The sequence below is a fragment of the Pseudomonas sp. PWP3-1b2 genome (genome assembly GCF_049896045.1).
Classification (GTDB): Bacteria; Pseudomonadota; Gammaproteobacteria; order Pseudomonadales; family Pseudomonadaceae; genus Aquipseudomonas; species Aquipseudomonas antarctica_B.
The window spans coordinates 40,139-93,139 of the sequence record NZ_JAFCTN010000024.1 but is presented as its reverse complement, the minus strand read 5'-3'; the positions used below and the strand labels follow the sequence as shown (position 1 = coordinate 93,139).

Genomic DNA, 53,001 nt, shown 5'->3' with positions numbered 1-53,001 from the left:
CTCTCGTTAGCGGGAGGCGAATTCTACAGCGTTACACGCTGCTGTCAACACCTCTTTTTCTCCGCTTTCGACCGAGAAGATCGATACGTTAATAGAGCCAAACAACACTGCTCTACCAACTCCTTCTGGGCCTCGATGAACTGAAGCAACTCGCTGTCGAATCTCGCATAACTCTTTGTTTACCAAGGAGTTTTCCGTTTCGACTGCGCCGGAAGTGGGGCGAATTATAGACAGATATAAAACGCCGTCAACACCTGATTTCAGTTTTATTCGGATTTGAGCGTAATACGCGCAAATGCCTTCTTGCCTGCTTGGCAAACGTGAGTCGCGCCCAGCTCGTATATAAAGGTGCGATCTACAACCTCACCATCTATACGCACACCACCGGAACCCAACAGGTCACGCGCAACCGCCGAGTTCTTCACCAGGCCTGCTTTATTAAGGACGGCGGCAATCGGCATCGCCTCGGCTGCGGTCAGCTCAATCTCCGGCAGATCATCCGGCAGCTCGCCATCCTTCATACGGTTACCCGCAGCACGGTGAGCATTCGCTGCCGCCTCTTCACCGTGGAAGCGCGCGACAATCTCTTCAGCCAGCTTGATCTTCACATCACGCGGATTGGCACCGGCCTCAACCTCAGCACGCAGCGCATTGATCTCATCCATCGAGCGGAAGCTCAGCAGCTCGAAGTAACGCCACATCAGCGCATCCGGAATCGACACAAGCTTGCCGTACATCACGCCCGGCGCTTCCTGGATACCAACATAGTTACCCAAGGACTTGGACATCTTTTTGACGCCATCCAACCCTTCCAGTAACGGCATGGTCAGGATGCACTGAGCCTCCTGCCCATACGCACGCTGCAGCTCACGCCCCATCAGCAGGTTGAACTTCTGATCGGTGCCACCCAACTCGACATCCGCACGCAACGCTACCGAGTCATACCCCTGAACCAATGGGTAGAGGAACTCATGAATAGCGATTGGCTGATTGGTGGAGTAGCGCTTATCGAAGTCATCACGCTCAAGCATGCGCGCAACGGTGTACTGGGAAGTCAGGCGAATGAAGTCAGCCGGCCCCATCTGATCCATCCAGGTGGAGTTGAACGCCACTTCAGTCTTGGCCGGATCAAGAATCTTGAACACTTGAGTCTTGTAGGTCTCGGCATTGGCGAGAACTTGCTCACGGGTCAGCGGCGGGCGCGTTGCGCTCTTGCCGCTCGGATCACCGATCATTCCGGTGAAGTCACCTATAAGGAAGATGACCTGATGCCCCAGCTCCTGGAACTGGCGCAGCTTATTAATAAGCACGGTATGACCCAGGTGCAGATCCGGCGCCGTCGGATCAAAGCCGGCCTTGATACGCAGGGGTTGGCCACGCTTGAGCTTTTCGATCAGCTCAGCTTCTACCAACAGTTCTTCCGCACCACGTTTTATCAGCGCTAGCTGCTCTTCAACCGACTTCATAACAGACCCGCAAGGCTCAGATTCAAAAGGGAACCAACCATACAAGATCAGGGACTAATTACAAGTTTTGCCCTGCGCACGGACACCGTTCAGCAAGCCCAGCGTTCGCGAGCTTGCGCCACAGATGATTTGGTTATATTTTATACAGTTATTTCATCTTCATCATGTCATTCATCTTTTCCATTTCATCTTCAAAGTCAAAATTACTTATGACCACAGAACCGTCTAAAGCGCCGCCGCTTTACCCGAAGACCCACCTGCTCGCCGCAAGTGGTATCGCCGCTCTTCTCAGCCTGGCACTCCTGGTATTCCCTTCCAGTGACGTAGAAGCCAAACGAACATCCCTAAGCCTTGACCTGGAAAGTCCAGCTGAACAACTGACACAAGATCAAGACGCTTCCGACGCGCAACAAGCCACAAACGCGCCTGCAGAATCACCCTTTGCACAGATAGAAAGCACGCCCGAAGACACCCAACAGGCTGCTCAAGAACCGCCTGCACCAGCGGTCGCTAAGAACCCTCAGCACCGTGAAGTAATCGTCGCCAAAGGCGACACGCTGTCAACGCTGTTCGAGAAGGTAGGCCTGCCTGCCGCAGCTGTTAATGACGTGCTTGCCAGCGACAAACAAGCCAAGCAGTTCACCCAGCTCAAACACGGCCAGAAGCTTGAGTTCGAACTCACGCCCGACGGCCAGCTGAACACCCTGCACAGCAGCGTCAGCGACCTTGAAAGCATTACCCTGACCAAAGGCGCTAAAGGCTTTGCCTTTAACCGTGTCACCACCAAGCCGGTGATGCGCTCCGCCTACGTACACGGCGTGATCAACAGCTCGCTTTCCCAGTCCGCCGCCCGCGCCGGCTTGTCACACAGCATGACAATGGACATGGCCAGTGTATTTGGCTACGACATCGACTTCGCCCAGGACATCCGCCAGGGTGACGAATTCGACGTGATCTACGAGCAGAAAGTCGCCAACGGCAAAGTGGTCGGCACCGGCGCTATTCTTTCCGCGCGCTTCACCAACCGCGGCAAGACCTACACCGCCGTTCGCTACACCAACAAACAAGGCAATAGCAGCTACTACACCGCCGACGGCAACAGCATGCGCAAGGCCTTCATCCGTACGCCGGTGGACTTCGCCCGCATCAGCTCGCGTTTCTCCATGGGTCGCAAGCATCCCATCCTGAACAAAATCCGCGCCCACAAAGGCGTCGACTATGCCGCCCCGCGTGGCACGCCAATCAAGGCGGCCGGTGACGGTAAAGTGCTGCTGGCGGGGCGTCGCGGTGGCTACGGCAATACCGTGATCATCCAGCACGGCAACACTTACCGCACGCTGTATGGCCACATGCAAGGGTTCGCCAAAGGCGTATCGACCGGCAGCAACGTGAAACAAGGCCAGGTGATCGGCTATATCGGCACTACCGGCCTGTCCACCGGCCCGCACTTGCACTATGAGTTCCAGGTCAACGGCGTCCACGTCGATCCGCTGGGCCAAAAGCTGCCAATGGCGGATCCAATCGCCAAGGCCGAGCGCGCGCGCTTCCTGCAACAAAGCCAACCGCTGATGGCGCGTATGGACCAGGAGCGCTCCACCCTGCTGGCTTCGGCGAAGCGCTGACGTGCCGCTCTATATAGGTGTGATGTCCGGGACCAGCCTTGATGGCCTGGATATCGCCCTGATCGAACAGGACCCGGCGATCAACTTGATCGCCACTCACTACATCCCCATGCCGGATGCCCTGCGCGCCGAGCTGCTCGGCCTGTGCGCCAGCGGCCCGGATGAGATCGCCCGTTCGGCGATTGCCCAGCAACACTGGGTGACACTCGCAGCGCAAGGCATTGGAGCCTTACTCGACCAGCAACACCTCAAGCCTCAGGACATCCGCGCGATTGGCAGCCACGGGCAGACCATTCGCCATGAACCGGCGCGCGGCTTTACCGTACAAATCGGCAACCCTGCGCTGCTCACTGAGCTGACCGGTATCACCGTGGTCAGCGACTTCCGTAGCCGCGACGTCGCCGCTGGCGGCCAGGGCGCACCCTTGGTTCCCGCCTTTCATGAGGCGTTATTTGGTGAGCGTACCGGCAACCGTGCCGTATTGAATATCGGTGGGTTCAGCAACCTCAGCCTGATCGAAACAAACAAGCCCGTCGCCGGTTTCGACTGTGGCCCCGGCAATGTCCTGCTGGACGCCTGGATTCACCACCAGCGCGGCGAGCTCTTTGATCGCGACGGCCAATGGGCTGCCAGCGGCAAAGTAGAAAGTCAGTTGCTCACTACCCTGCTCAGCGATCCCTTCTTCCAGACCAAAGGCCCGAAAAGCACCGGCCGTGAAGTCTTCAACCTGGGCTGGCTGCAACAACACCTTGGCGCATTGCCTGCATTTGAGCCTCAAGATGTGCAAGCCACCCTGCTGGAACTGACCGCACAGACCATCGTCGAGTCCCTGCAAGCGGCGCAACCTCAAACCGAAACCCTGCTGATCTGCGGCGGTGGTGCCCACAATGCCACGCTGATGAACCGCCTGGCTGCACTGCTGCCGTCTACCCAGGTCAGCAGCACGGCCACTTACGGCGTAGACCCAAACTGGGTCGAAGCCATGGCGTTCGCCTGGCTGGCCCATTGCTGCCTGGAAGGGATAGCTGCCAATCGCCCCAGCGTCACCGGCGCACGCGGGCTTCGGGTACTGGGCGCGATCTACCCCGCCTGAACCCCAGACAGCAAAACGCCGCTTGGCCGATGAAAGCCAAGCGGCGTTTTTGTGTCCACTCCCGATCAGATCGAGAACGAGGACCCGCAACCACACGTAGTCGTCGCGTTAGGGTTCTTGATCACAAAACGCGAACCTTCCAGACCTTCCTGATAATCCACCTCAGCGCCTGCCAGGTATTGGAAACTCATCGGATCCACGACCAGGCTTACGCCCTCGCGCTCGACGATGGTGTCGTCGTCGGCCACATCTTCATCGAAGGTAAAACCGTACTGAAACCCTGAACAACCGCCGCCCGTAACAAATACGCGCAGCTTCAAGCGATCATTACCCTCTTCATCGACCAGGCTCTTCACCTTGTGCGCAGCACCGTGGGTGAATTGCAAAGCCGTGGGGGTGAAGGACTCAACGCTCATGCTGATAATCTCCCGGCGTACCGCCGCCATATGCGTAATGGCGAGCATTATCCGCTTCTCCTAGAAAAGCGGTCAACTATTGTTACGGTATATCAATCTGCGTTGCCGCCATTAAAAACACAAAAGGCCCGATCAACGGGCCTTTTGCGCAACAGCCGAAAAACGCTTAAGGCAGCATGCCTGCATGGGACAGGCCCAACTTTTCATCCAGGCCGAACAGGATGTTCATGTTCTGCACCGCCTGGCCCGACGCGCCCTTGACCAGGTTATCGATCACCGACAGTACCACCACCAGGTCACCATCCTGCGGACGGTGCACGGCGATCCGACACACGTTGGCACCGCGCACGCTGCGGGTTTCCGGGTGGCTGCCAGCCGGCATCACGTCGACGAACGGTTCGTTGGCATAGCGCTTTTCAAACAGCGCTTGCAGATCAACCGAACGATCGACAACGGTGGCGTAAAGCGTGGAATGAATGCCACGGATCATCGGCGTCAGGTGCGGCACGAAGGTCAGGCCAACGTCCTTACCGGCGGCGCGACGCAAACCCTGGCGGATTTCAGGCAAATGACGGTGCCCTTTTACTGCATAGGCCTTCATGCTTTCCGACGTCTCGGAGTACAGCGAACCCACCGCAGCCCCACGACCGGCGCCGCTGACACCCGACTTGCAGTCAGCGATCAGGCGCGAAGTGTCTGCCAGCCCGGCTTCCAGCAATGGCAAGAAACCCAGCTGCGTAGCGGTCGGATAGCAACCCGGCACCGCAATCAGGCGTGCCTGCCTGATTTGCTCACGGTTGACTTCCGGCAGACCGTAAACGGCTTCTTCAAGCAATTGAGGCGCACCGTGTGGCTGGCCGTACCACTTGGCCCACTCATCAGCATCCTGCAGGCGGAAGTCGGCGGACAAGTCGATAACCTTGGTGCCGGCCGCCAGCAGTTCGCCCGCCAACGCATGGGCAACACCGTGCGGCGTGGCAAAGAACACCACGTCACAGGCGCCCAGCGTTTTGATGTCCGGAACGCTGAACGCCAGGCCGTCGTAGTGGCCTCGCAGGTTCGGGTACATGTCGGCCACGGCCAGGCCGGCCTCGGATCGAGAGGTAATCACCACCACCTCTGCTTGCGGATGCTGAGCCAACAGACGCAGCAATTCGACACCGGTGTAACCCGTGCCGCCGACGATACCGACCTTGACCATAAACCTGCCCTCAACGAACCCACTGGAAAGCCGTCGATAATAGGGGCCGTATCGTCCTGCGACAACCGTCAAGGTGACGTACAGACGCATGAGCCACTACTATCTTCAGTTACCGTGAACCTGGGAATAACTAAAAATGCTTTATCTATGGGTCAAAGCCTTTCATATCGTCAGCATTGTCTGCTGGTTTGCCGCGCTGTTTTACCTGCCGCGCCTGTTCGTCTACCACGCGCAAAGCGAGGACACCGTCAGCAAGGAACGCTTCAGCCTCATGGAGCGCAAGTTGTACCGCGGCATCATGGGCCCGGCAATGATCGCCAGCCTGGTCTTCGGGATCTGGTTGATCTACCTGAACCCGAGCGTTTTCCAAACCGGCGCCTGGCTCCACGCCAAGCTGACCCTCGTGGTCGTGCTGATCGGCTATCACCACATGTGCGGCGCACAGGTGAAACGCTTTGCCCGTGGCGAAAACACCCGCAGCCATGTCTTCTATCGCTGGTTCAATGAAGTACCGGTGCTGATATTGCTGGCTATCGTAATTTTGGTCGTGGTCAAACCGTTCTAATTTCAATTACACGGGGTACCTCCAATGTCGCTGCCCGCTCTGCTTGAACAACGTCTGCGCCTGCCCGTGGTGGTGGCGCCGATGTTTCTGATTTCCAACCCGCAACTGGTGCTGGCGTGCTGCCGCAACGGGGTGGTGGGGAGTTTCCCGGCGCTTAACCAGCGTGAAAGCAGCGGTTTCAAGGCCTGGCTGGAAGAAATCGAGGCGGGCCTGGCGCAATTGGATAACCCCGCGCCGTATGCCGTGAACCTGATCGTGCACAACAGCAACCCACGGCTGGACGCTGACCTGGCGATCTGCGTCGAGCACAAAGTGCCGATCGTCATCACCAGCCTGGGGGCGGTAAAAGAGCTGGTGGATGCCGTGCACAGCTATGGCGGGTTGGTGTTCCACGATGTCACCACCCGGCGCCATGCGGAGAAAGCCGCTGAAGCTGGCGTCGATGGGCTGATCGCCGTGGCCGCAGGCGCCGGTGGTCATGCCGGCACCTGGAGCCCCTTCGCGCTGATTGCCGAAATTCGTCAGTTCTTCGACAAAACCCTGCTATTGGCTGGCTGCCTCAACCATGGACACGAAGTGCTCGCTGCGCAATTGCTCGGCGCGGACCTCGCCTATTTCGGCACACGGTTTATCGGCACGACCGAAAGCCATGCGCCGGATGCCTATAAGGAGATGCTGCTCACATCGCGCGCCGCCGACATCGTGCACACTCCTGCGGTGTCCGGCGTACCCGCCAGCTTTATGCGCAAGAGCCTGGAAAACGCCGGCTTCGACATCGCTGCGCTGCAGGGCAAAGGCGAAGTGAATTTCGGTTCCAAGCTCAAGCCCCTGAGCGACGAGGCCAAGGCCTGGAAAACCGTATGGTCCGCCGGCCAGGGCGTCGGTGAAATAGATGATCTGCCGAGTGTCGATGAACTCGTTGCACGCCTGGATGCCGAATATCGCAAGGCACGTGAGCAGGCGACACAGTTACACTGGCCACGCTGATAACTGACAGGCCCGCCAACAGACGCTGGCCTGCACTCCCCCTTCCTGATTAAGTGACAAGGATGCCCGCATGAGCGACAACCGTTTCAAGATTGTGTTTGACGGAGCTTTGCTCCCGGGTGTCGAGAGCACCACCGCCAAGCTAAACCTCGCCGAGTTGTTCAAAAGCGATATTGCCGCTATCGAAAAGCTCTTCACCGGCCGCCCGGTGGCGCTCAAGCGCGACCTTTCCCGCTCCGATGCCGACACCTACCTCACCGCGCTGAAAAACGCCGGGGTTGATGCTCGCATCGAAGAAGAGCAGCCCGTAGCGTTCAGCCTAGCTGAAACTCACGAGACGGATGCAGGCGCTTCCGACTTCTCCCGCCCTGCCGCTTCGCCCTACGCACCGCCGCGCGCCGCCGTGGGTGACAACCACGCAGAGTTTTCAACGCTCAAGGTGTTTACCATCCACGGGCGTATCGGTCGCTTGCGCTACCTGGCCTGGACCCTGGTACTGACCCTCGCGCTGTTGGTGGCCGGCGGGATTATTTCCACTGCCAGCTTCGCCGTGGCGACCGCCTCGCCAACCGCCGGTGTCATTCTTGGCTCGCTGCTGGGCTTTGCGTTGTTTGTCGCGCTTGTGTGGGTCAGCGTGCAAATCGGCGTGCAACGCCTGCACGATCTCGGGTGGTCAGGCTGGCTGTACCTGCTGAACCTCGTCCCACTGGTGAACAGCATCTTCCCACTCTTGCTGCTGGTGCTGCCGGGCAACACGGGGGCCAATCAGTACGGCCCTCCTCCGCCGCGCAACTCCACGGCGGTAAAAGTGTTGGCCACAGCCTGGCTGGCGTTCCTCCCGATCCTGTTTGCCATCGCGGTCACATTGGGCATGAACGGCTACCTGAATCAGCTCGAAGCCAACATAGACAGCAGCTACGAAAGCAGCTCCATCAACGCCGACGATGGCACCGACCAAAGCGTGATCGTTGATGAAGAAGAAGTGCAAAGTGCTGACGACACGGCCGAACCTGTAGACTCTCCAGAACAGTAAAAGAAACGCCCGCCCGCTTGTGACGCCTTTGTCACAGGCGGGCGGCGTTGCGATGGAGAAAGGCATGACCCGTTACGCTCTGATCACCGGTGCCTCCAGCGGCATCGGCCTGGCTTTGGCCGAAGCCCTGGCCCGTCGTGGCCGCAGCTTGATTCTGGTAGCCCGCCAGCGTGATCAGTTGGAAAGTATCGCAATCGAATTGACTCAGCGTTTTGGCGTCGAGGTGCTCTTTCGTGCCTGCGACCTGGGCGAACCGCTGCGCTTGTCCGGTTTCCTGCTGGAGCTTGAAGAGGGCGAGCGACAGATAGACCTGTTGGTCAATTGCGCCGGCATGGGCACCAGCGGGCCGTTTCTGGGCCAGGACTGGATGACCGAGCAGGACCTGATCGAAGTCAACATCCTGGCCCTGACGCGCATGTGCCATGCCTTGGGCAATGCCATGGCGCTGCAGGGCGGCGGGCAGATACTCAACGTCGCCTCGATCGCCGCTTTCCAGCCGGGCCCGTGGATGAGCAGCTATTACGCCAGCAAGGCCTATGTGCTGCACTTTTCCGAAGGCCTGCGCGAAGAATTGAAGACCTGCGGCATCAAGGTCTCGGTGCTGTGCCCCGGCCCGACGCGCACAGCTTTTTTCGGTACTGCGCAAATGGACACTGCCAAACTCGAACGCGGCGACAAGCTGATGAGCCCGGAAGAAGTCGCGCTTTACACCGTACGCGCCCTGGAAAAAAACAAAGCCATCATCATTCCAGGGCGGCGCAACCGCTGGCTCACCTTCAGCCCGCGGTTCAGCCCACGCTGGCTGACCCGCAAGGTCGCCGGCGCGATCAACAAGGCCTATCTCCCGCGCTGACCGCGTGGGTACACTCCCCTGCACGCACACAATGGAGAAACAGCTGTGGATACTCTGTTCACCAAGATCATCAACCGGGAAATACCGGCGAAGATCATCTATGAAGATGACCAGGTCCTCGCCTTTCACGATATCGCTCCGATGGCGCCCGTGCATTTTCTGGTGATTCCGAAAAAGCCGATTCGCACCCTCAATGACCTCACCGAAGAAGACAAGGCCCTGGCGGGTCATATCCTGTTCACCGCTCAACGCCTGGCCGTGGAGCAAGGTTGTGAGAAGGGCTTTCGCGTGGTCATGAACTGCAATGAAGACGGCGGTCAGACCGTTTATCACATTCATATGCACGTGCTGGGTCAGCGCCAGATGAACTGGCCGCCGGGCTGAGTAGGAGTGGGAGTGGGAGTTTGCGACAGTGGCGCAGCCGGACGGGAGCAAGCTCCCTCGCCACAGCAAGCTCCCCCGCCCCAGAGGCAAATTGACTCAGCACAAACGCTTCGCCCTCTCTTGCGGTAAACTGGCCGCCGAGATTCTTCCCGGAGGTCAGCATGACTACCCAACGTCACTACTCGCCGATTGACCGTCTGTTGCTGCAAGCCGACATGGCCATGCGTACGCTGTTGCCGTTCAGCGGCCAGCCGTACCGCCCATCGCCCGCCATCGTGCAGCCGGATGCGCAGTTGAGCGAAACCGACACCCGCCACGTCGCCGGCTTGATGCGCATCAACCATACCGGCGAAGTCTGTGCCCAAGCGCTGTACCAGGGCCAGGCGCTGACCGCCAAACTGCCGCAAGTGCGCGCAGCGATGGAGCATGCGGCCGAAGAAGAAATCGATCATCTGGCCTGGTGCGAGCAACGCATTCGCCAATTGGGCAGCCACACGAGCGTGCTGAACCCGCTGTTTTACGGTTTGTCGTTCGGCATCGGCGCCGCAGCCGGCCTGATCAGCGACAAGGTCAGCCTCGGTTTCGTCGCGGCTACCGAACATCAAGTGTGCAAGCACCTCCATGAGCACCTGGAGCAACTGCCGGCCGAAGACGAAAAGTCCCGGGCGATTCTTGAGCAGATGCGCATCGATGAAGCACACCACGCAGACAGCGCGCTGGATGCCGGCGGCTTCCGCTTCCCGGCGCCGGTGCGGTTTGGCATGAGCTTGCTGGCCAAGGTCATGACCAAAAGCACGTATCGAGTCTAAAAAGCAAAAAAGGGCGCCATCAGGCGCCCTTTTTTTAGCGGTCCGCAATCAACCCAGTTCGATAATCTCGTAGTCATGGGTGATGACCACGCCAGCCGCACCGAGCATGATCGAGGCCGAGCAATACTTCTGCGCCGACAGCTCGATAGCGCGCTTGACCTGTGCTTCTTTCAGCGCCCGACCTTTCACCACGAAATGCATGTGGATCTTGGTAAACACCTTCGGGTCTTCAGTGGCACGCTCGGCTTCGAGGAAGGCTTCACAGCTTTCCACGGCCTGGCGGGATTTCTTGAGGATGCTGACCACGTCGAAATTGCTGCAACCGCCGACACCCAGCAGGAGCATTTCCATCGGGCGTACACCCAGGTTTCGGCCACCGGCTTCCGGCGGGCCATCCATCACCACAACATGGCCGCTGCCCGACTCACCGAGGAACATGGCCTCGCCCGCCCATTGGATGCGTGCCTTCATCGCCCAGACTCCACTGCTAAAAAAGGGTCGCCAGCTTAGCACAGGGCCTCGAAACAGCAGTGTTCTGCGTGAAAACGATAAATGATCGCGTTTACCCGCTAAATTGGCTAATCGAGACAGAATGTGTCTGGTAAGCTGGCGCCAATTCAATGGCGCATTGCCACCCTTTGTACAGCGTGTATCAATGCCGGCACCGCTGGATAAAAACAACTCCAATTACACCGCGCAGTCTTTTCGGGATACAACCATGGTTGCTCTTACTCCCACACCCAAGATCAAGAATCTCGACAAGCTGTTGATGCACTGCCAACGCCGGCGCTACCCGGCCAAGCACAACATCATTTGCGCAGGCGAACGTTCCGAAACACTGTTTTTCATTATCAAAGGGTCAGTCACTATCCTGATCGAGGATGAAGATGGGCGCGAGATGATCATCGCCTACCTCAACACCGGTGATTTCTTCGGGGAGTTGGGGCTGTTCGAGCAAGCGGGCAAAGAGCAGGAACGCAGTGCCTGGGTGCGCGCCAAGGTCGAGTGCGAAGTTGCCGAGATCAGCTACACCAAATTTCGCGAACTGGCCCAGCACGACCCCGACATTCTTTACGCCTTGAGCGGTCAAATTGCCCAGCGCCTGCGCGATACCACGCGCAAAGTCGGCGACCTTGCCTTCTTTGACGTAACAGGCCGCGTGGCACGCTGCCTGCTCGAGCTGTGCAAGCAGCCCGATGCCATGACTCACCCCGATGGCATGCAAATCAAAGTCACGCGCCAGGAAATCGGGCGCATTGTCGGCTGTTCACGGGAAATGGTCGGCCGCGTGCTCAAGGATCTGGAAGAACGCAACCTGGTGAACGTCAAAGGCAAGACAATGGTGGTGTTCGGTACGCGTTAAGCCGGCAGAAAACCGGCCAGCATCTGACGGTACAACGTATCCAGCCGGGTGATCGCATCGGGCGCGGGGAAGGCTTCGTGCAGCGCAATGTGGCTGTCGGCGCGAACGCGCTGATTGAGGCCGCAGGCTTCGTTGAAACGATTGACCGATGCGATCAATGCTTCGCGATCGTTATCCAGCAACAGCGCACCGTGAATCAACCCCACCGGGCGGCCACCGCTTTGCCGCCAACGCTGGGCGGTGCCGACCATCTTGCGGCCGTCCAGGTTGACGTTGTAGCGACCGTCACAGAACGCGCCGTCAATTTCGCCCACTGACGCGTCGCCGCCTAACTCAATCAGCAAGTCGCAGATTGGCTGGCATAAACGCAGATAGCCGGTTTCGATGCGCCCCTGATCACCTTCGCTGCGCGGTGGCGCATAAACCAGGGCGATATTGACCGTAGCGGCAGACTGCGGCACCGGCTCGCCACCGGTTTCACGCAGCAGCACCGGCCAACCGGCGTCGGCCGAGATTTGGCTGGCGGCCTCGAAGGCCGGCAGACGGCTCAAGCGGCGCGGCATGACCAAGGCTTGATCGTTGGGTTGCCAGAACAGCAGGCCGTATTCCTGTTCCCCGGCGCAAACCGCGGCCAGCAAATCCTGCTCGGCAGCAAGCCCTGCTTCAACGGTCATCGACACTGGCTGAACCATCGAACACCTACTTCTCTAAATAGACACAAAACCAAATGTGGGAGCTGACTTGCCTGCGATACAGGCACCTCGGTGTATCAGTTACACCCGGGTGATGCTATCGCAGGCAAGCCAGCTCCCACACAAGGCAGCATCAAAACACAGGCCGTTTTTCAATCAATCTAAAGTCGAGCCGCTCACCGCCACGCCGCGCTCCGGGAAGAACAAGCGCTGCAGTTCCGTCCCCGGGTTCTCGGCGCGCATGAACGTCTCGCCCACCAGGAACGAGTACACGCCGCTGATTTCCATCAACTCCACATCGGCACGGTTGACGATACCACTCTCGGTAATCACCAAACGGTCGCGCGGAATGCGCGGCAGCAGGTCAAGGGTGTTTTCCAGGCTGACTTCGAAGGTGTGCAGGTTACGGTTGTTGACCCCCACCAGCGGGGTGTCGAGGGTTTTCAGCGCGCGTTCCAGCTCATCACCGTCGTGCACTTCCACCAACACATCCAAGCCAACGCTTTTTGCCACGGCAGCCAACTCGGCCATCTTCACGTCATCCAGTGCGGAGACGATCAGCAGCACGCAGTCGGCGCCCAAGGCGCGGGCTTCGACGATCTGGTACGGGTCGACCATGAAATCCTTGCGGATCACCGGCAGTTTGCACGCGGCGCGGGCCTGTTGCAGGAACAGGTCGCAGCCCTGGAAGTAATCAATGTCAGTCAGCACCGACAGGCACGTCGCGCCACCCTTCTCATAGCTTGCGGCAATTTCGGCCGGCACAAAGTGCTCGCGGATCACACCTTTGCTCGGCGAAGCCTTCTTCACTTCAGCGATCACCGCCGGATGCTTGAGCTTGGCCTGGGCGATCAAGGCCTTGGCGAAGCCACGCGGTGCGTCGGCGAGCTTAGCCTGGGCTTCCAGCTCGGCCAGGCTGACCCGGGCGCGGCGTTCGGCGACTTCTTCAGCTTTACGGGCCAGGATCTTTTCCAGAACGGTCGGCACACTCATGCTTCATTCTCCATCTTGAACACCGCAGTAAAGGCACCCAGCTCTTCGAGCTTCTCGCGAGCAAGCCCTGTGTGCAACGCATCATGTGCGAGGGCCACGCCCTCTTTAAGACTGTAGGCGTGATCAGCCGCATACAACGCCGCACCGGCGTTGAGCACGATCATTTCTGCCGCTTTCTGGCCGTTTTCGGTTTTGCGACGCCCCAGGGCATCGCGAATCAGTTCCAGCGACGCCGCCGGGCTTTCCACCGACAGGCCATGCAAACTCTGGCTTTTCATGCCCAGGTCTTCAGGCTCGACCCAATATTCGGTGACCTGATCATTCTTCAGCTCCGCCACAAAGGTCGGCGCCGCGAGGCTGAACTCGTCCAGGCCATCCTTGGAATGCACCACCAGCACATGCTTGCTGCCCAAACGCTGCAACACTTCGGCCAAGGGCCGGCACAGTGCCTGGCTGAACACGCCCACCACCTGATGTTTCACACCGGCCGGATTCGTAAGCGGGCCGAGCATGTTGAACAGGGTGCGCAGGCCGAGGTCCTTGCGCGGGCCGGCGGCGTGCTTCATTGCGCCGTGGTGCGATTGGGCAAACATGAAACCAATGCCGACGTTTTCAATGCAGCGAGCCACTTGCACTGGCGTCAGGTTCAGGTAGATACCGGCCGCTTCCAGCAGGTCGGCACTGCCGCTCTTGCCGGACACCGCACGGTTACCGTGCTTGGCCACGGTGCAACCGGCCGCCGCGACCACGAACGAAGACGCCGTCGACACGTTGAAAATATTCGCACCGTCACCGCCGGTGCCGACCACATCGACCACGCCATCGAGGTTTTTGAGTTCAACCTTGTCTGCCAACTCGCGCATCACCGAGACGGCGCCGACGATTTCGTCGATGCTCTCGCTCTTCATGCGCATGGCCATCATGAACGCGCCGATCTGCGCGTCGCTGCATTGACCGGTCATGATCTCGCGCATCACATCGCTCATTTCAGCGGTGCTCAGGTCCAGGTGGCCGACGATACGGCTCAGGGCAGTCTTGATATCCATGGAAAGTCCTTAGCGCGTGCCGCCGCTCTGCTTGAGAAAGTTGGCGAACAGCTCGTAGCCCTGCTCGGTCAGGATTGATTCAGGGTGAAATTGCACCCCTTCGATGTTCAGTGTCTTGTGGCGCAGGCCCATGATCTCGTCGACCGAGCCGTCTTCCATCTGAGTCCAGGCGGTCAGTTCCAGGCAGTCCGGCAAAGTGTCGCGCTTGACCACCAGCGAGTGATAGCGCGTCACGGTGACCGGCAAATTCAGCCCCTGAAACACGCCCTGATCTTTGTGGAACACCGGGCTGGTCTTGCCGTGCATCACCTGGCGCGCGCGCACTACATCACCGCCAAAGGCCTGGCCGATGGACTGATGGCCCAGGCACACGCCCAGAATCGGCAACTTGCCGGCAAAATATTGGATGGCTTCGAGGGAGATACCCGCCTCGGTCGGCGTACACGGGCCAGGCGAAACCACGATGCGCTCCGGGTTAAGGGCGGCGATTTCGGCGACTGTCAGCTCATCGTTGCGCACCACTTTAACCTCGGCACCGAGCTCGCCCAAGTACTGCACAACGTTGTAGGTAAAGGAGTCGTAGTTATCAATCATCAGCAACATGTGGGTTCAAACCTCTTGAATTCACTGATTTCGAATGACCGCCTTCCAAGGGTTTGACCCGCTGCCAGACGCACGTTCCGGTTGCCGTGATGAGGTGGCAAGGGGCGTCGAACAAGGGGTGAAGAAGGCAAATCGGTACAGGTCCGGCCGGGCCGGCAGAGAAAATGTCAGGCGCGCCAACGCCAACGGGCGTGTGCCTTGACTACTCGCATCAAGAGTTTGCTGATAATCAACACGGGGAGGGTCTCATTCATACGTTGGGGCACAGTAACGTAGCCTCGCCAGCGGTGCAATATGGAGCAGCGAATACGGGGGAATCGCTACAGAGTCTTTATAGGAAAAAACTGTTTTCTTAACGGAAAAGCCTGAATACATTGTCAGTGTTTCGCTTCCGATACAAAAACAACTAAATGGAATTTTGCATGCTTAGAGCTCCGTTGTTCGCGCCCCTCGCCGGCTGCCTCCTGACATTGGCCTGCGCGCAGGCATTTGCAGCCTCCTCGCCGTACTCAACCATGGTGGTTTTCGGCGACAGCCTGGCAGACGCCGGCCAGTTCCCCGATGGTTCGCAGGGCGCCACCTTGCGCTTTACCAACCGTACCGGCCCAACCTTCCAGGGCGATTACGGCCTGGTTTCATCTACCTTGCTGGGCGCGAAGCTGGGCGTCGCATCCAATGACCTGACCGCCTCGACGTCTCCGGTTCGCGCGGCGCAAGGCCTGCCTGACGGGAACAACTGGGCGGTCGGCGGCTACCGTACCGACAATATCCTCGACTCCATCACCTCGGTCTCCAATGCGGCGATTCCACCCGGCAACCCCGGTGGCGGCACGGTTTTGCGCAGTCGCCAGGGTTATCTGCCGGCAAACGGTGGCCTCGCCGACCCGAATGCGCTGTACTTCCTCTCGGGCGGCGGCAATGACTTCCTGCAAAGCCGCGTACTCAGCCCCGGCCAAGCGGTCGCGGCCGGCGGGCGCCTGGCCGACAGTGCCCAAGCCCTGCAACAAGCCGGCGCGCGTTACATCATGGTGTGGATGCTGCCCGACCTCGGCCTGACCCCGGCCATCAACGGCACACCGCTGCAGGCGTCGAGTTCGGCCCTGAGCAATATTTTCAACCAGTCACTGGTACAGCGCCTGTCGCAGATTGACGCCCAGGTCATCCCGCTGAATATTCCGCTGCTGTTGAAGGAAACCTTCGCCGACCCGGCGCGTTTCGGCCTGGCCACCGGTCAGAACCTCACCGGCACCTGCTTCAGCGGCAACGGCTGCACCGCCAACGCCACGTATGGGATTGGCGGCACCAACCCGGACCCGACCAAGCTGATCTACAACGACTCGGTGCACCCCACCATCGCCGGGCAACGCTTGATCGCCGATTACGCCTATTCGCTGCTGGCCGCGCCGTGGGAACTGAGCTTGCTGCCGGAAATGGCCCAAGGCACCTTGCGCGCGCATCAAGATGAACTGCGCAACCAATGGCAAGCGGACAACGGCGCCTGGCAAGCCGTCGGCCAATGGCGTGCCATCGTCGCCGGGGGCGGCCAGCACCTGGATTTCGACGACCAAAGCAGCTCGGCCAGCGGCGACGGCAGTGGTTACAACGTGAATGTCGGCGGCAGCTACCGCCTCGACGAAAACTGGCGTGTCGGTGTCGCCACCGGGCTGTATCGCCAGACCCTCGAAGCCGGCGCCAGCGATTCGGACTACAAACTCAACAGCTACATGGGCACCGCGTTCGCGCAGTACCAGGAAAACCACCTGTGGGCCGATGCTGCGTTGACCGGTGGCAAACTCGACTTTGACAGCCTCAAGCGCAAGTTCGCCCTGGGCGCCGGCGAAGGCTCGGAAAAAGGCGATACCGACGGCTGGCTGTGGGCCTTGAGCGCACGCTTGGGCTATGACATTGCCGGAGCCGGCAGTGACTGGCACTTGTCGCCGTTCATCAGCGCCGACTATGCGCGGGTTGAAGTCGATGGTTACTCGGAAAAGGACAGCCGCTCCACGGCGCTGACCTTTGATGACCAGCAACGCGATTCCAAACGCCTCGGTGTTGGCCTGCAAGGCAGCTACCGCGTCACGCCGCAGACTCAGGTGTTTGGCGAAGTGGCCCACGAGCATGAGTTCGAAAACGACACCCAGAAGGTGAACATTTCGCTCAACAGCGTGCCGGGGATCGACTTCAAGCTGGACGGATATACGCCCCGCAGCAATTCGGATCGCTTGAGCCTGGGCGTCAGCCACAAGCTGACGCAGGCACTGGCGTTGCGGGCAGCATATAACGTGAGGAAGGATGACAATTTGACCCAGCAAGGGGTCAGTGTCGGGGTGAGTCTGGATTTCTGACACACCACAAAACAACTGTGGGAGCTGGCTTGCCTGCGATGCAGTCACCTCGGTGTATCAGGTACACCAGGGTGATGCTATCGCAGGCAAGCCAGCTCCCACAGTTGGATCCGGGTTGACCGTTAGCTTTGCGGAGTCTGCTCAGCCAACGCCACCGCACGGAACATCGCGCGACGCTTGTTCAGCGTCTCTTCCCACTCCAGTACCGGCACCGAATCCGCCACAATCCCGCCGCCCGCCTGCACGTGCAACTCGCCGTCCTTGATCACCGCCGTGCGGATCGCAATCGCGGTGTCCATGTTGCCGTTCCAGGCAAAATACCCCACCGCGCCGCCGTATACGCCACGCTTGACCGGCTCCAGCTCGTCGATGATTTCCATTGCACGAATTTTCGGCGCGCCCGACAAGGTGCCCGCCGGCAGGATCGCGCGCAGTGCGTCCATCGCAGTCAGCCCGGCCTTCAGCTCGCCGGTGACGTTGGACACGATGTGCATCACGTTGGAGTAGCGCTCGATCACCATCTTCTCGGTGAGCTTCACCGAGCCGATTTCCGACACGCGCCCGGTGTCATTGCGGCCCAGGTCGATGAGCATCAAGTGCTCGGCGATTTCCTTGGCGTCACTGAGCAAGTCTTCTTCCAGCGCCAGGTCGGCTTCTTCGGTCGCGCCACGTGGGCGAGTACCGGCAATCGGGCGCACGGTGATCAGGTTGTCTTCGACCCGCACCAGCACTTCCGGCGAGCTGCCCACCACGTGGAAGTCACCGAAGTTGAAGAAGTACATGTACGGCGTCGGGTTGAAGCAACGCAGCGCACGGTACAGGTCAATCGGCGCGGCCTTGAAGTCGATGGACATCCGTTGCGACGGCACCACTTGCATGCAGTCACCGGCGAGGATGTATTCCTTGATGGTGCCGACCGCACGCTCATAGTCATCCTGGGTAAAGCTGGAACGAAACACCGGGTCGGCGGCCGGCGGACGGCTGAGGTCCAGGCCACGACGCGGGGTAATCGGCTGGCGCAGTTTTTCCAGCAAGGCTTCGAGGCTGGCCTGGCCCCGTTCGAACGCATCCGCCTGGGAGGGGTCAGCGAGGACAATCGCGTGCATCTTGCCGGCGAGGTTGTCGAACACCACCACCGCGTCGGAGACCATCAGCAGAATGTCTGGCACACCCAGCGGGTCCGGGTTCGGGCATTTGCCCAGGCGCTTTTCCACATAGCGCACGCAGTCGTAGCCGAAGTAACCGACCAGGCCGCCATTGAATCGCGGCAAGCCCGCAACGGTCGGCACGTTGTAGCGCGCCTTGAAGGTTTCGACGAAGGCCAGCGGGTCTTCGACATCGTGGCTTTCGATCTCGACGCCGTCGTGGGTGATGCTCACATGGTGGTCGTGAACCCGCATGACCGTGCGGCACGGCAGGCCAATGATCGAATAACGGCCCCATTTTTCGCCGCCCTGTACCGACTCCAACAGATAGCTGTTGGGCTCGTCGGCAAGTTTCAGGTAGATCGACAGCGGTGTGTCGAAGTCGGCCAGGGTTTCGCAGGCCAGGGGAATACGGTTGTAGCCGGCAGCGGCCAAACGCAGGAATTCTTCGCGGATCATGAGGTGCCTCGTGGCTTGAGGGTCAAACGGTCAGGTGTGCAAACGTGCCGCAGCGCGGCGAGGATCAGTCAGGCGCGCCAACGCCAGCGGGCCAGGGCCTTGATGACTTTCATCCAGAGTTTGCGAGTGACCACCACGATGGCGTTTCCAGTAGGGGTTGGTTCGATGTCGGGCAACGTTATCTCAGCGCCCGCTCCCAAGCAACCGGGGATTAGCAGGCGCAAGTCATCAATGACCAGCGCGGGCGATTCTTCAGCGATCGGACGACCATGGTTGTAGCCGTAACTCAAGGCAACGCACTGCACGCCTGCCGCTTTAGCCGCCAGCACGTCGCTGCGCGAGTCGCCGACGAACAATGACTGCGACGCCGGGATATTGGCCATTTTCATTACAAAAAACAGCGCCGCCGGGTCGGGTTTTTTCTGCGGCAAGGTATCGCCGCCGATGATCCAGCGGAAATACCGGCCGATTTTCATCTGATCCAACAACGGTGCGACAAAGCGCTCCGGTTTGTTGGTGATCAGGGCCATTTCCACGCCCTGCTTGTGCAGCCACTTGAGGGTGTCACGCACACCGGGGTAGACCACGGTCAGCTCGTGGCCGTCTTCATAGGCGGTATTGAACAATTCCAGGGCATGCTCGGCTTCCACTTCATCGACACCTTCAGCATCAATGTGATTAGCCAAGGCCCGGCGCACCAGCATCTGCACACCGTTGCCCACCCACAAGCGCACCGACTCAAGCCCGGCAGCCGGGCGCCCGAGTTTGAGCAGCATCTGGTCCACCGCCGCCGCCAGGTCTGGCACCGAGTCGATCAAGGTGCCGTCCAGATCGAACATCACCAGCCGAGGCAGTTTGCCGGGGAACAGTTGCTCAAAGCCGCTCATGGACGCGCCAGCGCCAGTTCGGCTCGCATCTTGTCGATGACTTCCCGGTAATCCGGTGCGTTGAAAATCGCCGAGCCGGCAACAAAGGTGTCGGCGCCCGCCGCTGCGATTTCGCGGATGTTGTTGACGTTGACCCCACCGTCGATTTCCAGGCGGATGTCACGCCCCGAGGCATCGATCAACGCGCGCGCTTCGCGCAGTTTGTTCAGTGTGCCGGGGATGAACTTCTGCCCGCCGAAGCCTGGGTTGACGCTCATCAGCAAAACCATGTCGACCTTGTCCATCACGAACTCAAGCACGCTCAGCGGAGTCGCCGGGTTGAACACCAGGCCCGCCTTGCAGCCGCCTTCCCGGATCAATTGCAGGGTGCGGTCCACGTGCAGCGTGGCTTCCGGGTGGAAGCTGATGTAGGTCGCGCCGGCTTCGATGAAGTCACCGATAATGCGGTCCACCGGGCTGACCATCAGGTGCGCATCGATGGGCGCCGTCACGCCGTACTTGCGCAGCGCGGCGCAGACCATCGGGCCGATGGTCAGGTTGGGCACGTAGTGGTTGTCCATGACGTCGAAGTGCACGAAGTCGGCACCGGCGGCCAAAACATTGTCCACCTCCTCACCCAGGCGGGCGAAGTCGGCGGAGAGAATCGATGGAGCAATGACGAAGGGCTGCATGACGCACCTTTTTGAGCTAAATCACGATGGCGCGCATTGTATACCTCATGCTTTGCCCCGCGCACCGTGACCTCACTCAACGGCTAGTACGCGGCCCGATAGATTTTCTCGATATCCGCCGCGCTGAGCTTGCGCGGGTTATTGCGCATCAGCCGCTCGATACCCGCGGCTTCCGTGGCCATGGCGGGGATCGCGTCCTCCGGAACCCCAAAGCTGCTTAGCCCCGCCGGGATCTCAACTGCGGCACACAGTCGCGTCATTGCCTCGACGGCTTGATCGGCGGCATCGTTGACGCTCAGACCGGACACATTCACGCCCATGGCCTGCGCAATGTCCTGCATACGCTCCACGCACGCCAGCTTGTTCCAGTGCATCACGTAGGGCAGCAACAGCGCATTGCTCACGCCGTGGGCAATGTTGAAACGCCCGCCCAGTGGATACGCCAGCGCATGCACGGCGCCGACCCCGGCATTGCCGAACGCCATGCCGGCCATGAGGCTGGCGGTGGCCATATCGTCACGTGCCTGCAGGTTGGCCGGGTTGGCGTAGGCCTTGGGCAGCGCGTTGGCGATGAGTTTGATCGCGCCAATCGCCAGGGCGTCGGTGATCGGCGAGGCATTCAGCGAGAGGTAGGACTCGACGGCATGCACCAGCGCATCCACGCCACTGGCGGCGGTGACACTGCGCGGGCACGTCAGGGTCATCTGCGGGCTGATGAGCGCGACGTCGGGCAACAGGTAGTCGCTGACGATGCCCTTTTTGAGCTGCGCGGCTTTATCGGAGAGGATCGCCACATTGGTCACTTCCGAGCCGGTGCCGGCGGTGGTCGGAATGGCGATCAGCGGCGGGCCTTTGCGCGGCACCTGGTCAACGCCAAACAAGTCCGCCAATGCGCCGTGGTAGCCGGCGTACGCGGCCACGCTTTTAGCGATGTCGATGGCACTGCCGCCGCCCAACCCGATCAAGCCATCATGCCCACCTTCGCGGTACACGCGCATACAGTCCTCAACGATGGCGATTTCCGGATCGGGCAGCACGCGATCAAAGATTTCGTAGGGCCGGTCGCCCAAGTGCTCGAGCGCCAGCGCCACAGTGCCGGACTTGACCAGCGCGGCGTCGGTGACGATCAGCGGGTTGTCCACATCCAGGCGGGTGAGCTCAAATGCGAGCTGTTCAATGGCGCCGGCACCGGTGAGCAGTTTGTGGGCGATCTTGAATGAGGAAGTACTCATGTGCGCGGCCTCTTATTGATAGATGGGCTGGCACAAGGATAGCTGGGGATTTCGGGTTGCCTAGCATTCAGGGGCTGAATGGTCAGGTGATCTCAAGTGGGCACGGTCAATGTGGGAGCTGGCTTGCCTGCGATGCAGACAACTCGGTCAATCAGTTACACCGAGTTGAGGCTATCGCAGGCAAGCCAGCTCCCACATTTGATTGGGTTTCCAACCATTAGACCTGGGCGGTGCGCAGTTTTTCACTGCGGCCACGCAGCCATTCCAGGGTCAGCAGCAACAGCACCGAGAAGGCAATCAACAAGGTCGCCGCCGCCGCAATCGTCGGGCTGAGGTTTTCGCGGATGCCGCTGAACATCTGGCGCGGCAGAGTCGCTTGCTCAGGCCCGGCGAGAAACAGCGTCACCACCACCTCATCAAACGACGTTGCAAACGCAAATAACGCCCCGGAAATTACCCCCGGCGCAATCAGCGGCAAGGTCACCCGGCGAAACGCCGTCAATGGCGATGCGCCCAGGCTGGCCGCCGCTCGCACCAGGTTGTGGTTAAACCCCTGCAACGTCGCCGAAACAGTGATGATCACAAACGGCACGCCGAGCACCGCGTGCACCACAATGAGCGAGAAGAAACTGTTGCCCAGCCCCAACGGCGCAAAGAACAGATAACTCGCCACACCGATAATCACCACTGGCACCACCATCGGCGAAATCACCAGCGCCATCACCAGCGCCTTGCCACGAAAATTGCCGCGCGTCAGGCCAATCGCCGCCAGCGTGCCAAACACCATCGCCAGCACCGTCGCAGCCGGGGCCACGATGATGCTGTTCTTCAGCGCGCGCATCCATTCGGCCGAGGCAAAGAAGTCCCGATACCAGTGCAGCGAGAAGCCTTGCAGCGGGTACACCAGGAAACTGCCGCTGTTGAACGACAGCGGTATGATCACCAGCACCGGCAATATCAGGAACAACAGGATCAAGCCGCAGAGAATCCGCAAGCTGTAGAACCACACCCGCTCAACGGGCGACATGTAAGGGTTCAGCATCGCAAGGCCTCCTCAGCTCAGGCGCAGGCGACTGGCGCCCACCAGCCGGTTGTAGATCAAATACAGCACCACGGTCGCCAGCAGCAGCAAGCCGCCCAACGCCGTCGCCATGCCCCAGTTAATGCTGGTATTGGTGTAGAAGGCCACGAAGTAGCTGACCATCTGGTCGTTCGGGCTGCCGAGCAACGCCGGGGTGATGTAGTAACCAATCGCCAGGATGAACACCAACAGGCAGCCGGCACCCACACCGGCGTAGGTTTGCGGGAAGTACACGCGCCAAAAGCTGGCGAACGGGTGGCAGCCCAGGGAAATCGCCGCGCGCATGTACGTCGGCGAGATGCCTTTCATCACGCTGTAAATCGGCAGAATCATGAACGGCAACAAGATGTGCACCATCGAGATGTAGACCCCGGTGCGGTTGAACACCAGCTCCATGGGTTTGTCGATCAGGCCCAGGCTGATCATCGCGCTGTTGATCAGGCCGCCGGATTGCAGCAGCACGATCCACGCCGCTACCCGCACCAGAATCGAGGTCCAGAATGGCAGCAGCACCAGAATCATCAGCAGGTTGCTTTTACGCGCTGGCAGGTTGGCCAGCAGGTAGGCCAGCGGATACGCCAGCAGCAGGCAGATAAAGGTAATCACCAGGCCCATCCAGAAGGTGCGGGCGAAGATATCCAGGTAGATCGCCTGATCCGGCGTGGCCGGTGCCACTTCGCCGAGGTCATCGATGCGATGATCGACTGCCGCCAGCAGGTAGTAAGGCGTGAGGGTGCTGGTATTGCGCCGGATCGCCTGCCAGTACGCCGGGTCGCCCCAGCGTTCGTCGAGGTTTTCCAACGCTTCTTTATAAGAGGCCGGCGCTTCGGTAAACGGCAGCGCCCGCGCGGTTTTGGTCAGCAGGCTGCGGTAGCCGGCCAGTTCCATGTTCAAGCGTTTGGACAGATCGCCAAGGGTCTGGTTTTTGCGCGCCTCGCCCAGGTCCTCACTCAAGGCCAGGTACACCGGCTCGCCCGGCAGGCCACGACCGTCCCAGGCCTTGACCGCCACCACGGTGCGCGGCAAACCACCCACTACTTCCGGGTTGCCGACGCTTTTGTAGAGCAGCGCGACGATCGGCACCAGGAACACCAGCAGCAAAAACAGCACCAGCGGCGCAATCAAGGCCTGGGCCTTCCAGCGATTGAGCCGCTCGGCACGCGCCAGGCGCTGCTTGAGGGTGGGGCTGGGGATGGCGGTGACCATGGTGAACTCCGTAATTCCAAGGTGAATGCCCTGTGAGCCGGGCTTTCTGTGGGAGCGGGGCTTGCCCGCGATGGCATCGACTCGGTGTATCAGAAGCACCGAGGTGTTTGCATCGCAGGCAAGCCAGCTCCCACAGAGGCCCGCTTACACACAGAGGGTTATGCGGTGTTACTTGGCAGCCCAGGAATTGAAGCGCTGCTCCAGCTGCTCGCCGTTATCCGCCCAGAAGCTCACGTCGATCTGCACCTGGTTGGCGATGTTTTCCGGGGTGGTCGGCATGTCCTTCAGGATGTCCTTGGCCAGCAACGGCACCGCCTGGGTGTTCGCCGGGCCGTAGGCGATGTTTTCCGAGTAGGTCTTCTGCTGCTGTGGCTGTACCGAGAAGGCGATGAATTTCTTCGCCGCTTCTGCACGGTCCTTCGCCAGGCCTTTAGGGATGGCCCAGGCGTCGAAGTCGTAGATGCCGCCGTTCCACACCACTTTCAGGTTGCTTTCCTTTTGCACGGCAGCGATGCGGCCGTTGTAGGCCGAGCTCATGACCACGTCGCCGGAAGCGAGGTACTGCGGCGGCTGGGCGCCTGCTTCCCACCACTGGATGTACGGCTTGAGTTCATCGAGTTTCTTGAACGCGCGGTCCTGGCCATCTTTACCGGCCAGCACTTTGTAGACGTCTTTAGGCGCAACGCCATCGGCCATCAATGCGAATTCCAGGGTGTACTTGGCGCCTTTGCGCAGGCCGCGTTTACCCGGGAATTGCTTCACGTCCCAGAAATCCGCCCAGCCGCTCGGTGCTGCCTTGAGTTTGTCGGCGTTGTACGCCAGCACGGTTGACCACACAAAGAAACCCACGCCGCAGGGCTGGATTGCGCCCTTCACGTAGTTGGCGTTGTCGCCGAAGAGTTTCGGGTCCAGCGGCTCGAACATGTCTTCGTCACAGCCACGGGACAGCTCTGGCGACTCCACTTCCACCAGGTCCCAGGACACGCTTTTGGTGTCGACCATGGCTTTGACCTTGGCCATTTCACCGTTGTATTCACCGGCGATGATCTTGCCATTGCCCGCGCTTTCCCACGGTGCGTAGAAGGCTTTGACCTGAGCCGCCTTGTTCGCGCCACCAAAGGACACGACCGTCAGGTCCGGGCCTGCCATGGCCTGTGTCGCGCCCATCAAGCCGATGGCCAGGGCGGTGTATTTAAGGGATCTCAACATTGTTGTTCTCTCCACGTGCAGGGTTGGTGAAGCCAGGGGGCGATCAATTCGCCTCTAGAAGTGGGTCGAGTGCGCGAACGTGCTCGACTTGCCAGCCAATCGGTACCACGTCGCCGACCGCCAGGGCTGGGTCCAGCTCGGCAATCGGTTGTTTCACAAAAAAATCGGCCTTGCCGCAGACTTCCAGGCGCACGCGCACGTGGTCGCCCAGGTAGATAAATTCCGCCACGCGCCCCGAGAATCGGTTCACGCAGCTCTCGCTCGAACCATTCAGGCTCACGCGTTCCGGGCGCACCGAGAGGGTCACCGGGCCGCCGAGCTGGCCGACATTTACCGCCAGCGCCTCGACCTTCTCGCCGCGCGCCAACTCCACCACGCAGCGCTCGCCGGTGTGGCTGTGCAGGCGACCATTGAGGCGGTTGTTTTCGCCGATAAAGTTGGCGACAAAGGTATTTTTCGGCTCTTCATACAGAGTGCGCGGCGCGGCGATCTGCTGGATCTCGCCCTGGTGGAACACCGCCACGCGGTCGGACATGGTCAAGGCTTCGCCCTGGTCGTGGGTCACGTACACCACGGTCACGCCGAGGCGCTGGTGCAGGTGCTTGATCTCCATCTGCATGTGTTCGCGCAGTTGCTTGTCGAGGGCGCCGAGGGGTTCGTCCATCAGCACCAGCTGCGGTTCAAACACCAACGCGCGGGCCAGTGCCACGCGCTGCTGCTGGCCGCCGGAGAGTTGCGCCGGGTAGCGCTGGGCGAAGGCGTCGAGCTGGACCATGCTCAGCACGCGTTTGACCCGCTCGCTGATATCGGTCTTGCTCAGGCCACGCACCGACAGCGGAAACGCCAGGTTCTCGGCGACGGTCATGTGCGGGAACAGCGCATAGTTCTGGAACACCATGCCGATATCACGCTTGTGCGGCGGTACGTTGTTGATGGAGCGCCCGGCCAGCAGAATTTCGCCGGCGGTCGGCGTCTCGAAACCGGCGAGCATCATCAGGCTGGTGGTCTTGCCCGAACCGGACGGCCCGAGCAGGGTGAGGAACTCGCCCTTGCGGATTTCCAGGTTGAGGTCTTTGACGATCAGGTTCTCGCCGTCGTAGCTCTTCTGCACGCCACGAAAGCTGACCAGCACATCATTTGAATCCACCTCGCTCATACCTGCACCTTTGTGTTTTGGACTGCTGTGGCACAAGCGTAGTCCAGGCGCGAGCCCCCGGAAATCGGGGGCCGAGAGAGAATGACATCAGCCGGATGGAAGGTTGGGGGTAGGGATTGCCCTACAGCGATGGCGGGGATGGAACAGTCCGTCAGCAGCGGGCGCCTGAAATAGGTTCAAGGGCCTTGAAACAGGTCGCAAACAGGCATGCGATTAAAGCAGCTTGTGCTCCATCGCGTACTTCACCAACTCGGCCAATGACGTGATATTGAGCTTTTGCATCAAGCGCGCCTTGTGGGTGCTGATGGTCTTGCTGCTCAGCGCCAGTTGCCCGGCGATATCGTTGACGTTGGCGCCCTGAGCCAGGCGCTCGAATACCGAGAACTCGCGCTCCGACAGCAATGAATGCAGTGGCCGGTTATCGGTAAGGCCCACTTCAAACACCATGCGGTCGGCCAGGTCCGGGTCGATGTAACGCCCGCCTGCCGCCACCTTGCGGATAGCGGTCAGCAACAGCGCCGGGTCGCTGTCCTTGGTGGCATACCCCGCCGCGCCGACTTTCAAGGCGCGGGCCGCCATTTGCGCCTCGTCGTGCATCGACAGCACCAGAATCGCCGGCGGGTTACTCAGCGCCCGAATGCGCGCGATGGCTTCCAGGCCATTCACGCCGGGCATCGAGATATCCAGCAACACCACCTCGCACGGCACATGGCGCAAGGTCTCCAGCAATTGTTCGCCATTGCCCGCCTCACCGACCACCAGCAGGTCTTTGGCCAGGCCGATCAGTTGCTTGATGCCTTCTCGAACGATGGTGTGGTCTTCGGCTACCAGTACGCGAATCACAGGGGTTTCCTCTTATAGTCAGGCATCCAGCGGCACCGTAACACTCAGGGTGGTGCCCTCCCCCGGCTCGCTGTGCAGGCTCATCTGCCCGCCCATCATCAACACACGCTCACGCATGCCGACCACGCCAAACGACACCGGCCGCCCTTCGCCCTGGACGAAACCCACGCCGTCATCACTGATGGTCAACCGCAGGTCCGGGCCTTCCACGGTCAATGTCAGTTCGACAGTATGCGCCTGGGCATGGCGCATCACATTGGTCAGCGCTTCCTGAAGAATCCGGAACAGGCCGATGGCCTTGCCGTCGCTCAAGGCGGGCAAGTTGTCCGGGACTTGCACCAGACACGGGATGTGCGTGCGGGCTTCGAAACGCCGGGCTTGCCACTCGATGGCCGAGGCAATGCCGGCGTCGAGAATCGGCGGGCGCAGGGCAGTGGCCACGTCGCGCACCAGCTGGAACAGCTGGGCGATCAAGCGCTTCATGCTGTTCAGCCGCTCGTTCAAGCCGGGGTCGAGTTGCGCATAGGCCAACTCGCACATCGAGGTTTCCAGCTTGAGCACCGTGAGCATCTGCCCAAGTTCATCGTGGACTTCACGGGCAATTCGCGCCTTTTCCTCTTCGCGCACGGTTTCCAGGTGGGCTGACAATTCGCGCAGCTGCGCCTCGCTTTGCAGCAACGCGGCCACGTAGCGACGACGTTCGGTGACGTCATTGAGGTAGACGACCAGGTATTCGCCGTCGGCAAATCGCAAAAAGCTCAACGACACGTCGGCGGGCAGGACACTGCCGTCAGCGCGCAGGCAATCGGTGGCGAAGTTTTGCGGCCCTTCCTCGCTGGCACGCGCGCGCTTCCACAGGTTGAGCCAGCGATCCATGTCCAGGGTCGGGTCGAAATCAATCAGCGGTCGCTCGATCAATGCGCCGGGTGTGTAGCCCAGCATGCTTTCGGCGGCGCGATTGGCGTAGCGCACATGGCTGTCCCAATTGACCCAGAGAATGCCAACGGTGCTTTGGTCGATGGAAAATTGCGTCAGTTGCAGGGCCTCGGCGCCGGCAGCCCGCGCGGCGCTTTCTTCGCGGGCGGCCAGCAGGCTGTGTTCGAGCCCCCGTTGCTGGCGACGTTGCCAGAACACCACGGCCAGGCTGGCGAGCAGGAACAGGCCCAACAGCAGGCAAAGGTTTTGCCACAGGCCCGCAGACTCAGTCAGCCGAGGGTATTTGGGTTGCAGCCAGCGGCTGTGCAATTGGTCGAGGTCGCGGGCCGGTATCGCGCGTAAAGCGCTTTGCATGATGGTTGCCAGTTCCGGCCACTCACGGCGCGTGGCCACCCGCAGCAATTGCGGCAGGCCGATGTCGCCGACAACCGCCAGCCCGGCGAACTCCGCCTCGCCTGACAACCGGCTCAATTGCGCCTCGTCCACCACGGCGTAGCGCGCTTGCTGGCTCACCAGCAATTGCAGGGCCTGGCGCTCCATGGGCACGCCTTGCAGGTTCAGGTTGGGGTAGGTGCTGCGCAGGTAATCGGCCACGGCGCTGGGCATGCGCACGGCGACGCGGGCGTGTTCGTCGAGTTTTTCCAGGTCCACCACGCCGCCGCCGTCGCGAATACCGACGATGTGCTGGGGCACGCGCATATAGGGGTCGGTAAATAACCACAGGCGCAAACTGGCCGGGGTTTGCTGCAAGCCGGGGGCGATGTCCACCTCGCCGTCACGCACGGCAGCTTCCAGTTGCTCCTGACTCGGGAAATTGCGCCACAACAGCTCAATGTTCAGCGCCTTGGCCAACCATTGCATCAATTCCACATTGGCCCCGGACAACCGCTGCAGGCGCCTATCGTATTGTGCGTATGGCGCCTGCAACACCACGCCCACGCGTAGTTCCGGGTGCTGCGCCAGCCATTCACGCTGCTGCGCATCCAATTGCGCCTGCGGTGCGACAGGCGCAGGCGCGGCCGTTGCCATCAAGGCAACGCACAAACAGCCGATAACCAGCAGACAGCGAAAACCCATGATCCACGTCTCACATCACTGACAAATACTGATCAACCCATTAGGCTGCTGGAATCACTTCTGGCCGGGAATTAACGATGCCCTTTATTCACCGTTCGGCACTGCCAGCATTGTGCCTGTCGCTGCTATTTACCAGCGCCTTTTCTGTTCAGGCCGCCGACGCACCTGCGCCCGCCGCCGAGAAGCCGGTTGAACGCCATCCTCTGCCCGAACGTAGCGCAGAAGAAGCCACCGCTCTGGAACGGCAGATTCCACAACAAGAGCAGCAACAATTGCAGGCCGGCAGCGATTCATTTCTGGCCCTGTGGAAACCGGCCAACAGCGCAGAGCCCGAAGGCGTGGTGATTATTGTGCCGGGCGCCGGGGAAAGTGCTGACTGGCCGCAAGCAATCGCGCCATTGCGCAGCAAATTGCCGGACGCCAACTGGGGCACTCTCAGTCTTTCGTTACCGGACGTGAACATGGACACCCTGCCGCCGCGGGTGATGGAAGCGCCCACGGCCGCTGTCGACACCAGCAGTAAAGACGGCAGCACCGCCGCCAAACCTATCGAACAAGCCGCCAGCGCCGAAGCCGATGGCACTGACCCGGCGGTGGTGCCGGGCGCGGATGAGCAGGACAAAACTGACGCCAAGCGCATCTTTGACCGTATCGACGCCGCCGTGGCCTTCGCCCAGACCCAAAGCGCGCGCAGCGTCGTGCTGCTCGGCCATGGCACCGGCGCTTGGTGGGCCGCGCGTTATTTGAGCGAGAAGCAGCCGGCCCAGGTGCAGAAGCTGGTGATGGTGGCGGGTAAAACGCCTGCGGGCCGTCAGCCGAACCTGCAACAACTGGCCCCGGCGCTGAAAGTGCCGACGGCGGATGTGTTTTATCAGGATGGCGAACAGGACCGCAAAAACGCCCTGGCACGCAGCAATGCGGCAAAGCGTGGGAAGAATGAGGGTTATAAGCAGGTGTCACTCAAGGCCGTGCCGGGCGACAGTTCGGCGGAGCAGGAGCAGCTGTATCGGCGGATTCGTGGGTGGTTGAGTCCGCAGGCTGCTGCCCAGTGACCCTGGCCTGATAATCCAATCCACTGTGGGAGCTGGCTTGCCTGCGATGGCGGGCTGTCAGTGACAACTGCTTGGCTGACACACCGCTATCGCAGGCAAGCCAGCTCCCACAGGGTATTGGGTTATCAGGTCGAAACCGAGGTAACTACCGAAAATCCCGTCGTTCGCGAATTAACGTGTAGGCGCTGTGCAGTTCACGCGTTCGCTCGGTCGCTTCACGCACCTGCGCGGGGCTGGCGCCACTGCCGGCGATTTTGTCCGGATGGTGACGGCTGAGCAGACGGCGATACGCGTGCTTGATCACTGACGGCTCGGAGGTGGACGTCACCCCCAGAATCCGCAACGCGTCCTGATAAGCCCCGGCCCGATTGGCCAGCGGCTTGCGCTCCTGAACATAGTCGGACGCCAGTGCCTTGAGCTGCTGCGGTGTCCAGCCAAGCCATTTGCCCCACAGTTCGATCAACTCGCGCTCGGCGTCATCCGCCCTGCCGTCCGCCCAGGCCATACGCCAACACGCACGCAACATGCCTTCGGCGGCATGGGGCTGGGCCTTGAGTAAGCGCAGATAACTGCGCACCCGGTCGGAGCCGGACTTGCCACGGTTGAACGCCGAGATAGCACGGCGCCGGGCCGGCTCGGACATGTCCAGCGAGTGCATCTCCTGGCGCGCCTGCCGGATATGCCCATCCGCGACCCGGCCATTACTTTTGGCCAGGCGCCCCAACAGCACAAACAGCAATTCGTCGTTACGCAATGCCGGGCGCCCACCCAGGCGCTCGCGCAATTGCGCCCAGCTTTGCAGTTGCAGGCGGCGATCCAGTGCCTGCCCCAATAAAGCACCCAACAATGCCCCCGGAATACTGGCAATGGCAAAGCCAGCCCCGGCGCCGATCAGCGTCCCTGGCCACAACATGTTATTGCCCCGCAGTCAGCAGGGTTTCGACCTGCGCCAAGCGTTCCAGCGTACCCACATCAACCCAGCGTCCCGTCATGTGTTCCCCCGTTACCAGACCTTTGGCCATCGCCGCGCGCAGCAGCGGCGCCAGCTTGAAGGCACCGGCACTGCAACCCGCGAACAACTGGGGGTCGAGCACTGAAATGCCACTGAAGGTCAGGTTATCGGCACCGGGCGCGGCATCATGAAGCAAACCCTGATCGAGGTAGAAATCTCCACCGCTGGGGTGATGCGCCGGGTTATCGACCATCACCAGATGGGCCAGCCCCTGTAGCGGCTTGCGCAAGCGGGCGAAGTCGTAGTCGGTCCAGATGTCGCCATTGACCAGCAGGAACGGCTCGCCCCCCAACAGCGGCAGCGCCTTGAAAATCCCGCCCCCGGTTTCCAGGGGTTCACCCTCGGGCGAGTACTGAATGCGCAGGCCGAACTGGGCACCGTCGCCCAGGTAGCTTTCGATTTGCTGGCCCAGCCAGGCATGGTTGATCACGATGTCACTGAAGCCGGCCTTCGCCAACGCCTCGAGGTGATACTCGATCAGCCGCTTGCCCCCCGCCTGCACCAGGGGTTTGGGCGTGTGCAAGGTAAGCGGGCGCATACGCTCGCCCTTGCCCGCCGCCAGGATCATTGCCTTCATGGGTTCGCCTCGTTGGGTTGGCGCAGGCTGGCGAGCAGTTCGCCCAGTTCATTCAACTCAGGACGGTCTGCCAGCACCGCTTCTATATAAGCAAAGAAGCGCGGCACGTCGGCCAGGTAGCGTGGTTTGCCGTCACGGTGGCAAATGCGCGCAAAAATGCCGATGACCTTGAGGTGGCGCTGTACGCCCATCAGGTCGCTGGCACGCAGGAACTCGCCGAAATCCGCCTGAACCGGAATGCCCAGTTTCCCGGCACGCTCCCAGTAACCACGCTGCCACTCCCGCACGCGGGCTTGAGGCCAGCTGAGAAACGCATCCTTGAACAGGCACGTGATGTCATACGTGACCGGACCGTAAACCGCGTCCTGAAAATCCAGCACGCCGGGGTTCGGTTGGCTGATCATCAGGTTGCGCGGCATATAGTCGCGATGCACCAGGACTTTGGGCTGGGCCAGCGCACTGTCGATCAGGTGGTCGCTGACGCGCTGCCAAAGCGCCTGTTGCCGGGTATCAAGCTCGATACCCAAATGCCGGCGCACGTACCACTCTGGAAACAATTCCAGCTCGCGGCGCAGCAAGGCAACGTCATAGCTTGGCAGTGGCGCGTGCATCGGCAATTGCTGAAAAGCCAGCAGTGCGTCGATGGCATCGGTGAACAATGTGTCGGCGTTTTGCTCGTCAATCACGTCCAGATAGGTCTTTGTGCCCAGGTCATTAAGCAAAAGAAAGCCTCGCGGCAAATCTTCTGCATATATTTTTGGCACATTAATTCCCGATTTCGCGAGTAAATCAGCGATATCGACGAAAGGTTTGCAGTTTTCCTGGGGGGGTGGCGCGTCCATGACGACGAAAGATTGATCGCCCCCCTCCCACCTGAAGTAACGCCTGAAACTCGCGTCGCTGCTGGCCGCGGTCAATGTGGCCGGGGGTACGGCACCCCAACCTTGAGCGTTAAAAAGGATCGGTAACTGCTCTTCCAGCCAGACTTCCAGCTGTTGTAAACGTATATCTTGCTCGGGCATTACAAGGGTCTCCGACGGCGCTAGCCGTCAAGCGGGTCATGCTTTATTATCACGCATCTTTTTCAGACCATCGAGAGGCGTGCGGCCCACACCGCGGGCAGATGGCACGCAGGAAGCCCGGACTAATAAGATGGCATTGAAATCCCCCGCGTTTCGTAGAAAATTTCCGTTGCTGGTAACCGGCAGTCTGCTGGCCATGCAACCTTTCGCCACCTCATTCGTGGTCGCCGCGGAACAGTATGACTGCTCAGTCTCTGCTTCGGGTGCCTGGGATTGCGCGCCGAAAACCGCCGCAGCCCCATTACCACCGCGCCCGGTGCATGACGGTGCAGCCGTCAGTGCTGCCGGCGACACGGCCCAGGCCGACGCCGGCGGCAGTGCCGCGGCCGAACCGAAGACCGCGCTGGTCACCGAAGCCAAGGGCCGAGGCCTGCGCGCGCGCAGTGCCGACTACAGCCACCTGGACTGGGTGCCCCGCGATAAGCTGACCGCAGCCCAACTGGCTGAAACCGGTCCTTATTGCTCCGGCGCGTACATCGAGCCGACCCGTCCTGGCATGAACGACAAGACGAACAAGAGCGACGCGCCGACATTCATCGGCGCCAAGGTCTCTCGTTACGAGCAGGAACAGCAAATCGCGACCCTGGCCGGTGACGTCGTCATGCGCCAGGGCAGCATGCAGCTGGAGTCTCAGGAAGCCAATCTGTATCAGGCTGAAAACCGTGGCGAGCTGACCGGCGATGTCCGTCTGCGCGACAACGGCGCCCTGATCGTCGGCGACCATGCCGAAGTCCAGCTCGATACCGGCGCGGCCCAGATCGACAACGCCGAATACGTGCTGCACAAATCGCGTATCCGCGGTAACGCGCTGTACGCCAAGCGTGCTGAAAACGCGGTCATCCGTCTCAAGGACGGTACGTACACCACCTGCGAGCCGGACAGCAACGCCTGGCAGCTCAAGGGCAACAACATCACGTTGAACCCGGCCACCGGTTTCGGTACGGCGACCAACGCGACGTTGCGGATCAAGAACATTCCGATCCTGTACACCCCTTACATCTATTTCCCGATCGACGACCGTCGTCAGTCCGGCTTCCTGCCGCCTAGCTTCAGCACCGGCAGCGAAACCGGCTTCACACTGGTTACGCCGTACTACTTCAACCTGGCGCCGAACTACGACGCCACGTTGTACCCGCAATACATGACCAAGCGCGGCATGATGATGGAAGGCGAATTCCGCTACCTCACCAAGTCGAGCGAAGGCCAGTTCGGCGGTGCGTACCTGAACGACGACAGCGACGAGCGCAAGGGTCAGAGCGATTACGAAAAAACCCGTTATATGCTCAATTGGCAGCATAAGGGCGGGCTGGATTCCAGGCTGTCGACTCGGGTCGACTACACCAAGATCAGCGACCCTTATTACTTCCAGGACTTGAAGACCTACCAGGAAGGGGTTGAGAACCGTGACTTCCTGAACCAGCAAGGTGCGGTAACTTACAACGGCGACTACTACCAGGCTCGCTTGAACGTCCAGGCTTACCAACTGGCGACGATCTCCCAGATCCAGCCGTATGATCGGCTACCGCAGATCACCTTCAACGGTGCGCTGCCGTACCATCCGGGCGGGTTGAACTTCACTTACGAGACGGAAGCCGTTCGTTTTGATCGCGACCTGCAAAACGGTACGTTTACAGACGAAAACGGTGCGATTTCGCCTCGTCTGGATACATTCGTTACAGGCCTGACTCGTGCAAACGGCACTCGCTTGAACGTCGCGCCAGCCGTTGAATACCCGATGAACTGGACCTACGGCTTCATTACGCCGAAGCTCAAGTATGTCTATACCAAGTATGATCTTGACCTTGATGCCACCGGCAAAAACCAGATCATCGCGGCTCAAAATGCAGCAACGGCCTCCAATCCTTACGCTGGTGGTACATTCAAAAGCGACCAGGATCGTGCTGTCCCCATCGCCAGCGTCGACAGCGGCCTGTACTTCGACCGCAACACGAACTGGTTCGGCAAAGACTATCGCCAGACCCTGGAGCCGCGTGCCTTCTATCTCTATGTGCCTAACAAGGACCAGAGCGATATTCCGGTATTCGACACCAGTGAATACTCGTTCAGCTACGCTTCGCTGTTCCGCGATAACCGCTTCAGCGGGACCGACCGTATTGGCGACGAGAACAAACTGTCCCTGGGTGTCACCAGCCGCTGGATCGAAGACAATGGCTTTGAACGTCAACGGGTTTCCGTGGGCCAGGCCGTGTACTTCAAGGATCGCGAAGTTCAATTGCCAGGCATCCTGGCTTCGGACCGTGCCGACTCACAGTCTGATGTGTCACCTGTCGCCCTGGAATACGAATTCCGCTTTAACCGCGACTGGCGTGCCACTGCTGACTACAACTGGGACACCGAGGAACACAGCGCTCGCTCCGGCAGCGCAATGTTCCACTATCAGCCGGAAGACAATCCGAACAAGATCATCAACCTCGGCTACCGCTATCGCAATGACCAGGTGGTCTACAACCAGCTGACCGGTAAATGGCAGTTCGGCGGTGACTACGGCACACCTGGCACTGAAAACTACGTGAAGGATTACTACAAAATCCAGCAACACGACTTCTCGATGATGTGGCCGATCGTTCCTCAGTGGAACCTGATCACCCGCTGGCAGTATGACTACGCCCGCAACCGTACCCTGGAAGCCTTTGGTGGTTTCGAATACGACAACTGCTGCTGGAAACTGCGCGTCATCAACCGTTACTGGGTTTCCAACGACGAATACAGCCAGATCGCCCCGCTCAACGAAAAGGGTGACCACGGGCTCTTCTTCCAGATCGTCCTTAAAGGACTCGGCGGCCTGACCGGCGCCAAGGTAGAGAGCTTCCTCGACAAAGGCATTCAAGGTTATCGTGAACGTGAAGATCAAGCTTTCTGATTGTCTGCGCCCGCTTGTGCTGGGCGCGCTGTTCCTGGGTACCGCTTCGGCACACGCAGCGGTTCAACAGCTGGATAAAGTCGCCGCCATCGTCGATAACGACGTGATCATGCAGAGCCAACTGGACCAACGGGTCAAGGAAGTTCAGCAAACCATCGCCAAGCGCGGTGGTGGCGTGCCGCCTACCAGCGTGCTGGAACCACAGGTTCTGGAGCGCCTGATTGTCGAGAACCTGCAACTGCAGATCGGCGATCGCTCCGGCATCCGTATTTCGGACGAAGAGTTGAACCAGGCTGTAGGCACCATTGCTCAGCGCAACAACATGAGTATTGATCAGTTCCGCGCCGCTCTGGCTCACGATGGCCTGTCCTATGAGGACGCGCGTGACCAGATCAAGCGTGAAATGATCATCAGCCGTGTCCGTCAGCGCCGCGTGGCCGAGCGGGTTCAGGTGTCGGAGCAGGAAGTGAAGAACTTCCTCGCGTCTGACCTTGGCAAGCAGCAGCTTTCCGAAGAACTGCACCTGGCCAACATCCTGATCTCCACACCGGACAGCGCCAGCGCCGAGCAGCTCAATGCTGCAGCCGCAAAAACCCAGGCTGTTTATGACCGCCTGAAAGCCGGTGCCGACTTCGCCCAGACCGCTATTGCCGTCTCCGGCAGTGACAACGCACTGGACGGCGGTGACATGGGCTGGCGTAAAGCCGCTCAATTGCCGCCTCCGTTTGACCGCGAGTTGAGTGCCATGGAAGTGGGCGGCATCACTCAGCCGGCTCGCACTCCAGGTGGCTTCATTATCATCAAGCTGCTGGGCAAACGCGGCGGCGAGACCTCGCTGAAAGACGAAGTACACGTTCGTCACATTCTGGTCAAACCAAGCGAAATCCGCACCGAAGCGCAAACCAAGGAACTGGCCCAGAAGATCTATGACCGCATTGAAGGCGGTGAAGATTTCGCCACCCTGGCCAAGAGCTTCTCGGAAGACCCGGGTTCGGCGCTTAACGGCGGCGACCTGAACTGGATCGACCCGAAAGCATTGGTGCCGGAATTCCAGGAAGTAATGGCCAAAACTCCGCAAGGCGTTCTGTCCAAGCCATTCAAGACCCAATACGGCTGGCATGTACTGGAAGTCCTTGGCCGTCGTGCCACCGACAACACCAACCAGGCCCGCGAGCAACAAGCCCTGACCGTACTGCGCAACCGCAAATATGACGAAGAGCTGCAAACCTGGTTGCGTCAGATCCGTGACGAAGCCTACGTAGAAAACAAGCTGCCCGCCGCCGAGCAAACAGGCGCCGATCAGGCAACTCAGTGAAACCCAAGCGTTTCGCGGTAACACCCGGCGAGCCGGCCGGCATTGGTCCAGACCTTTGCCTGCTACTCGCCTCGCAACCTCAGCCACACCCCCTGATTGCCATTACCAGCCGCGACTTGCTCATTGAGCGAGCCGCGCAACTGGGCGTGGCTGTCAACCTGCTGGACGTGGCGCCAGGCAACTGGCCCGACCTGCCAGCACCGGCGGGCAGCCTGTACGTGTGGCATACCCCGTTGCAGGCAGAGGTGGTTGCCGGGCAACTGGACAAGGCCAATGCGGCTTTCGTTCTGGAAACCCTGACCCGCGCCGGACAAGGCTGTATCGACGGCGATTTTGCCGGAATGATTACGGCCCCGGTGCACAAGGGCGTGATCAATGAATCCGGGATCGCCTTTTCCGGCCACACCGAATTCCTTGCCGAGCTGACCCACACCCCCCAGGTTGTGATGATGCTGGCCACTCGCGGCCTGCGCGTCGCGCTGGTGACGACGCACCTGCCGCTGCGCGATGTTGCCGATGCCATCACCGCCGAGCGCGTTGAGCGTGTCACGCGCATCCTGTACGCCGACCTGCAACAAAAATTCGGCATCGCCCAACCGCGCATCCTGGTCTGTGGGCTTAACCCGCACGCTGGTGAAGGCGGCCACTTGGGCCATGAAGAAATCGACATCATTGAACCGACATTAGAGCGTCTGCGCCAAGAAGGCATGGACCTGCGTGGCCCACTGCCTGCAGACACTCTGTTTACCCCCAAATATCTGGAGCACTGCGACGCAGTGCTGGCGATGTACCATGACCAGGGGCTGCCTGTGCTGAAATACAAAGGCTTTGGCGCCGCAGTCAACGTGACACTGGGCCTGCCGATCATCCGCACCTCCGTCGACCATGGCACTGCCCTGGACCTCGCGGGCAGCGGCAAGATCGATACCGGCAGCCTGCACGTGGCCCTGGAAACCGCCTATCAGATGGCCGAGACCCGTATATGACTGAGCACTACCAACACCGGGCGCGCAAGCGTTTCGGGCAAAACTTCCTGCACGACGCTGGCGTGATTGATCGCATCCTGCGCTCCATCCACGCCAAGCCCGAAGACCGTCTGCTGGAAATCGGCCCGGGCCAGGGCGCGCTGACCAAGGGCCTGCTTAACAGCGGCGGCCAACTGGACGTGGTTGAGTTGGACAAGGACCTGATCCCGATCCTCAACCAGCAGTTCGCCGGCCAACCCAACTTCAACCTGCATCAGGGCGATGCGCTGAAGTTCGATTTCAACAGCCTGAACGCCGCGCCGAACAGCCTGCGGGTTGTCGGCAACTTGCCTTACAACATCTCCACGCCGCTGATATTCCATCTGCTGAACAACGCCGGGATCATCCGCGACATGCACTTCATGCTGCAAAAAGAAGTGGTTGAGCGTTTGGCGGCAGGCCCTGGCGGTGGTGACTGGGGTCGCCTGTCGATCATGGTTCAGTACCATTGCCGTGTGGAACACCTTTTCAACGTCGGCCCTGGTGCGTTCAACCCGCCGCCGAAGGTCGACTCGGCGATCGTGCGCCTGGTGCCCCACGCTGTGCTGCCGCACCCGGCCAAGGATCACAAGTTGCTGGAACGCGTGGTACGCGAGGCGTTCAACCAGCGCCGCAAGACCCTGCGCAACACGCTCAAGGCGCTGCTGAGCAACGCTGAAATCGAAGCCGCCGGCGTCGATGGCAGCCTGCGCCCCGAGCAACTGGACCTGGCCGCGTTTGTGCGCCTGGCCGACCAGCTGGCCATCCAGCCTGCACCGACAGCGGACTGAAGCACTGTAGGGGCGGGCTTGCCCGCGATGCATGCAACGCGGAGCATCAGCAAGAATGCGTTGATGCAATCGCAGGCAAGCCAGCTCCCACAGACAGCATGTCTGGCCTAGTGCCCTCCTGATGGCCTAGACTGATCCGCATCTGCTGTCCTCCGCTTTTGCTTTTAAGGCCTCTTGCATGTCCGATCCTCGCTATCAGATCGACGTCAGCGTCGTCACCCGCTTCCTCGCGGACCAATCGCAACCTGAACATAACCGTTTCGCCTTTGCCTACACCGTCACGGTGAAGAACAACGGGCTGGTGCCGGCCAAGCTGCTGTCGCGCCACTGGGTAATTACCGACGGTGACGGTCAGGTCGAGGAAGTACGCGGCGCAGGCGTGGTGGGACAGCAACCGTTGATCGACGTCGGCGCCAGCCACACCTATAGCAGCGGCACGGTCATGACCTCCAGGGTCGGCACCATGCAAGGCTCGTATCAAATGAAGGCCACCGACGGAAAACTGTTCGACGCCATCATTGCGCCCTTCCGCCTTGCGGTGCCCGGAGCCCTGCACTGATGGCGACGTACGCGGTCGGCGACCTGCAAGGCTGCCTGGAACCCCTCAAGTGTCTGTTGGAACGCGTAGCCTTCAACCCGGCAGCGGATCGCCTGTGGCTGGTCGGCGATCTGGTCAACCGTGGCCCCGCGTCACTCGAAACCCTGCGCTACTTATATAGCCTGCGCGATTCCCTGGTGTGTGTACTGGGCAACCATGACCTGCACTTGCTGGCGGCCGGCAATAACATTGAGCGCCTGAAAAAGGGCGACACCCTGCGTGAAATCCTTGAGGCGCCGGACCGCTCCCAACTGCTCGACTGGTTGCGCCGGCAAAAACTCATGCATTACGACGAAGGCCGCAACCTGGCCATGGTTCACGCCGGCATCCCGCCTCAGTGGACTATCAAGAAAGCCCTCAAGTGCGCTGCCGAAGTCGAGAGCGCACTGGCCGACGATAACCTGTACACCGTCTACCTGGATGGCATGTACGGCAACGAGCCGGCCAAGTGGGACAACGACCTTACTGGCGTGACCCGTTTGCGCGTGATCACCAATTACTTCACGCGCATGCGCTTTTGCACCGCCGAAGGCAAGCTGGACCTCAAGAGCAAGGAAGGCGCCGACAGTGCGATGCCCGGCTACAAGGCGTGGTTCGCCCACAAGGAGCGCAAGACCCGTGAGACGAAGATCATCTTCGGCCACTGGGCCGCCCTGGAAGGCAAATGCGAAGAACCTGGCGTGTTCGCCCTCGACACCGGATGCGTGTGGGGCGGTAGCATGACCCTGATGAACATCGACACCGGCGAGCGCTTGAGCTGCCAGTGTGAAGCCCCCCTTTCTGTCACACCGCCGGCTGCCGCCAAGCCATAGGAGCCCCCATGAGCGAATTCAAACGTATCCCTCCTGAACAAGCCCAAGCCCTGCGCGAACAAGGCGCCGTGGTGGTGGATATCCGCGATCAGCCCACCTACGCAGTCGCCCATATCAGCGGCGCGCAGCACCTGGACAACGTCAACATCGCCGACTTCATTCGCGCCGCAGACCTCGACGCGCCGGTGATCGTGGCCTGCTACCACGGCAATTCCAGCCAGAGCGCCGCGGCGTATCTGATCAGCCAGGGCTTCTCCGACGTCTATAGCCTGGACGGTGGCTTTGAGCTGTGGCGTACGACCTATCCTGCGGAAATTGCTTGCGGCGAGCCGCAATAATTTTTTTCACATGCCGCTACCCCGCGTGACGCTTGGGCTCGCGCCGATTCTGACGAACGGCGCCGCCAACTAATTTCGTATACCGCCTTTACCTCCTCGATTCCGAACTATCCTTAAGCGCAGGCCATCCGAATCAGGGGAGAGCCGGTACACCGGCGTACGGGTCATCGGTAGCGTTTGAGGATGTTTGGGGGGAAAACAGCCAGGGATAATCACCCATGGCTGCCAGCATCGACTGATTGATCCGGCGTCGGCTCCACGTATCGAGCGAGGTGACGACGTCATGAGTATCTTTAGCCACTTCCAAAACCGCTTCGAGTCCACACAGCAAGAAGAGCTCACGCTGCAAGAGTATCTCGACCTGTGCAAAAAGGACCGCAGCACCTACGCGTCTGCCGCCGAACGCCTGCTACTGGCCATTGGTGAGCCGCAGCTGGTGGAAACCGCCAATATTTCGCGGCTGTCGCGAATATTCTCCAACAAGGTGATCCGCCGCTATCCGGCCTTTGAAGACTTCCATGGCATGGAAGAATGCATTGATCAGATCGTCTCCTACTTCCGCCACGCCGCCCAGGGCCTGGAAGAGAAGAAACAGATCCTCTACCTGCTCGGCCCGGTCGGCGGCGGCAAGTCGTCCCTGGCTGAAAAGCTCAAACAACTGATCGAGAAGGTGCCCTTCTACGCTATCAAGGGCTCGCCGGTTTTCGAATCGCCTTTGGGCCTGTTCAACGCCACGGAAGATGGCGCGATTCTCGAAGAAGACTTCGGCATCCCACGGCGCTACCTCAACACCATCATGTCGCCCTGGGCCACCAAGCGCCTCGCCGAGTTCGGCGGTGATATCAGCCAGTTCCGGGTGGTGAAACTTTACCCGTCGATACTCAACCAGATCGGCGTGGCCAAGACCGAGCCCGGGGATGAGAACAACCAGGATATTTCAGCGCTGGTCGGCAAGGTGGATATCCGCAAACTCGAGGAATTCCCGCAAAACGACGCCGACGCCTACAGCTATTCGGGCGCACTGTGCCGGGCCAACCAGGGCCTGATGGAATTCGTGGAGATGTTCAAGGCGCCGATCAAGGTGCTGCACCCACTGCTCACCGCCACTCAGGAAGGCAACTACAACAGTACCGAAGGCCTGGGCGCGATTCCGTTCACCGGGATCCTGCTGGCCCACTCCAACGAATCGGAATGGCACACCTTCCGCAACAACAAGAACAACGAAGCCTTCATCGACCGGATTTACATCGTCAAGGTGCCGTACTGCCTGCGGGTCAGTGATGAAATCAAAATTTACGACAAGCTGCTGTTCAACAGCTCCCTGGCCAAGGCGCATTGCGCACCCGACACCCTGAAGATGCTCGCGCAGTTCACCGTGCTGTCGCGCCTCAAGGAGCCGGAGAACTCGAACATCTACTCGAAGATGCGCGTGTACGACGGCGAAAACCTTAAGGACACCGACCCCAAGGCCAAGTCGATCCAGGAATACCGCGACACGGCGGGCGTGGACGAAGGCATGAACGGCCTGTCGACGCGGTTTGCGTTCAAGATCCTCTCCAAAGTCTTCAACTTTGACCCGCACGAGATTGCCGCCAACCCGGTGCACCTGCTTTACGTGCTGGAACAGCAGATCGAACAGGAACAATTCCAGGCGGAAACCCGCGAGCGCTACCTGCGTTTCCTCAAGGAATACCTGGCGCCGCGCTACATCGAGTTTATCGGCAAGGAAATCCAGACCGCGTACCTGGAGTCCTACAGCGAGTACGGCCAGAACATCTTCGACCGCTACGTGCTGTATGCCGACTTCTGGATTCAGGACCAGGAATATCGCGACCCGGAAACCGGAGAGATCCTCAACCGCGTCGCTCTCAACGAGGAGCTGGAAAAGATCGAAAAACCGGCCGGCATCAGCAATCCGAAGGATTTCCGCAACGAAATAGTCAACTTCGTGCTGCGCGCCAGGGCCAACAACAACGGCAAAAACCCCACTTGGCTCAGCTACGAAAAGCTGCGGGTGGTCATCGAGAAGAAAATGTTCTCCAACACCGAGGATCTGCTGCCGGTCATCAGCTTCAACGCCAAGGCCAGCAAGGAGGATCAGCAAAAACACAACGACTTCGTCACACGAATGGTCGAGCGCGGGTACACCGACAAACAGGTACGGCTGCTGTCCGAGTGGTACCTGCGGGTTCGTAAATCACAGTAAGGCAGCGACAGGCATGTGCTGCCGGGCCGCTGGCCTGGTAGCACACCGCTTGCCTCTAAGCTTCCAGCTCGCGGCTTGAAGCTTGTAACGTGAAGCTGCCCGGAGGGCTCCCCATGAGCTATGTGATAGACCGACGCCTCAATGGCAAGAACAAGAGCACGGTAAACCGCCAGCGTTTCCTGCGGCGTTACCGTGACCACATCAAAAAGGCCGTCGAAGAGGCCGTCAGCCGCCGCTCCATCACCGACATGGAGCATGGCGAACAAATCAGCATTCCCGGTCGGGACATCGACGAACCGGTGCTGCACCACGGTCGGGGCGGCAAGCAAACCGTCGTGCACCCCGGCAACAAGGAGTTCACCACCGGCGAACATATCCAGCGCCCCCAGGGCGGCGGCGGCGGTAAAGGCCCGGGCAAGGCCGGGAATTCCGGCGAAGGCATGGACGAATTCGTGTTCCAGATCACTCAGGAAGAATTCCTCGAATTCATGTTCGAAGACCTGGAACTGCCCAACCTGGTTAAACGCAACCTCACCGGCACCGACACCTTCAAGACCGTACGCGCCGGGATCAGTAACGAGGGCAACCCTTCGCGTATCAACATCATCCGTACCCTGCGTTCAGCCCACGCCCGGCGTATCGCCCTGTCAGGGAGCAGCCGCGCCAAACTCAGAGATGCCAAGGAAGAACTCGCGCGTTTGAAACGCGAAGAGCCGGACAACTTCGGCGATATCCAGGAAATCGAAGCTGAAATCGAGAAACTCAGCGCGCGCATTCACCGCGTGCCGTTCCTCGATACCTTCGACTTGAAATACAACTTGTTGGTCAAGCAGCCCAACCCCAGTTCCAAGGCCGTGATGTTCTGCCTGATGGACGTGTCCGGCTCGATGACCCAGGCCACCAAGGACATCGCCAAGCGCTTCTTCATCCTGCTGTATCTGTTCCTGAAGCGGAACTACGACAAAATCGACGTGGTGTTCATCCGCCATCACACCAGCGCCCGGGAAGTCGACGAGGAAGAGTTTTTCTACTCGCGGGAAACCGGCGGCACCATCGTCTCCAGCGCCCTGAAGCTGATGCAGGAGATCATGGCCGAGCGCTACCCGGCCAGCGAGTGGAACATCTACGCCGCCCAGGCCTCCGACGGCGACAACTGGAATGACGACTCGCCAATCTGCCGCGACATCCTGATCAACCAGATCATGCCGTTTGTGCAGTACTACACCTACGTCGAAATTACCCCTCGTGAGCACCAGGCCCTGTGGTTTGAATACGAGCGTATCGGCGAAGCCTTTGCCGACACTTTCGCCCAGCAGCAACTGGTCTCGGCCGGCGATATCTACCCGGTCTTCCGTGAACTCTTCCAGCGCAGGTTAGTGTCATGACCGCCAAAAAAGAGCATAAGCGCCAACCGCTTTCCACCGGGTCCGAATGGACTTTCGAACTGATCCAGGCCTATGACCGGGAAATCAGCCGCATTGCGGCGGGTTACGCCTTGGACACTTACCCCAACCAGATCGAAGTGATCACTGCCGAACAAATGATGGATGCCTACGCTTCAGTCGGCATGCCCTTGGGTTATCACCACTGGTCCTACGGCAAACACTTCCTCAGTACCGAGAAGTCCTACACCCGTGGCCAGATGGGCCTGGCCTACGAAATCGTCATCAACTCCGACCCGTGCATCGCCTACCTGATGGAAGAAAACACCATTTGCATGCAGGCACTGGTGGTGGCGCACGCCTGCTACGGGCACAACAGCTTCTTCAAGGGCAATTACCTGTTCCGCACCTGGACCGACGCCAGTTCGATCATCGATTACCTGGTGTTCGCCAAGCAGTACATCATGCAGTGCGAGGAGCGCCACGGCATCGACGCGGTGGAGGATTTGCTCGACTCCTGCCACGCCCTGATGAACTACGGCGTCGATCGCTACAAACGCCCTTATCCGATTTCCGCCGAGGAAGAACGCCTGCGCCAGAAGGAGCGCGAGGAGCACCTGCAGAAGCAGATCAACGACCTGTGGCGCACCATTCCAAAACGCGCCGGCAAGAACAGCGACAAGGACAATGCGCGCTTCCCCGTCGAACCTCAGGAAAACATTCTGTATTTCCTGGAAAAGCACGCGCCATTGCTGGAGCCGTGGCAGCGCGAAATTGTGCGCATCGTGCGCAAGATCGCCCAGTATTTTTATCCACAGCGCCAGACTCAGGTGATGAACGAAGGCTGGGCCACGTTCTGGCACTACACCCTGATGAACGACCTGTACGACGAGGGCCTGGTCACTGACGGTTTCATGATGGAGTTCCTCACGTCTCACACCAGCGTGGTGTACCAGCCCGGCTTTGACAGCCCCTACTACAGCGGCATCAACCCCTACGCACTGGGCTTTGCCATGTACCGCGACATCCGGCGCATGTGCGAACACCCAACAGACGAGGACCGTCACTGGTTCCCGGAAATCGCAGGCAGCGACTGGCTGTCGACCATCAAATTCGCCATGAGCAGCTTCAAGGACGAGAGCTTCATCCTGCAGTACCTGTCGCCCCAAGTGATTCGCGACCTGAAGCTGTTCAGCATCATGGATGACGACCTCAAGGACGATTTGTTGGTGCCGGCGATCCACGACGAACCGGGTTACCGCACCATCCGCGAGACCCTGGCGGCGCAGTACAACCTGGGCAACCGCGAGCCTAACGTGCAGATCTACAGCATCGATGTGCGCGGCGACCGCTCGCTGACCCTGCGTCACCAGCAGCACGACCGCAAACCCTTGGGCGAATCCACCGACGAGGTCCTCAAGCACCTGCATCGGCTGTGGGGCTTCGACATCCACCTGGAAACGCTGCAGGGCGATCAGGTCATGAAGACCCATCACGTGCCGCCACGCACCGATCACAATGACAACGACTACGGCCGCCTGGACCTGGCCGTCGTACATCTCTGATACAGCAAAGCCTCCATCGGCCCTGCACAGGCGGTATCCTGTGCCGCTAATGGAGGCTTTTTCATGAAAATCTACAAAGTCGGCGGTGCGGTGCGTGACCGCTTGCTGGGCATCAAGGTGACCGACATTGATCGCGTCGTCGTCGGTGCCAGTGCTGAAGAAATGCTCGCCAAGGGCTACAAGCCGGTCGGTGCTGACTTCCCGGTGTTCCTGGACCCGAAAAACGGCGACGAATACGCCCTCGCCCGTACTGAACGCAAGACTGGCCGGGGTTATGGCGGCTTTGTGTTTCACGCCAGCCCTGAAGTCACGCTGGAAGAAGACCTGATTCGCCGCGACCTGACTATCAATGCGATGGCGGAGGACGATGACGGCAATCTGACCGACCCTTACCTGGGAAGGCGCGATCTTGAAGCGCGCATTCTGCGCCACGTTTCACCGGCGTTCGCCGAAGATCCGCTCCGCGTTTTGCGCGTTGCGCGGTTCGCTGCGCGTTACGCTCACCTGGGTTTTACCATCGCGCCAGAAACGCTGGAGCTGATGCGTCAATTGAGCGAATCCGGCGAACTGGAAGCCTTGACGCCAGAGCGCAGCTGGAAAGAAATCTCCCGAGCGTTAATGGAAGATCAGCCCCAGGTGTTCATCCAGGTACTGCGCGACTGCGACGCTCTGAAAACCTTGATGTCGGAAGTGGACGCGCTGTTCGGCGTGCCACAACCCGAAACCCATCACCCGGAAATCGACACCGGCGTGCATACCCTGAGCGTGCTGGAACAGGCAGCCCTGCACCAGCAACCGCTGACCGTGCGCTGGGCCTGCTTGCTGCATGACTTGGGCAAGGGGCTGACGCCTGTGGCCAAGTGGCCGCAGCATATTGCCCATGAACATACGGGACTCAAATTGATCAAGGCGGTCAATGAGCGTTTTAAAGTGCCGAAGGACTGCCAGGAGTTGGCGCTGCTGGTTGGCCAATATCACACCCACGGCCATCGTGCGCTCGAGCTGAAAGCCTCGACATTGCTTGAGTTGTTGCAGAGTTTTGACGTGTACCGTCGTCCTCAGCGCTTTGAGGAGTTTGTGGTGGCGTGCGAGATGGATGCCCGGGGCCGCAAGGGTTTTGAACAGCGAAGTTATCCACAGGCGAATTATTTGCGTGGCGCGGCAACGGTGGCGCGCGAAGTGGCGGTGGCGCCATTGCTGGAGAAGGGTTTCAAAGGCCCGGAGCTGGGCGAAGCGCTCAAGCGTGAACGGCTCAAGGCGCTGAAGACCTACAAGGAACAGCACAACGAGTAGCAGGCAAGCCTTTGTGGCGAGCGGGCTTGCCCCGCTCGCCACAGGAGGTCTCGGCGCCTAGAGGAATGCGTCCGGTGTCAGCTGCTGGCCCTGCCATTCAAAGCCGACCGGCGCCAGCACTTGATCGATCTGCGCGTCGCGCCACAACTCAGCCAGGGTTTTACCCGCTTCAGGATGCACACGGTCTGGTGCCATTAACGACAGCGGCCACAGCACAAATGCGTTTTTCAGGATTTCTGCTCGCGGCAGGATCAAACCGTCGAAGTTACCCACCAGCTCGCCATACAGCAGCACGTCGATATCCAGTGGCAACCCTTTACGGTCCGGCGCATAGCGGCCGTTATCGGCTTCAATGAATTTCAGGCGGCGATCCAGTTCCATTAACGGCAAATCGGTCCAGGCCGACACCACCAGGTTGAAGAACGGCCCGCTCTTGATGCCAACCGGCTGGCTTTCAAATACCGCCGAGCAGCGCATTTCGGTCAAAAAGCTCGCCAACGCATCCAGGCCCGCACGTAAGTGGGCCTCGCGCTCGATGTTACTGCCAAGGCCCAGGTAAACCTGTGTTAGCGACATCCGCGCTCGATCTCCACGCCCACGCCCCTGGCGGCCGGCACGGCACCTGGCTTGGTCAACTTGAGGTACAACCAGGGAATCTGGAATTCACTCATCAGCACTTCGGCCAGGCGCTCGGCAAAGGTTTCCACCAGTTGGTACTGGGACTGCTCGGCAAACGCCTGGATACGCATGGACACGCTGGCGTAATCCAGCGCCAGGGTCAGGTCGTCACTGGCCGCAGCCGGGCGGTTGTCCCAGGCGAAGCTCAGGTCCAGGCGCAGGCATTGCTTGATGCCGCGCTCCCAGTCGTAGGCCCCGATCACGGTGTCGACTTCCAGGCCTTCGATAAACACTCTGTCCAAGCACTCTTCTCCGTAGCACGACAAGGGCGCGATGCGCCGTTAGAATCAGGGCGTCCTCGCCCGGAATAGTTAGCATGTTTTGGTTACTGGCGATTCTCGCCTACCTGCTCGGCTCGCTGTCCTTCGCCATTTTGCTCAGCCGCCTGACGGGAAATCCCGACCCGCGAATGAGTGGCTCAGGCAATGCCGGCGCCACTAATATGTTGCGCCTGGCCGGCAAAAAACTCGCCGTACTGACGCTGCTGGGCGACATCTGCAAGGGCCTGTTGCCCGTGCTGATCGCCAGCTTCGCCGGCCTTACCCTGCAACAACAGGCCTGGGTAGGCGTGTGCGCCGTGCTCGGCCATCTGTTTCCGCTGTACTTTCGATTTCGGGGTGGTAAAGGCGTCGCCACGGCAGCCGGCATGTTGCTGGGGATCTACCCGCCGGCAGCGTTACTGGCCGTGCTTGCCTGGCTACTGACGTTCTACCTGACCCGCACCAGCTCATTGGCCGCGCTGATCGCCACACCCTTGACCCTGCCATTACTGGCCTGGCAGGAACCGACCGCGCTGTTGCCGATGAGCGCGCTGACGCTGTTGATCGTCTGGCGCCACCGCGGCAATTTACGCGACCTGTTTGCCGGGCGCGAACGGCATTTTTAAATACGCCGGATGCGCCCGACTCACCCTGAGCCCTCACAACGGTGAAAGCTGCTCCATCGGCCAGCGTGCCTGCACGCTGATCGCCAGGCTTTCGTGCTGCCCGGCCTGCAGGCGCTGGCAACCGGCGTAAGCGATCATCGCGCCGTTGTCGGTACAGAATTCAGGGCGCGCATAGAACACATCGCCCTTCATATCGCCGAGCATCTTTTCCAGCGAAGTGCGCAGGGCCTTGTTGGCGCTGACGCCGCCTGCTATCACCAGACGCTTCATGCCGGCCTGTTTCAGGGCGCGTTTGCACTTGATGGTCAAAGTCTCCACCACGGCCTGCTGGAACGCCAGCGCGATGTCGCAACGGGCTTGATCACTGTCGTCCCCGGCGCTGACGCTGTGTTGCCAGGTATTCAACGCCGAGGTTTTCAAGCCGCTGAAGCTGAACATCAAGCCAGGGCGATCGCACATCGGGCGCGGGAAAGTGTAGCGGCCGGCAACGCCCTTTTCAGCGAGGCGGGCGATTTCCGGGCCGCCTGGATAATTCAGGCCCATCATCTTCGCGGTCTTGTCGAATGCTTCACCGGCAGCGTCGTCCAGGGACTCGCCCAACAGGGTGTATTGGCCGATGCCATCGACCTGAACCAGCTGCGTATGGCCGCCTGAAACCAACAAAGCGACGAACGGGAACTCTGGCGGTGTTTTTTCCAGCATGGGCGCCAGTAAATGGCCTTCCATGTGGTGCACACCGAGGGCTGGAATACCCCAGGCAAATGCCAGCGCTTGGGCGCAAGAGGCCCCAACCAGCAGGGCTCCGACCAACCCTGGGCCGGCGGTGTAGGCGATAGCGTCGATCTCGGTCGGCACGCAACCGGCCTCGTCCAGCACCTGACGAATCAACGGCAGCATGCGTTTGACGTGATCACGGCTGGCCAGCTCCGGCACGACGCCGCCGTAGGCGCGGTGAAGGTCGATCTGACTGAACAGTGCATCGGCCAAAAGCCCGCGTTCACTGTCGTAAAGTGCGACACCGGTTTCGTCGCAGGAGGTTTCAAGTCCCAGTACTAGCATGGGTTTGCGCCTTGTAGAGGCTGAATACGAAGGCGCGCATAATAGTCGCCACTCCCCCTCCCGACTAGCGGTTTTCGATCAGAGGCTTTGCATTCCGGGCAATGAGGGGTTAACATCCGCAACCCTTAAAAACCGACGACCTCAGCCGCGAATTTTTTGCGACGAGAACGTTGATCCCGGTAATGAAAGAAGGTAGCTCTGGATGCCAGCCGTCAAAGTTAAAGAGAACGAACCCTTCGACGTAGCTCTGCGTCGTTTCAAGCGCTCCTGCGAAAAAGCCGGTGTACTGGCTGAAGTTCGTAGCCGCGAATTTTACGAGAAGCCAACTTCTGAGCGTAAGCGTAAAGCAGCAGCCGCTGTTAAGCGTCACGCCAAGAAAGTTCAGCGCGAGCAGCGCCGCGCCGTTCGTCTGTACTAATACACAGACGTTCGTAGCAAGCTTCTGCCAAGCCCGGCCCTCAGCCGGGCTATTGGCATTTGCGCAAATCGTTTGATGCCTCATCGTCGACGCCGCCCATGCGACCGAGACACTGCTTCACACGTCAGGACTGGCTCTTTTGCCAGCGGTGCACGTCTCTTCTGACGAGCCTAACAAGGCTACTGACGAGCACACTTATTTTTTATCAGGCGATCAACAGGTCGACTGCGCCCACCGATGAGCTTCCGAGGCCACTACTGGTCAAGACCGGATGCCTGGGGCAACATTTCCACGTCGAAAACTGACCTGAAATTAACGTCAGTGAATGTTCGGCAGATACACTTCCTGACAACCCATGCAGACGCTAGATGCTCGAGCACTCGGTACGCGCGCTTGAACACTTCACGGGCCCTCATTTACACGCAGTGATGACGAGAACGCCATGGCCGGGCTAATTCCCCAGAGCTTTATTGACGACCTTCTGAACCGCACCGACATCGTCGATGTTGTCAGCTCGCGTGTGCAATTGAAAAAAGCCGGCAAGAATTACACCGCCTGCTGCCCGTTCCACAAAGAAAAAACCCCATCGTTCAGCGTCAGCCCCGACAAGCAGTTCTACTACTGCTTTGGCTGCGGCGCAGGCGGCAACGCCCTCGGCTTTCTCATGGACCACGACAACCTGGACTTCCCCCAGGCGATCGAGGACCTGGCAAAAGCCGCCGGCATGGAAATCCCCCGCGAAGAAAGCGGCCGCCCGCACAAACCCCGGCAGCCCACCGATTCGCCGCTGTACCCGCTGTTGACGGCCGCTGCTGACTTCTATCGTCAGGCGCTTAAAAGCCATCCGCAGCGCAAGGCAGCCGTCGACTACTTGAAAGGCCGCGGCCTGACCGGGGAAATCGCCCGCGACTTCGGTCTTGGCTTCGCCCCTCCGGGCTGGGACAACCTGTACAAGCATTTGAGCAGCGACACGCTCCAGCAAAAAGCCATGATCGACGCCGGCCTGCTGGTGGAAAATGCCGAATCCGGCAAACGCTACGACCGCTTCCGTGACCGCGTGATGTTTCCGATCCGCGACAGCCGTGGCCGCATCATCGCGTTCGGCGGCCGGGTGCTGGGGGATGACAAGCCCAAGTACCTGAACTCCCCGGAAACGGCGGTGTTTCACAAGGGCCAGGAACTCTACGGCCTGTTTGAAGCGCGCAAGAACAATCGCAACCTTGATGAAATCATCGTGGTTGAAGGCTATATGGACGTGATCGCACTCGCCCAGCAAGGCTTGCGCAATGCGGTGGCGACCCTCGGCACGGCCACCAGCGAAGAGCATTTGAAGCGCCTGTTTCGCGTCGTGCCCAGCGTGCTGTTCTGTTTTGACGGCGACCAGGCGGGCCGCAACGCTGCCTGGCGCGCGCTCGAAGCGACGCTGTCGAGCCTGCAGGACGGGCGTCGCGCACGCTTCCTGTTTTTGCCCGAAGGCGAAGACCCCGACACCCTGGTACGCTCCGAAGGCACCGACGCGTTCCGTGCGCGCATCAACCAACATGCGCAGCCGCTGGCGGATTATTTTTTCCAGCAACTGACCGAAGAAGCCGACCCGCGCTCACTCGAAGGCAAGGCCCATATGGCCACCCTCGCGGCGCCGCTGATCGACAAGGTCCCGGGCGCGAACCTGCGCACACTGATGCGTCAGCGCTTGCTGGAAATCACCGGCTTGAGCGGCGAAGCGGTCAGCCAACTGGTGCACAGCGCGCCGCAACACGCGCCGCCCGCCTACGACCCCGGCATGGATTACGACGCCATGCCGGATTACTCCGACTTTCACCAACCGCAGGACGCCTACGCGCCCCAGCAGGAGTGGACGCCCAAGAAACCGGGTGCCGGCGGCAAGAAATGGGACAAGAAACCCTGGAGCAAGAATGGCAAGCGCGGTGATCGCGATGAGGCTTACGCCCCGCGAACTCCTGTCGCCGTAGAAGCTCCAACGCTCATTGCCCTGCGCACGCTCATCCACCACCCGCAACTGGCGGGCAAGGTTGAGAGTGCCGACCATTTTGCCAACGCCAGCAACACGTACGCTCAGGTACTGATCGCCTTGATCGAGGCAGTCCAGAAAAATCCTAAGCTAAACTCGATTCAGCTAATGGCGCGCTGGCATGGCACCGAACAAGGCCGGCTATTGAAAGCACTCGCGGAAAAGGAGTGGCTAATTGACGGCGATAACCTTGAACAACAGTTTTTAGACACCATAACTAGGTTATCCGCGGGTCAGCATACGCAGACCCTCGACGAACTCATCAAAAGAGCAAGGCAGCCGGGATTGTCGGCTGAAGAGCAAATTCAGATAGCAAAACAGATGCGCGACCTCTTAAAACAGAATGTTTCAGCATCAAACCCGACCTCAGCTGGCGTGTGAGGTCATAGCTCGGGTATAATCCTCGGCTTGTTTTTTGCCCGCCAAGACCTTCAGTGGATAGGGTGTTATGTCCGGAAAAGCGCAACAGCAGTCTCGTATCAAAGAGTTGATCGTTCTCGGTCGTGAGCAGGGTTACCTGACTTACGCGGAGGTCAACGACCACCTGCCTGAGGATATTTCAGATCCAGAGCAGGTGGAAGACATCATCCGCATGATTAACGACATGGGGATCAACGTATTCGAAGCTGCGCCAGATAAGGATTCTC

50 protein-coding genes are annotated in these 53,001 nt (G+C 60.1%); 26 read left to right on the top strand and 24 right to left on the bottom strand.

Going from position 1 to position 53,001, the window contains the following annotated elements:
• Positions 1 to 266: 266 nt before the first annotated feature.
• A complete protein-coding gene (tyrS, locus tag ACP7A2_RS17005) occupies positions 267 to 1,466 on the bottom strand; it encodes a tyrosine--tRNA ligase (protein ID WP_426135147.1) in 1,200 nt (399 codons plus the stop codon).
• Between the two features lie 209 nt (positions 1,467 to 1,675).
• Between tyrS and ACP7A2_RS17000 the strand changes: the two genes are divergently transcribed.
• The gene (locus tag ACP7A2_RS17000; RefSeq protein WP_426135146.1) at positions 1,676 to 3,088 is read left to right on the top strand and encodes a peptidoglycan DD-metalloendopeptidase family protein; all 1,413 of its coding nucleotides are present in this window, start codon (positions 1,676 to 1,678) and stop codon (positions 3,086 to 3,088) included.
• 1 nt (position 3,089) lies between these two features.
• Positions 3,090 to 4,181, top strand: coding sequence for an anhydro-N-acetylmuramic acid kinase (locus ACP7A2_RS16995; RefSeq protein WP_426135145.1), 1,092 nt, complete (start codon positions 3,090 to 3,092; stop codon positions 4,179 to 4,181).
• A gap of 65 nt (positions 4,182 to 4,246) precedes the next feature.
• Here ACP7A2_RS16995 and erpA read toward each other — a convergent pair whose 3' ends face one another.
• Positions 4,247 to 4,597 carry an iron-sulfur cluster insertion protein ErpA gene (gene erpA, locus ACP7A2_RS16990; RefSeq protein ID WP_003176443.1) on the bottom strand — a complete coding sequence of 117 codons (351 nt, stop codon included), beginning with the start codon at positions 4,595 to 4,597 and terminating at the stop codon, positions 4,247 to 4,249.
• Positions 4,598 to 4,763: 166 nt separating this feature from the next.
• Positions 4,764 to 5,798 (bottom strand): N-acetyl-gamma-glutamyl-phosphate reductase, encoded by a 1,035-nt coding sequence (gene argC, locus ACP7A2_RS16985; protein ID WP_375066635.1) that lies wholly within the window; start codon positions 5,796 to 5,798, stop codon positions 4,764 to 4,766.
• A 136-nt stretch (positions 5,799 to 5,934) separates the two neighbouring features.
• On the opposite strand from argC, the gene hemJ reads away from it, so the two are divergent.
• The 6 genes from hemJ (at position 5,935) to coq7 (ending at position 10,429) form a co-directional block, all read left to right on the top strand.
• Positions 5,935 to 6,363 carry a protoporphyrinogen oxidase HemJ gene (hemJ, locus tag ACP7A2_RS16980; RefSeq protein ID WP_375066627.1) on the top strand — a complete coding sequence of 143 codons (429 nt, stop codon included), beginning with the start codon at positions 5,935 to 5,937 and terminating at the stop codon, positions 6,361 to 6,363.
• A gap of 24 nt (positions 6,364 to 6,387) precedes the next feature.
• Entirely contained in the window at positions 6,388 to 7,350 is a 963-nt protein-coding gene (locus ACP7A2_RS16975; protein WP_426135144.1) for an NAD(P)H-dependent flavin oxidoreductase, read from the top strand.
• 70 nt (positions 7,351 to 7,420) lie between these two features.
• On the top strand, positions 7,421 to 8,383 hold the full coding sequence (locus tag ACP7A2_RS16970; protein ID WP_426135143.1) for a DUF805 domain-containing protein: 963 nt from the start codon (positions 7,421 to 7,423) through the stop codon (positions 8,381 to 8,383).
• 64 nt (positions 8,384 to 8,447) lie between these two features.
• Positions 8,448 to 9,236, top strand: coding sequence for an SDR family NAD(P)-dependent oxidoreductase (locus ACP7A2_RS16965; protein WP_426135142.1), 789 nt, complete (start codon positions 8,448 to 8,450; stop codon positions 9,234 to 9,236).
• Positions 9,237 to 9,281: 45 nt separating this feature from the next.
• Complete coding sequence (locus ACP7A2_RS16960) at positions 9,282 to 9,620, top strand: histidine triad nucleotide-binding protein (protein WP_003210943.1); 339 nt, start codon at positions 9,282 to 9,284, stop codon at positions 9,618 to 9,620.
• 161 nt (positions 9,621 to 9,781) lie between these two features.
• Positions 9,782 to 10,429, top strand: coding sequence for a 2-polyprenyl-3-methyl-6-methoxy-1,4-benzoquinone monooxygenase (gene coq7, locus ACP7A2_RS16955; RefSeq protein ID WP_426135141.1), 648 nt, complete (start codon positions 9,782 to 9,784; stop codon positions 10,427 to 10,429).
• A 48-nt stretch (positions 10,430 to 10,477) separates the two neighbouring features.
• On the opposite strand, the gene ACP7A2_RS16950 is transcribed toward coq7, so the two are convergent.
• Positions 10,478 to 10,900: an OsmC family protein gene (locus ACP7A2_RS16950; RefSeq protein ID WP_426135140.1), complete on the bottom strand. Its 423-nt coding sequence runs from the start codon at positions 10,898 to 10,900 to the stop codon at positions 10,478 to 10,480.
• A 247-nt stretch (positions 10,901 to 11,147) separates the two neighbouring features.
• On the opposite strand from ACP7A2_RS16950, the gene crp reads away from it, so the two are divergent.
• Positions 11,148 to 11,792, top strand: a complete 645-nt coding sequence (crp, locus tag ACP7A2_RS16945) for a cAMP-activated global transcriptional regulator CRP (RefSeq protein WP_116626667.1) — start codon at positions 11,148 to 11,150, stop codon at positions 11,790 to 11,792.
• On the opposite strand, the gene ACP7A2_RS16940 is transcribed toward crp, so the two are convergent.
• From ACP7A2_RS16940 to ACP7A2_RS16925, 4 genes are all read right to left on the bottom strand, one after another.
• On the bottom strand, positions 11,789 to 12,484 hold the full coding sequence (locus ACP7A2_RS16940) for a lipoate--protein ligase family protein (protein WP_426135138.1): 696 nt from the start codon (positions 12,482 to 12,484) through the stop codon (positions 11,789 to 11,791). The two genes, crp and ACP7A2_RS16940, sit on opposite strands and share 4 nt — an antisense overlap.
• A gap of 156 nt (positions 12,485 to 12,640) precedes the next feature.
• On the bottom strand, positions 12,641 to 13,477 hold the full coding sequence (gene trpC / locus ACP7A2_RS16935; RefSeq protein ID WP_426135137.1) for an indole-3-glycerol phosphate synthase TrpC: 837 nt from the start codon (positions 13,475 to 13,477) through the stop codon (positions 12,641 to 12,643).
• Positions 13,474 to 14,523 carry an anthranilate phosphoribosyltransferase gene (gene trpD / locus ACP7A2_RS16930; RefSeq protein ID WP_426135136.1) on the bottom strand — a complete coding sequence of 350 codons (1,050 nt, stop codon included), beginning with the start codon at positions 14,521 to 14,523 and terminating at the stop codon, positions 13,474 to 13,476. Before trpD ends, trpC begins: the two co-directional genes overlap by 4 nt.
• A 9-nt stretch (positions 14,524 to 14,532) precedes the next feature.
• On the bottom strand, positions 14,533 to 15,126 hold the full coding sequence (locus tag ACP7A2_RS16925; protein WP_426135135.1) for an aminodeoxychorismate/anthranilate synthase component II: 594 nt from the start codon (positions 15,124 to 15,126) through the stop codon (positions 14,533 to 14,535).
• A gap of 422 nt (positions 15,127 to 15,548) precedes the next feature.
• Here ACP7A2_RS16925 and estP point away from each other — a divergent pair, with 422 nt between their 5' ends.
• Positions 15,549 to 17,471 carry an esterase EstP gene (gene estP, locus ACP7A2_RS16920; protein ID WP_426135134.1) on the top strand — a complete coding sequence of 641 codons (1,923 nt, stop codon included), beginning with the start codon at positions 15,549 to 15,551 and terminating at the stop codon, positions 17,469 to 17,471.
• A 122-nt stretch (positions 17,472 to 17,593) separates the two neighbouring features.
• Here the strand turns inward: estP and trpE are convergent, their stop codons facing one another.
• From trpE to ACP7A2_RS16870, 10 genes are all read right to left on the bottom strand, one after another.
• Entirely contained in the window at positions 17,594 to 19,075 is a 1,482-nt protein-coding gene (gene trpE / locus ACP7A2_RS16915; protein ID WP_426135133.1) for an anthranilate synthase component I, read from the bottom strand.
• 68 nt (positions 19,076 to 19,143) lie between these two features.
• Positions 19,144 to 19,962 carry a phosphoglycolate phosphatase gene (locus tag ACP7A2_RS16910; RefSeq protein WP_426135132.1) on the bottom strand — a complete coding sequence of 273 codons (819 nt, stop codon included), beginning with the start codon at positions 19,960 to 19,962 and terminating at the stop codon, positions 19,144 to 19,146.
• On the bottom strand, positions 19,959 to 20,633 hold the full coding sequence (gene rpe / locus ACP7A2_RS16905) for a ribulose-phosphate 3-epimerase (RefSeq protein ID WP_426135131.1): 675 nt from the start codon (positions 20,631 to 20,633) through the stop codon (positions 19,959 to 19,961). Before rpe ends, ACP7A2_RS16910 begins: the two co-directional genes overlap by 4 nt.
• 83 nt (positions 20,634 to 20,716) lie before the next feature.
• On the bottom strand, positions 20,717 to 21,865 hold the full coding sequence (locus ACP7A2_RS16900) for an iron-containing alcohol dehydrogenase (RefSeq protein ID WP_426135130.1): 1,149 nt from the start codon (positions 21,863 to 21,865) through the stop codon (positions 20,717 to 20,719).
• A 217-nt stretch (positions 21,866 to 22,082) separates the two neighbouring features.
• Positions 22,083 to 22,907, bottom strand: a complete 825-nt coding sequence (locus tag ACP7A2_RS16895) for an ABC transporter permease (RefSeq protein ID WP_426135129.1) — start codon at positions 22,905 to 22,907, stop codon at positions 22,083 to 22,085.
• Positions 22,908 to 22,919: 12 nt separating this feature from the next.
• Positions 22,920 to 24,152 (bottom strand): ABC transporter permease, encoded by a 1,233-nt coding sequence (locus ACP7A2_RS16890; RefSeq protein ID WP_426135128.1) that lies wholly within the window; start codon positions 24,150 to 24,152, stop codon positions 22,920 to 22,922.
• 168 nt (positions 24,153 to 24,320) lie between these two features.
• Positions 24,321 to 25,361 (bottom strand): ABC transporter substrate-binding protein, encoded by a 1,041-nt coding sequence (locus ACP7A2_RS16885; protein ID WP_348056503.1) that lies wholly within the window; start codon positions 25,359 to 25,361, stop codon positions 24,321 to 24,323.
• A 43-nt stretch (positions 25,362 to 25,404) separates the two neighbouring features.
• Complete coding sequence (locus tag ACP7A2_RS16880; RefSeq protein ID WP_348056505.1) at positions 25,405 to 26,517, bottom strand: ABC transporter ATP-binding protein; 1,113 nt, start codon at positions 26,515 to 26,517, stop codon at positions 25,405 to 25,407.
• Positions 26,518 to 26,730: 213 nt separating this feature from the next.
• Entirely contained in the window at positions 26,731 to 27,360 is a 630-nt protein-coding gene (locus tag ACP7A2_RS16875) for a response regulator transcription factor (RefSeq protein ID WP_348056507.1), read from the bottom strand.
• A gap of 18 nt (positions 27,361 to 27,378) precedes the next feature.
• Entirely contained in the window at positions 27,379 to 29,373 is a 1,995-nt protein-coding gene (locus ACP7A2_RS16870; RefSeq protein ID WP_426135127.1) for a PAS domain-containing sensor histidine kinase, read from the bottom strand.
• A gap of 77 nt (positions 29,374 to 29,450) precedes the next feature.
• On the opposite strand from ACP7A2_RS16870, the gene ACP7A2_RS16865 reads away from it, so the two are divergent.
• Entirely contained in the window at positions 29,451 to 30,425 is a 975-nt protein-coding gene (locus ACP7A2_RS16865; RefSeq protein ID WP_426135126.1) for an alpha/beta hydrolase family protein, read from the top strand.
• 145 nt (positions 30,426 to 30,570) lie between these two features.
• On the opposite strand, the gene ACP7A2_RS16860 is transcribed toward ACP7A2_RS16865, so the two are convergent.
• Genes ACP7A2_RS16860 through ACP7A2_RS16850 form a run of 3 tightly spaced genes read right to left on the bottom strand, consistent with a single transcriptional unit; the run spans position 30,571 to position 33,036 of the window.
• Positions 30,571 to 31,338 (bottom strand): TerB family tellurite resistance protein, encoded by a 768-nt coding sequence (locus ACP7A2_RS16860; RefSeq protein WP_348056513.1) that lies wholly within the window; start codon positions 31,336 to 31,338, stop codon positions 30,571 to 30,573.
• A gap of 1 nt (position 31,339) precedes the next feature.
• Positions 31,340 to 32,014 carry an N-acetylmuramate alpha-1-phosphate uridylyltransferase MurU gene (murU, locus tag ACP7A2_RS16855; RefSeq protein ID WP_426135125.1) on the bottom strand — a complete coding sequence of 225 codons (675 nt, stop codon included), beginning with the start codon at positions 32,012 to 32,014 and terminating at the stop codon, positions 31,340 to 31,342.
• Complete coding sequence (locus ACP7A2_RS16850) at positions 32,011 to 33,036, bottom strand: aminoglycoside phosphotransferase family protein (RefSeq protein WP_426135124.1); 1,026 nt, start codon at positions 33,034 to 33,036, stop codon at positions 32,011 to 32,013. The genes murU and ACP7A2_RS16850 overlap by 4 nt, the downstream gene beginning before the upstream one ends.
• A gap of 130 nt (positions 33,037 to 33,166) precedes the next feature.
• On the opposite strand from ACP7A2_RS16850, the gene ACP7A2_RS16845 reads away from it, so the two are divergent.
• The 11 genes from ACP7A2_RS16845 (at position 33,167) to ACP7A2_RS16795 (ending at position 47,281) form a co-directional block, all read left to right on the top strand.
• Complete coding sequence (locus ACP7A2_RS16845; protein WP_426135123.1) at positions 33,167 to 35,977, top strand: LPS-assembly protein LptD; 2,811 nt, start codon at positions 33,167 to 33,169, stop codon at positions 35,975 to 35,977.
• Positions 35,958 to 37,292, top strand: a complete 1,335-nt coding sequence (locus ACP7A2_RS16840) for a peptidylprolyl isomerase (RefSeq protein WP_426135122.1) — start codon at positions 35,958 to 35,960, stop codon at positions 37,290 to 37,292. The genes ACP7A2_RS16845 and ACP7A2_RS16840 overlap by 20 nt, the downstream gene beginning before the upstream one ends.
• Complete coding sequence (gene pdxA, locus ACP7A2_RS16835; RefSeq protein ID WP_426135121.1) at positions 37,289 to 38,278, top strand: 4-hydroxythreonine-4-phosphate dehydrogenase PdxA; 990 nt, start codon at positions 37,289 to 37,291, stop codon at positions 38,276 to 38,278. The genes ACP7A2_RS16840 and pdxA overlap by 4 nt, the downstream gene beginning before the upstream one ends.
• Positions 38,275 to 39,087, top strand: a complete 813-nt coding sequence (rsmA, locus tag ACP7A2_RS16830) for a 16S rRNA (adenine(1518)-N(6)/adenine(1519)-N(6))-dimethyltransferase RsmA (RefSeq protein WP_426135120.1) — start codon at positions 38,275 to 38,277, stop codon at positions 39,085 to 39,087. The genes pdxA and rsmA overlap by 4 nt, the downstream gene beginning before the upstream one ends.
• Positions 39,088 to 39,265: 178 nt before the next feature.
• Complete coding sequence (gene apaG, locus ACP7A2_RS16825) at positions 39,266 to 39,646, top strand: Co2+/Mg2+ efflux protein ApaG (protein ID WP_426135119.1); 381 nt, start codon at positions 39,266 to 39,268, stop codon at positions 39,644 to 39,646.
• A complete protein-coding gene (locus ACP7A2_RS16820; RefSeq protein ID WP_426135118.1) occupies positions 39,646 to 40,497 on the top strand; it encodes a symmetrical bis(5'-nucleosyl)-tetraphosphatase in 852 nt (283 codons plus the stop codon). The genes apaG and ACP7A2_RS16820 overlap by 1 nt, the downstream gene beginning before the upstream one ends.
• A gap of 8 nt (positions 40,498 to 40,505) precedes the next feature.
• Positions 40,506 to 40,835, top strand: a complete 330-nt coding sequence (gene glpE, locus ACP7A2_RS16815) for a thiosulfate sulfurtransferase GlpE (RefSeq protein WP_426135117.1) — start codon at positions 40,506 to 40,508, stop codon at positions 40,833 to 40,835.
• A gap of 283 nt (positions 40,836 to 41,118) precedes the next feature.
• Positions 41,119 to 43,041, top strand: a complete 1,923-nt coding sequence (locus ACP7A2_RS16810) for a PrkA family serine protein kinase (RefSeq protein ID WP_348056533.1) — start codon at positions 41,119 to 41,121, stop codon at positions 43,039 to 43,041.
• Positions 43,042 to 43,154: 113 nt separating this feature from the next.
• The gene (locus ACP7A2_RS16805) at positions 43,155 to 44,426 is read left to right on the top strand and encodes a YeaH/YhbH family protein (RefSeq protein WP_426135116.1); all 1,272 of its coding nucleotides are present in this window, start codon (positions 43,155 to 43,157) and stop codon (positions 44,424 to 44,426) included.
• On the top strand, positions 44,423 to 45,988 hold the full coding sequence (locus ACP7A2_RS16800; protein ID WP_348056537.1) for a SpoVR family protein: 1,566 nt from the start codon (positions 44,423 to 44,425) through the stop codon (positions 45,986 to 45,988). Before ACP7A2_RS16805 ends, ACP7A2_RS16800 begins: the two co-directional genes overlap by 4 nt.
• A gap of 63 nt (positions 45,989 to 46,051) precedes the next feature.
• Positions 46,052 to 47,281: a multifunctional CCA addition/repair protein gene (locus ACP7A2_RS16795; protein WP_426135115.1), complete on the top strand. Its 1,230-nt coding sequence runs from the start codon at positions 46,052 to 46,054 to the stop codon at positions 47,279 to 47,281.
• Between the two features lie 57 nt (positions 47,282 to 47,338).
• Here the strand turns inward: ACP7A2_RS16795 and folK are convergent, their stop codons facing one another.
• Positions 47,339 to 47,857, bottom strand: coding sequence for a 2-amino-4-hydroxy-6-hydroxymethyldihydropteridine diphosphokinase (folK, locus tag ACP7A2_RS16790; protein WP_426135113.1), 519 nt, complete (start codon positions 47,855 to 47,857; stop codon positions 47,339 to 47,341).
• Positions 47,848 to 48,201, bottom strand: coding sequence for a dihydroneopterin aldolase (gene folB / locus ACP7A2_RS16785; RefSeq protein ID WP_426135112.1), 354 nt, complete (start codon positions 48,199 to 48,201; stop codon positions 47,848 to 47,850). The genes folK and folB overlap by 10 nt, the downstream gene beginning before the upstream one ends.
• Before the next feature lie 74 nt (positions 48,202 to 48,275).
• Between folB and plsY the strand changes: the two genes are divergently transcribed.
• Positions 48,276 to 48,845 (top strand): glycerol-3-phosphate 1-O-acyltransferase PlsY, encoded by a 570-nt coding sequence (plsY, locus tag ACP7A2_RS16780; protein ID WP_375066601.1) that lies wholly within the window; start codon positions 48,276 to 48,278, stop codon positions 48,843 to 48,845.
• Between the two features lie 33 nt (positions 48,846 to 48,878).
• Here the strand turns inward: plsY and tsaD are convergent, their stop codons facing one another.
• The gene (gene tsaD, locus ACP7A2_RS16775) at positions 48,879 to 49,904 is read right to left on the bottom strand and encodes a tRNA (adenosine(37)-N6)-threonylcarbamoyltransferase complex transferase subunit TsaD (protein WP_348056547.1); all 1,026 of its coding nucleotides are present in this window, start codon (positions 49,902 to 49,904) and stop codon (positions 48,879 to 48,881) included.
• A gap of 202 nt (positions 49,905 to 50,106) precedes the next feature.
• Here tsaD and rpsU point away from each other — a divergent pair, with 202 nt between their 5' ends.
• From rpsU to ACP7A2_RS16760, 3 genes are all read left to right on the top strand, one after another.
• On the top strand, positions 50,107 to 50,322 hold the full coding sequence (gene rpsU, locus ACP7A2_RS16770) for a 30S ribosomal protein S21 (RefSeq protein ID WP_002551877.1): 216 nt from the start codon (positions 50,107 to 50,109) through the stop codon (positions 50,320 to 50,322).
• Positions 50,323 to 50,764: 442 nt separating this feature from the next.
• Entirely contained in the window at positions 50,765 to 52,735 is a 1,971-nt protein-coding gene (gene dnaG, locus ACP7A2_RS16765) for a DNA primase (RefSeq protein WP_375066599.1), read from the top strand.
• A gap of 67 nt (positions 52,736 to 52,802) precedes the next feature.
• The coding region (locus ACP7A2_RS16760) for an RNA polymerase sigma factor region1.1 domain-containing protein (RefSeq protein ID WP_426135111.1) at positions 52,803 to 53,001 on the top strand (199 nt) is incomplete at its 3' end.

Coding starts and splice junctions, on each gene's coding strand:
- apaG (WP_426135119.1), top strand. CDS start 39,266: ATGTCCGATCCTCGCTATCAGATCGACGTCAGCGTCGTCACCCGCTTC.
- ACP7A2_RS16975 (WP_426135144.1), top strand. CDS start 6,388: ATGTCGCTGCCCGCTCTGCTTGAACAACGTCTGCGCCTGCCCGTGGTG.
- ACP7A2_RS16900 (WP_426135130.1), bottom strand. CDS start 21,865: ATGAGTACTTCCTCATTCAAGATCGCCCACAAACTGCTCACCGGTGCC.
- plsY (WP_375066601.1), top strand. CDS start 48,276: ATGTTTTGGTTACTGGCGATTCTCGCCTACCTGCTCGGCTCGCTGTCC.
- crp (WP_116626667.1), top strand. CDS start 11,148: ATGGTTGCTCTTACTCCCACACCCAAGATCAAGAATCTCGACAAGCTG.
- ACP7A2_RS16940 (WP_426135138.1), bottom strand. CDS start 12,484: ATGGTTCAGCCAGTGTCGATGACCGTTGAAGCAGGGCTTGCTGCCGAG.
- ACP7A2_RS16845 (WP_426135123.1), top strand. CDS start 33,167: ATGGCATTGAAATCCCCCGCGTTTCGTAGAAAATTTCCGTTGCTGGTA.
- ACP7A2_RS16810 (WP_348056533.1), top strand. CDS start 41,119: ATGAGTATCTTTAGCCACTTCCAAAACCGCTTCGAGTCCACACAGCAA.
- ACP7A2_RS16890 (WP_426135128.1), bottom strand. CDS start 24,152: ATGGTCACCGCCATCCCCAGCCCCACCCTCAAGCAGCGCCTGGCGCGT.
- ACP7A2_RS17000 (WP_426135146.1), top strand. CDS start 1,676: ATGACCACAGAACCGTCTAAAGCGCCGCCGCTTTACCCGAAGACCCAC.
- ACP7A2_RS16860 (WP_348056513.1), bottom strand. CDS start 31,338: ATGTTGTGGCCAGGGACGCTGATCGGCGCCGGGGCTGGCTTTGCCATT.
- ACP7A2_RS16800 (WP_348056537.1), top strand. CDS start 44,423: ATGACCGCCAAAAAAGAGCATAAGCGCCAACCGCTTTCCACCGGGTCC.
- ACP7A2_RS16925 (WP_426135135.1), bottom strand. CDS start 15,126: ATGTTGCTGATGATTGATAACTACGACTCCTTTACCTACAACGTTGTG.
- rpsU (WP_002551877.1), top strand. CDS start 50,107: ATGCCAGCCGTCAAAGTTAAAGAGAACGAACCCTTCGACGTAGCTCTG.
- ACP7A2_RS16895 (WP_426135129.1), bottom strand. CDS start 22,907: ATGCTGAACCCTTACATGTCGCCCGTTGAGCGGGTGTGGTTCTACAGC.
- tyrS (WP_426135147.1), bottom strand. CDS start 1,466: ATGAAGTCGGTTGAAGAGCAGCTAGCGCTGATAAAACGTGGTGCGGAA.
- ACP7A2_RS16870 (WP_426135127.1), bottom strand. CDS start 29,373: ATGGGTTTTCGCTGTCTGCTGGTTATCGGCTGTTTGTGCGTTGCCTTG.
- erpA (WP_003176443.1), bottom strand. CDS start 4,597: ATGAGCGTTGAGTCCTTCACCCCCACGGCTTTGCAATTCACCCACGGT.
- tsaD (WP_348056547.1), bottom strand. CDS start 49,904: ATGCTAGTACTGGGACTTGAAACCTCCTGCGACGAAACCGGTGTCGCA.
- argC (WP_375066635.1), bottom strand. CDS start 5,798: ATGGTCAAGGTCGGTATCGTCGGCGGCACGGGTTACACCGGTGTCGAA.
- coq7 (WP_426135141.1), top strand. CDS start 9,782: ATGACTACCCAACGTCACTACTCGCCGATTGACCGTCTGTTGCTGCAA.
- estP (WP_426135134.1), top strand. CDS start 15,549: ATGCTTAGAGCTCCGTTGTTCGCGCCCCTCGCCGGCTGCCTCCTGACA.
- ACP7A2_RS16805 (WP_426135116.1), top strand. CDS start 43,155: ATGAGCTATGTGATAGACCGACGCCTCAATGGCAAGAACAAGAGCACG.
- ACP7A2_RS16885 (WP_348056503.1), bottom strand. CDS start 25,361: ATGTTGAGATCCCTTAAATACACCGCCCTGGCCATCGGCTTGATGGGC.
- ACP7A2_RS16970 (WP_426135143.1), top strand. CDS start 7,421: ATGAGCGACAACCGTTTCAAGATTGTGTTTGACGGAGCTTTGCTCCCG.
- ACP7A2_RS16865 (WP_426135126.1), top strand. CDS start 29,451: ATGCCCTTTATTCACCGTTCGGCACTGCCAGCATTGTGCCTGTCGCTG.
- folK (WP_426135113.1), bottom strand. CDS start 47,857: ATGTCGCTAACACAGGTTTACCTGGGCCTTGGCAGTAACATCGAGCGC.
- hemJ (WP_375066627.1), top strand. CDS start 5,935: ATGCTTTATCTATGGGTCAAAGCCTTTCATATCGTCAGCATTGTCTGC.
- rpe (WP_426135131.1), bottom strand. CDS start 20,633: ATGCAGCCCTTCGTCATTGCTCCATCGATTCTCTCCGCCGACTTCGCC.
- ACP7A2_RS16965 (WP_426135142.1), top strand. CDS start 8,448: ATGACCCGTTACGCTCTGATCACCGGTGCCTCCAGCGGCATCGGCCTG.
- glpE (WP_426135117.1), top strand. CDS start 40,506: ATGAGCGAATTCAAACGTATCCCTCCTGAACAAGCCCAAGCCCTGCGC.
- trpE (WP_426135133.1), bottom strand. CDS start 19,075: ATGATCCGCGAAGAATTCCTGCGTTTGGCCGCTGCCGGCTACAACCGT.
- trpD (WP_426135136.1), bottom strand. CDS start 14,523: ATGGATATCAAGACTGCCCTGAGCCGTATCGTCGGCCACCTGGACCTG.
- ACP7A2_RS16910 (WP_426135132.1), bottom strand. CDS start 19,962: ATGAGCGGCTTTGAGCAACTGTTCCCCGGCAAACTGCCTCGGCTGGTG.
- ACP7A2_RS16820 (WP_426135118.1), top strand. CDS start 39,646: ATGGCGACGTACGCGGTCGGCGACCTGCAAGGCTGCCTGGAACCCCTC.
- rsmA (WP_426135120.1), top strand. CDS start 38,275: ATGACTGAGCACTACCAACACCGGGCGCGCAAGCGTTTCGGGCAAAAC.
- ACP7A2_RS16950 (WP_426135140.1), bottom strand. CDS start 10,900: ATGAAGGCACGCATCCAATGGGCGGGCGAGGCCATGTTCCTCGGTGAG.
- ACP7A2_RS16795 (WP_426135115.1), top strand. CDS start 46,052: ATGAAAATCTACAAAGTCGGCGGTGCGGTGCGTGACCGCTTGCTGGGC.
- dnaG (WP_375066599.1), top strand. CDS start 50,765: ATGGCCGGGCTAATTCCCCAGAGCTTTATTGACGACCTTCTGAACCGC.
- murU (WP_426135125.1), bottom strand. CDS start 32,014: ATGAAGGCAATGATCCTGGCGGCGGGCAAGGGCGAGCGTATGCGCCCG.
- ACP7A2_RS16880 (WP_348056505.1), bottom strand. CDS start 26,517: ATGAGCGAGGTGGATTCAAATGATGTGCTGGTCAGCTTTCGTGGCGTG.
- ACP7A2_RS16850 (WP_426135124.1), bottom strand. CDS start 33,036: ATGCCCGAGCAAGATATACGTTTACAACAGCTGGAAGTCTGGCTGGAA.
- trpC (WP_426135137.1), bottom strand. CDS start 13,477: ATGAGTGTGCCGACCGTTCTGGAAAAGATCCTGGCCCGTAAAGCTGAA.